Consider the following 56,974-nt stretch of genomic DNA (forward strand, 5'->3'; position numbering starts at 1 on the left):
CACCGCTGGCCAACGCCTCCGTCAGCAGATCCGACAGCAGCAGCACCTCGACGCCGCGCGACCGCAGAAGGTCGGCGAAGGCGTCGTGCTCCTGTTGGGCGCGGGCCACCCATGGCAACCCGTCGAACAACAGCCTGTCGTTGTTGCGCGGCGTCAGCCGCTGCAATTCGGCGCCGGGGCGGTGCAGGATGACCACCCGCAACGTCCCGACCTCGGAGTTCACCCCCAGCGCATTCCCAGACACGTATGCACCGTATCGCCTTTAGGCACCTGAACTGTTGTTCAGCCACCTCAACTATTGTTCAGGTATGGACCTCCACGAACTGACGCCTGGCGAGATGGCCGATCGCAGTGGCGTGGCCGTCTCGGCGCTGCACTTCTACGAACGCCATGGCCTGATCGCCAGCCGCCGAACGTCGGGCAACCAGCGGCGGTATGCACGCGAGACGCTGCGGCGCGTCGCGTTCATCCGCATGTCCCAACGGCTCGGCATTCCGCTCGCCCGCATTCGGGAGGCGCTGGCGACGCTGCCGATCGACCGCGTCCCGACCAGCAAGGACTGGGCACGGCTGTCCGCAGGCTGGCGCCAGGACCTCGACGACCGCATAGTGCACCTGCAACGGCTGCGCGACAACCTCACCGGCTGCATCGGCTGCGGGTGCCTCAGCCTGAAGACATGCGCACTGACTAACCCCGGCGACGTCCTTGCCGACAGAGGACCCGGCGCGGTGCGGCTCTGAGGAATCGAACGGGTGTGCGATAAACTGGCGCGTATGGAGGTGGCTCTACAAAGCTCTCTCTTCGACCCCGCCGAACGGCAGCACCTCGGCAGCGGCGCGTGGGTCGAGGTGCGCTCGGGCTGGCTGACCGACGCGGACTCGCTGTTCGACGAGCTCGTGGAGGCCATCCCGTGGCGTGCCGAGCGCAGACAGATGTATGACCGTGTGCTCGATGTGCCCCGCCTGGTGAGCTTTCACAATCTGATCGACGAACCGGCGCCGCACCCGATGCTCAAGCAGATGCGCAGGCGACTCAACGACACCTACGGCGGCGAACTCGGCGAACCCTTCACCACGGCAGGCCTGTGCCTCTACCGCAACGGCGACGACAGCGTGGCCTGGCACGGCGACACCGTCGGCCGCAGCAGCACCGAGGACACCATGGTGGCGATCGTATGTCTGGGCGCCACAAGGGTTTTCGCGCTACGGCCGCGCGGTGGCGGCAAGTCGCTGCGGCTGCAGCACCACCACGGCGATCTCCTGGTGATGGGCGGTTCGTGCCAGCGAACGTGGGAGCACGCCATACCGAAGACGGTGAAGCCGGTCGGCCAGCGGATCAGTATCCAGTTCCGGACGCACGACGTCCGTTGAGCCTCAGGCTTTCACCGCGGACACTCCCGCGCTGAGCAACTCGCCGGCTTTCTTGATGTCGACGGGCGCCACGGGCTTGTCGGGGATCACGAGCGGGTTGGCGGTGACGATGACGACGAAAGTGCCGAATTTCGCGACGTAGTTGTACAACTCGCCGGTGCGGGCCTTGCCGTCGACCGTGGTCTGAACGACCCGATGCGCGCCCTGTGTCTGCACCCCGTCGATCTTGGGTGCATCGACCACCTCGACGACTCCGCGCAACGCCGGACCGCTGTATCCAACCTTCTGGCAGTTCGACGTCGGCTCGTTAGCAGGCACAGCCTCCGACGTCTCCACCGCGATCACGATGAACCGGTTACCGTTGCCCTCCGCAGTGATCGCCGACATATTGCCCTTCACCCCGCTGGGCAGAAGCTGTTGATTGGCGAACTGTGCGCAGTCGGCGGGCTCGAATTTCATTCCCGCAGGCAGTTTTTGGGGCTCGACAAGCTTTGGGTCGATGCCCGTCGGGGCGATGTCACTGACCTTGAACGGCGCGGGAAAGTCCGACCGGAGGTTCCTGATGTTGGCGATGTCGGCGTGCGACAGGTCAGGCTCCGCAGATTCGGCAGAGCCGCATGCGGCAAGAGCACCGGCGCACGCGACGGCGAACACCGCCCTCAGGTTCAACATCGCCGCCAATGTACCCGCGGACGCGGCTTCAGCCGCGTAACGCCGACACCGTTTCGACCAATAGATCGGCGGCGAATTCTTGGCCGAGTGCAGGGTTCGGCGATCCCGGATCCGTGACCACGGTGACGAACGCCAGGTAGTCACCGAGATAGGCGCTGAAGGTGTAGGCGGCCGAGGTCGTCTCCGTGCCGCCCTCGACGACCGTCTTGGCGATGGTGTTCATGCCGACGGTGGTGGCGCCCTCGATGGCCGGGGCCTCGACGAGGTCGACGGTGCCGGTGGTGTTTCCCGACGTCACCGTCCACCGCCCGCATTCGGCCAGGACCGACGCGTCGAAAGTGACGGGCGCCGTCGACGAGCCTGTCACCGCGGCGTGCACGATTCCGCCGGGACCAGACCCCGACCAGCCTTGGGTGGTCGCGTCATCGGTGACCGGCCCGGCGAGCACTCCGCACTGCTGCGGTTCGGTGACCCAACCGGGGCCGAAACCCCACAAAGCGGCGGGCGAAGCGGGCCCGTTGGCATCTGCGACCTCATATCCGGGGGGCAGCCCGCCGCGTGTCCGGCTGACCCTGGCGGGGTTGACCTGGAGGTTTGCTGAAGAAGGCGCAGTCGTCGACGTCTGCGTCGACGTGCCGGGCGGACCGCACGCCGCGAGCACGCACGCCACCGCGAGGGCCTCGACGAGCGCGATCCGGCGCACCGCCCGTTGATACCACAGGTAAGGCTTTGAACCGGCTGGCAACACTTTGCGTGTCTATAGCGATACAACAGTGGGTCGGGCCTAAGAGAAGTGTGGAGAAACTGTCATGCGCCCAGCATTGGCTATGGCAGGGGGAATCGTTGCGGCGGGCGTGGGGCTCGCGCCGGGGATTACGGCGGCGGCCGAACCGATTGCACCCGGCGGTGCTTACGCGACGATCGGGCAGCTGGAGGCTTCCGGCTACGACGTCAACATCGACCGGGTGGGCAGTGCCCCACTCGACCAGTGCATCGTCACCAGCGTTCGCAATCCGCAGGACATCACCCGGACCATCCGGGTGGACAACGGCCGCAAAGGCGACAAGCGGGACTTCGATCTGGTGACCATCGTGGTCCGCCGGACGATCACCGTCTCGCTGAACTGCGACGCGCGCACCTAGGCGGGCCGACTCAGGCAGCCGGTGTTTTCGACTCCTCGTTGTTCGCCTCGGTGCTCGTCGTCGTGTTGGGTTTCTGGCCGGTCAAGGCTTTGACGATCTGCCTCAGCGGACCGTTGCCGCTGGGCGGGGTCGCCGCCGGCCGCTTCGACGGGTCGAAATTCAGCGAGTCACGAACGATCTGCAGCGGACGAGGCCTCGTGACCACGGGAGTGGTGTCCGTCTGCTGCGTCACTCTAGTCATCGACCAATGGCCGCAGCCCCCACAACGGGCAAACCGAGTTGACGTGCTGTTCCGCCCGCAGAATGACGGGCTATCCGCCGTGGCGGTTTTCCATCCACAAATCGTTTGCCGACCGTAGGCTCATGGCGCAGATTCCACGACACGGGAGACTCCATGACAAAACTTAGGGCCGGCGGCATCGCCATCATGGCCGTCGCAGTCGGCCTGGCCCTGGCGGGTTGCGGTTCCAACGACAAGAAGGGCGAGGCGACCACGTCAAGCTCGACCAGCTCGTCCAGCAAGGCCGCTCCGTCGCAGGAGGCTGTCAAGCCCAACGCCACGATTCCCGACTACATCAAACAGAACGGCATCACCGAATCACCGGTGAAACGTGGCGATCCAGGGTCTCCCGAAATCAACCTTCCCGTCCCACCCGGATGGGAGGACATGGCGGCCGAAACCCCTCCGTGGGCATGGAGCGGAATGAAGTTCACCGGTGACCCGGCGATGGCCGCCAGCCCGCCGACCATCCTTGCGCTGCTCTCGAAGCTGCAGGGCAACGTCGACCCGGCCAAGATCCTCGAATTCGCACCCGGCGAGATGAAGAACCTACCGGGCTATGAGGGCGACGGCGCCGGCTCGGCCAGCACACTCGGCGGCTTCGACGCCTGGCAGGTGGGCGGCATGTACACGAAGGACGGCGTCAAGCATGCTGTCGCGCAGAAGACGGTGGTGATCCCTGGCGCCGACGGCCTGTTCGTCCTGCAACTCAACGCCGACGGCACCGAGGATCAGATGGGCGCTCTCATGGAAGCCACCAACGTGATCGACGAGCAAACCACCATCACTCCGGCGCCGTGACCGCGGTCCAGCCTCCAGCTCAACACGAGCCGCCGCCGCCCCAGCGCGGTCTTACCCGAGATGAGCGCGGCCGCGACATCAGTGAGGCACAAGCGGAAGCCGAGGCCGAAACCTCCGCGGTGAACCGGTATCTCAAGCCCGCCAGCCCACGCTTCCTGTGGTCGATGGCCGAGGGCTACCCGGTGGTGCTCAAGCAGTTCATCCAGTTCTGCTTGATCCTCATCTATCCCGGGTGGGTGTTCTTCGTCATCGTCGCCGCCGCGCTGCATGCGCTGTTCTACGTGACGGTCTACCCCGTGCTGTGGCTGCTCTTGTGGCCCGTGCGGGCCCACCAGAAGAAGCACCACCCCGAGGAGTACGCCGTGTCCCAGCGGAAGAAGTAGCGGGCTTCGGTGGGACTCTTCAACCGCTCGGCAGGCGTCCGGGTGACCGTGACGCCTGCCGTTGTGCGGCCACGTCAGCCGGTGACCGTCACCGTCTCCACCGACAAGCCGGTCGACAAGGTGACAGCGGCGCGGCTCGAGTGGGGCTACGACAACTTCTACCGGTACCACTGGGCCGGCCGGACGGATTCCGCCGCCGCAGCGGCCAACGATTCGCTCTGGCCCGCGGGCCAGGTCGGCACCAACTACGGTGGCGAACGCGACAACGACGACTGGGTGTGTGTAACTCGGGTCGACATACCTCTCGCCGCAGATGAATTGGCCGACGCATCTGCTACCTTCACCGTCCCGTCCTGGGCACCTGCCTCCTCACCGGAGATCGCCCGCTGGTCGTGTCGGCTCGTCATCGAACGCGACGGCCGCGACGTCGACGAGCGCGGCGAGTTCCAGGTCGTCATCGGCACCGGTGACGTCGACGCGATCGAGGAACCGATGGAGCGCTACATGGGTGACGGCGCAACCCAACTCGACATCGTGATGCCGTCGCCCGTATGGCGGGCGGGCGAGCCCATCACCGGCCACCTCGTCGTTCGCGCGCAACAGGACCTGCCGAACGCCGACATCGCCGTCTATTGGCAGCGCCACCGCGAGCACCATCCGATCGAGCGCTACCCGGCCCAAGGCGGTGCTCTCGACGGCCCTCCCCTGCACCTGGGCAAGAAGATCCCGATGCAAGGCGGCTACGAGTTCGGCCTGCCGTTCTCCTTGCCGTTGCCAGCCGACGCCGCCCCGACGACCACGGCGGTGCATTCGTCGCTTTCCTGGTTCGTCGGCGCGCGTGTCTTCTACTCCGGCTTCACCAGTCACCAGGTCGAGCGCGTACGCCGTCCGATCGTCGTCGTCAACGCGCCGTAGTCAGGCTCGCGAGACCGCCGACGCGTCGGCCACCTGCTCGGCCGTCGGTCGCACACCCGTGTAACGCTCGAACTGCTCGGCGGCCTGCAGCGCGATCACTTCGGCGCCCGTGATCACGTTCACTCCCGCGGCACGGGCGGCAACGATCAGCGGGGTCTCCGACGGCACGGCCACCACGTCGAATACCGTGTCCGCCTTGGCGATTGTCGACGTGTCGAAGGGGCTCAGCCGCTCCTCCGGTCCACCCGCCATGCCGACCGGGGTCACATTCACGATGACATCGGCGGTTCGCGAACCCACCTCGGCCGCATACTCGTAGCCGAGCTGGCGCGCCAGGCCGGCACCGGCCTCGGTGTTGCGGGCGACGACCAAACCCTTCTGAAAGCCGCTGTCCCGGAAAGCAGCACCGACCGCGCCGGCCATTCCACCGCTGCCGTGAATCAGCACCGACTGTGACCGCTGCAGTCCGTGCTCCTCGATGAGCCGCTGCACCGCGATGTAGTCCGTATTCGATGCGGTGAGGTGTCTGCCGTCGTTGACGATTGTGTTGACGGCGTTGATCGCCTGGGCCGACTGCTCCACCCGGTCGACAAGCGGGATGACGTCCTGCTTGAACGGCATGGACACCGAGCAGCCGCGGATGCCGAGCGCCCGTACGCCACCGATCGCCCCGACGATGTCAGTCGTGGTGAACGCCTTGTAGACGAAGTCCAGCCCCAGCAGGTCGTAGAGATAGTTGTGGAACCTGGTGCCGATATTGCTCGGCCTGCCCGCAAGCGAGATGCACAGCCGGGTGTCCTTGCTCAGTGGTGGCCGCATCAGCCGACCGCCCCCAGGACTTGCCTTGCGACACTGTGAATTTCGCGATAGAGCTCCTTCGAGATGCCCAGATCGCGCAGCGTCGGCACATCGATGACCGTCGTCACCACCCCCAAATCCTCACGCTGCCAGTGTGCGCCGAACCGGTCAAGTACCTTGCGCATGGCAAGGTTGTCGGACAGCACCCGCGCCGAGAAGCGGCGCACCCCGTCGCTACGCGCGGCAACCGCCAAGGCGGCCATCAGAAATGAGCCGACGCCACGGCCCTGGTACTCGTCGCCGACGATGAAGGCCACCTCCGCAAGCGTCCGATCGGCTTCGTCGCGCACGAACCGGGCGTCGGCCACCACCGGCCCTTCCTCGCCTTCCGTCATCACCCATACGAAGTGGTCCTTGTAGTCGACCTCGAACAGGTAGGTCATCAAGGATTGGCTCGGCGTACGAGGCGTCTGGAATCTGCGGTACAACGTTTCGCTGGAGAACTCGATGGTGCCTTCCGAGCTGCGTTCGCTATCACCCGGCAGGACGGGCCGCAGGTAAAGCCAAGAGTCGTCTCGCATTTGAATCGGAATCGGCGTGATGAAGGCAGCCAGTCGCTGGCGCGCCGTACGCACCAGCTTGTCCATCATGCCCGGCACGTCGAGCATGGCGGCGAAGGCGCCGTGCCCACCGACCCAACCCGTCAGCGGCTCGGTCGCGACCACAGTCGCGGTCCGTGGCGCCTCTCGCAGCAGCGCGATCTCGCCGACGATCAGCGGCGGCGACAGCTCCACGGCGATGGGCACGCCGTCGCTGCCGGTGTGCGTGATCTCCGCCTTCCCGGCGCCGATCAACAGGAAGGATTCCGCGCGTTCGCCCTGACGCATCAAGACCCGGCCCGCCGGCGCATTCAGCGGACGTAGCTGCGCCGCCAGTGGCACCAGAACATCAGGACGACAGCCCTTGAAGATCTCCAGGGCAGCGAGTTCGTCGGCGCTAACGGCCGTCAATCCGGCCACGTCCCGAGGCTACCGCCCCGAACAGCCGAGACTGCGGGGAGATCGCATTCTCCCGACGAAACGCGATTCCCCCGCAGGCTCGACGACTGCTCGATGGCTAGCGGTGTGCGTCCGGCGCGGAGATCTCCGTGGCCTCGGATCGGCCCCGCAACACCTCGCTGCCCTTGGCGGCCCAATGCTCGCGTTCGGCCGTGTCGGCGCGCTCGATGGCAGCCGCCGAGCACAGAATCCGTCGATCCGACGTCTTCGCGAGGTCGGCGAGGCGCGCCGCCTCGTTCACCGGGTCGCCGATCACGGTGTACTCGTAGCGGTTTTCCGCACCGATGTTGCCCGCAAACACAGGACCCGCCGACACACCGATCCCAAAGTCCACCAGCGGCAGCTCGCGCAGTTGCTCCCCGAGCGCACGCGCCGTCGCCAGCGCCGAGGACGCCGCGCCGTTGCTGCGCCAGGGCACCCCGAACACGGCGAGTGCGGCGTCGCCCTGAAACTTGTTGATCATCCCGTCACGGGCGTCGACGGCGTTGACGACGATATGGAAGAACTCGTTGAGCACCTCGGCTACCCGCTGCGGCGGATGACTCGCGGCCAGCGCCGTCGAGCCGGTCAGGTCGATGAAGAGGATCGCCGCCTCCTGGACGTCACCCGACATCGCGGCGCCCTCTTCGATGGCGCGAAGCGCGACGTTGGTGCCGACGTGACGGCCGAACAGGTCGCGTACCCGCTCCCGCTCGGCCAGCCCGGCGACCATCTGGTTGAAACCGCTCTGCAGTCGGCCGATTTCGGATCGTTCGAAGACATCCACTGACGTGTCGAAACGTCCTCGCTCGACTTCGGCCATGGCGTCGACGACTTCGCCTATCGGATCGGAGATCGATCTCGACGTGAGGATCATCGTCGGGAGCCCGAGAATGACCGCCGCCGATGCCACCACCAGGGCTGCGATCTCGACCGATGCCGTCTTCGGGATGAGCCAGCCGTTCGAACGCACCACGACCAGCGCCACGATGACGAGGCATGGCAATGCACTGCACAGCAACCACATCAGAATCAGGCGTGCGAAGACGCCGGGTGCCGCGACGAGGCGCTCAGACGCGTGGGTCGCGGCGGCAAGGAGCGGGCGAATGAGCTTCATCGTCAATAGAAGGCCGATGCCCGTCGCGGCGGATCCGCCCAGCACGACACCGAAAGCGGTTGCGACGACAATGCCGGTCCCGCCACCGACATTGAGCAGCACGGAGATTGCGCCGCTTACCACCCACGTACCCGCAAGGAGCACGCACTGGCGAGCGAGCATCCGCGTCAACCCTTTTCGCTGACGATCATCCGGTTCGAGGCCGGGATTGAACCACCTCAGCGTCGGCGAGATGTTCAGGACGCCACCCACCGTGACCACGATCGTTCCGACGGCGACCAGAATCGCCGACGTGACGATGTTCTGCGTGGTGAAGTAGTGCTGCGCTCCGGTGAGAGCCTCGCCACCGAGTGGGATCAGGATGGCGACGGCCGCGGTGATCGACAATAGGTACGCACCCGCGAGCCGGCTCGCATAGTCGGCGGCCAACCTGCTCATGTGAACAAGGTAGCGGTGCCTACCCATTCAGGGCATCGGCTTGAACTCCAGGTGCAGCTCAGCCAGCCCGCGCATGATGAATGTCGGCTCATAGCTGTACCGACGGCTGCCCTCTGGACCATGGTGCTCCTCCGAGATCCGCAGGTCCGTCATCCGATCCAGGATCCGGTTCAACGAGATCTTGCCCTCGGTCCTGGCCAGCGGCGCTCCTGGACAGGAGTGCACGCCTCGGACGAACGCGATCTGCTCGCGGACGTTGCGGCGGTCAGGACGGAACGTGTCGGGATCGGAGAACTTGCGCGCGTCTCGGTTACACGCGCCGGGCAGCAACATGACCGTGCTGCCTGCGGGCACCTCGACGTCGCCGACGGTCGTCGAGGTGCGTGCCATCCGGAAGTGAGATTTGACCGGACTCTCCATCCGCAGAGTCTCTTCGAGGAATGCCGGAATGCGGCCTCGATCGTCACGCAGAAATGTTTCGTACTCCGGATTCTCGGCGATGATGCGCACCGCTGAGCTGACGAGCTTCGTCGTCGTCTCGGTTCCCGCGGCGAACAGGAACGTTGACAGGTTCATCACGTCGTCAACCTCCGGCGTCGACCCGTCCTCGTACTTCGCCTGCGCCAGCTCCGTCAGAACGTCTTCACGCGGTGCGCGTCGCCGGTCCTCGATATAGCTGTGGAACCTCTCGTTCAGCCACTGCAGCGGATTGTGCGTCGTGGGCGCCTCCTCTCCCAGTTGACCGACCAGCTCACCCGCGAAGACTGCACGGAACTCGTCATGATCCTCGGCGGGGACCCCGAGCAGATCGGCGATGACCAGCAGGGAGAACGGCTTTGCATAGTCCTCGAGGAATTCGCATGCGCCGCGGTCGACGAACTTGTCGAGCTGTTCGTCCGCCAGACGCCACATGAAGTCCTCATTCTCCTTGAGCCGCTTGGGAGTGATGAGTTTGTTCAGCAGTCCGCGCGTTCTTGTGTGCAGCGGCGGGTCTTGCGTGGTGATGTGCTCGCTCATCGGGACCGCGAGGCGATGTTCCTCGATCAACTCCGAGACGTCGTCACCGCCCGGCCCGAACGGCAGCCCCGAGAACGGGCCTGCCACCGAAATGCACGAGGAGAACGCGGCGTCCTTGTACACCGCGAGTGCCTCGTCGTATCCGGTGATGGCCAGCACGTTGAACGGCGTCGCCTGTGTCACAGGGCATTTCGATCGCAGGTGGTCGAAGTACGGATACGGGTCGGGAACGAGTGACTCGTCGGTGAAGAAGTCGACTGTTTCGAAGTCGGTCAAGACACACTCCTGGTCGGCGGGTCGAAGAGGATCGGTAATGACGTCGGCGAACGGAACACCATGCCACGAATGTGTGGGTCGTTGCCGTCGGGATCCAGCCGCAGATTGGGCAACCGGTCGAGCAGAAGGTTTACCGCAGTGCGCATTTCGAGCCGAGCCAGATGCATGCCGAGACAGACGTGAACGCCGTGGCCCCAGCTGATCGGCACCTTGGCCTGACGAAAGATGTCGAAGCGGTCTGGCTCGGGATACCGGTCCTCCTGCCGGTTGGCGGCACCAAGCATCGGCATCACCGACGAGCCCTGCGGAATCGGCACCCCGGACAACTCGGTGTCACGGGTCGCGACCCTGGTGATGTTCAACAACGGCGCGTCCCACCGCACCGCCTCCTCGATCGCCTGCGGTATGAGAGACCGGTCGGCTCGGATCGCATCGAGTTGATCTTGGTTGGTGAGAAGCCCGAACAACAGGTTGCCCAGCGACCGGTACGTCGTCTCCACCCCGGCAGGGAGCAGCAGCCGGATGAACGAGTAGATGTCCTCGTCGTCCAGCTTGTGCCCATCGATCTCGGCCGCTGCGAGGCTGCTGATCAGGTCCTCACGTGGCTCGGCCCGACGGGCCTGAAGGATCGGCTTGAAGTAGTCCACCAACGCCTGCGACGCCGCCTTGCCGCGTTCCGGGTTGACGGTGAAGCTGAGCATCGAGATAGACCAGCGCTGGAACTGCGGAAAGTCCTCCTCCGGCAGGCCCAGCAGCGCGGCGATGATGCGGGTTGGGTACGGAAAGGTGAATGTCTTGACCAAGTCGGTCTTGCCCTCTGAGGCGAACTGATCGATCAGTTCGTTGCCGATGCGCCCGACGATCTCGTCCTCCCAGCGCGCGAGCGCCTTCTGGGTGAACGCCTTCGTCACCAGCGACCGCAGCCGGCCGTGCACGGGCTCGTCCATGCCCAGCATCACCCCGTGGCCGAGTACGTCGCCGAAGATCTGGATCACGACGTTGGACGAGTAGGTCTCGTTGTCGCGCAACATCTGCTGGATGTCCTCGTGCCGATACACGATGAAGACGGGCTTGCCCTCTTCGCCTGGCATCGCGGACATGTCGATCCGCTGGATCGGCGTCTCCTGGCGCTGTTTGGCCAACTCCGGGTAGGGATCACGCACATTGCCCGAGACGACGTCGTCGAACGCCCCGAAATCTTCGAGGTCGTCGAACAGATCTGACATTGTTGGCTCCTATCAAGTGGCCGGGTAGGCCACGGATTTCACTTCGGTGTACTGGCTGAACCCCACGAGGCCGTTCTGGCGGCCGACGCCACTGTCCTTGTAGCCGCCGAACGGCGTGTCCGCGCCGTAGCCGGCCGTGCCGTTGAGCCCGATGAATCCCGCGCGCAGCCGTCGCGCTACGGCAAGCGAACGCTCCAGCGAGCTCGACATCACATTGCCTGCGAGGCCGTACACGCTGTCGTTGGCGATCCGGATGGCGTCTTCTTCGTCTTCGTAGGGAATGACGACCAGGACGGGTCCGAAGATCTCTTCCTGGGCGATCGTCATCGAGTTGTCGACATCGGTGAAAAGCGTTGGGTTGACCCAGAATCCCTGGTCGAACTGCTTGGCCGCCTCCGTGCTTCCTACCAGCATCGTTGCGCCCTCGTCGACACCCTTTTTGATGTAGCCGAGGATGCGGGACTGCTGCTTGGCGGAAATAACGGGACCGCAGATGGTGCCGGGATCCTGTGGATCACCGGCAGGAATGTTCTCATAGATGCCCTTCAGGATGGCAACGCCCTCGTCGTATCGGGAGCGCGGCAAGAGCATTCGGGTGGGTGCGGCGCACCCCTGCCCGGCATGCATCAGCGGGCCGATGCCGATGAGACAGGCGGTGTTGAAGTCGGCATCCTCCAACACGATCGTCGCGGACTTGCCGCCGAGTTCGAGGAACAGCCGCTTCATCGTCGCGGCGCCCTTTTCCATGATCCGCTTGCCCACGACGGTCGAGCCGGTGAACGAGATCATGTCGACCTTCGGTGACAGCGTGAGCTCTTCGCCGACGAAGTGGTCCGATGCGGTTACAACGCTGACGACACCTGCTGGGATGTCGGTCTTCTCGGCGATGAGCCGTCCGAGTCGCGTCGCGTTATACGGGGTATTCGGCGCCGGCTTGAGCACCACGGTGTTGCCAGTGGCCAGCGCCTGCCCCAGCTTGTTGATGGTGACTTCGAACGGAAAGTTCCACGGCACGATCGCGCCGACCACCCCAACCGGCTCATGCCACACCTTGCGCCTGGTGTTGACACCGGTCACCGATACGACTTTGTCGCCCAGGTCGGTTTCCCACTCGAACGAGTCGATCAGTCGCGCAGGGTATTTGAGGCCGTCTTCGAGGGGAGCATCCAGGTGCGGGCCGTGTGTCACGGCTCTGGGAGCCCCGACCTCGAGGATGAGTTCCTCGCGGACTTCCTCCAGTTCGTTTTCGATCGCCTCGTGCAGTTGCTCGAGGCACCGCTTGCGCAGTTCATGGTTCGTCGACCAGTCGGTCTCGTCGAACGACCTGCGGGCGGCGTCGATGGCCCGGTGCATATCGGCCTTCGACGCATCGGCGACCTCGCCGAGAACGTCTTCGTTCGCCGGGTTGATGTTGGTGAACGTCCCCGCTTCACCGTCGACGAGCTTGCCGTCGATCATCATCCTCGACTCGAAGTTGACCTTCTGAGTGTCAGGCATTGTTCTCATTCCCCTGTGGTGGCGCTTGCTTGGCCGGTGAAAACCGCACTGCCAACGACGCCAGGCGCTGCAAGACCGGTTGCGGAAGCACCTTGGCGGCGAACACCATCGCCCGCTGCGCAGTCGTCAACGGGTAGGCCCCGCCCCTCATCGCGCCCTGACTGGGAATGCCCAGCACGATCCGGGACATGTGATGCATCCCCGCAGAGGGCAGCACTCTGTTGGACACCAACAACATCGACGCGTCCGGTCCAACGCCGTGACGGCGGAAGGCTCCGCGGTCTGCCAGCGCATTCACCAGACCGTCGGCGAACCGTTGCGGCGGCCGGGCGAATTTGATCGCGTACCGGCCGCGGCTGTTCATCGTCTGGTGCAGCCGCGCGTACGGCCCTGCGAAATCCCGGTCGTCGGTGGTGCCCGCATCGGTGATGATGTCGGTGTCATAGGTGCCGGTGACCAGAACCGTCACCCCCAGCCCGAACGGGGCGATCTCACCCGCCAGGGATTCGCCCCAGCGTTCCATGGCGCCCTTGCTCGCCGAGTAGGGACCGGTGCCCGGCTGCCCGCGCACTCCGGCCGAGCTGCACACCAGCACGATCCGACCCTCGCCCGCCTCCCGCATGGCGGGCAACAACGCCTTGGTCAGCGCCACCGGACCCATCACGTGGGTAGCGAACATGTTCTGCCACAACTGCATATCGGTTTCCTCCACCATTCCCGCGGCGGAGATTCCGGCGTTGTGCACGAGCGCGTACGGCGCGCCGACGCGCTCCTCGATTACCTTTGCGGCGGCCGAGATCGACGCTGCGTCCATCAGATCGAGCTGGACGCCGATCAGCCGGTCGTCGTCGTCACTCGCTCCGGTCGCCTCGCGCAGCAACGGCATGGCGCGGTCGGGTGTGCGCACGGCGGCGACCACGCGCCAGCCCTCGCGATAGAGCCGCACCGCCGATGCGAACCCGAGCCCACGGGCCGCGCCGGTGATGACGACCGTCCTGCGGTCACCCATTCGCGTTCGCAGGCGCGCAGGCTCCCTGACCTGGCGGCGGCGCCTGGACGTTGGGGCGACCGTCCGGCAGACCTTGCTGCCAGGTGGACCACTTGCCGACCGAGTACGGTCCCTCGGCACCGGCCTTCTCGTAGTAGCCCTGCGGGTCGTAGATCTTGGCCTCGGGGAACGGCCACGGGCAGGCGACCGATGTGGCCAACCCGCTGGCCTTGATAGCCCAGAACCAGCCGCCGTAGGCGAAGTACGACACGTTGATGATCGCGAACATCACCAGGAACGTGCCGAGCACCGGCTTGGTGGGGAACAGCTTGGCCTTCGCGGCGAGCTTCTCCGCCACCGACTTCCCCGTGTCGTCGCGGTAGACGAGGATGGCCGCCGGGATCATCACGAAGGTCACCGACAGCGATTCCCAGATCAGCGGGAACTGGAAGGTGCTGCCTGGGAACAACGTTCCGAAAGGTATCGCCTGCGAGTAGATGTAGAGCCCCGTGCGCACCAAGCTGATCTCCAGAATGGCGTCGAAGATGAAGCCGATCACCAGCACCAGGGCACCCAAGCTGATGAGCGGGTGCCGGGAGACGAACGCTTCCGGGCCGCGCTTCGCCTGTATCTTGCGAAGAATCCAGATCGCCGGGAAGTACGGACCGAAGTAGAACGTCACATATCCGAACACGATCCACGGTTCAACGGTCGGCGACATCATGATCAGGGGCCAGGATTCCGGCCAGTGCAACAACGCCGGGTTGTACACCGCGTATGGCGACCAGTTCATGATCGGGTCCTGCCACACGATCAACGTCGTGACCAGGACCATCATCAGCACCGGGCTGCCGGGGTTCTTCCGCCAGCCACGGATGAAGACGATGGTCAGCACTACGACCATGATCAAGGCGCCGACCTGCGGGATGACCTGCCAGTGATCGAATCCGGTCAGGAACCCGACCGGGCGGGGGCGCCCCTCGACGTTCGGGTTGGCCACGCGGGGGTCGACGTCCGTCCGCGCGACGGCGGCGAACAACCCGAGGAAGCCGAGCCACGCGATCAGTGAAATCCATCGCCCCCAGTTCGGGCCGGTGCGCGCCGAGCCCCGTGAACCAAGTTGTGTATCGGGTGGTGTCGATTCCTGTGTCGTCATGTCAGGCTTCCTCTCCGAAGCGATCGATGAGATGGGAGTTGATACCGTCTGGATCGAGCGTCCGGGCTACCAGATAGCCGGAGCCCATCCAGGCACGTCTCGTCCATTTACCAAGCGACACACGGGTTCCCGGCGCACCGGACGCGGCGGGCATCATCTTGACGCGCTCTAGCGCTTCCTTGACCCCGCGTGGGCTCAACGGATGGGCATCGGTGAACGCACGCACCATCGTGGCGGCGACGTCGTGGTTGACCACCGACACGCAATACTCGGGACGACTGCCGTCGTATTTCTTTGCGTATCGGTCGAGCCACGCCTGGCCGATTGGGTTGTTCTCGTCGTACTGGTCGACGCCGATCCACCCGAGGAACGCGTTCCACATGATCGGGTTCACCCACGCGTTCTGGAAGGCCGTGGTGGTGAATCGCGGTGGGTCCCAACCGACGGCCTCGAGGGCCGGGTTGATGAAGACGATCCCGAACCCGAACCCAAGGTGCACGATTGCCTGTGCTTTGGCCTCGTACAACGTGCTTACGGCCTGGTTGATGTCCTGCGCCGTTTGCGCGATCGGCGCCTCCGCGACGATGCGGACGCCTTTGCGAGCACATGCGCTTCGTAGGTTTTGGAGGTAGCTCTCGCCGATCAGGTTCTGTTCGACCAGCACTCCGATCTCGGTCAGTCCACGCTTGACCACCAGATCGGTCAGGAAAATCGGTTCGTCGGTCATCGACCCCTGGGGGAAAGCGAACGTCCATTCGCCAAGCCAGTCGTCGGTACCGGTGACGCTGATCGCAGGCACTTTGAACCGCTCTTCGATGGCTTCGCGCACTGCAACGCAGTTGTCGGTGATGTTCGGACCGAACACCACCAGACAGCCTTCGTCGACCAGATCTCCGTATGCGTCGATCACGGCCTTGACCGACCCTTTGGGCAGGCCTTCCACTTCGCGGTAGATCATCTGAACAGGTCGGTCCATCAGGCCCTGTTCGATCGCTTCTTCGAATACCAGGTCGAAGCTCTGCGTGAACGAGGCCAACAACTCCTCTGGGAAACCAGGAGGCAGGGTGAAGTCCATCAGGTAACCGACCTTGATCGGTTCGGCTGTGCTCTCGTAGGACATCCGACCTCCGCGATCAAACCTAATATTTGTTCAGACAGTAACGACGGCGGCGAGCAGCGTCAATCATGCGCCCCGGCGAGATACACACTGATCAACTCGTCGAGCCCGCGGCCGACGGACGGATCATCTGTCAGCGGTCCTGCGATTGCGGCTTTGGCCGCGTCAGGGACAGTCAACCCTTCCGCGATGAGTCGGCCCGCGGCGATGAGGACACGTGTCGAGGCCACCTCACGCAGACCTCCGGTTTCGAGCCGGCGGATCGCCTGTCCGAACCGGACCAGCTCGGCGGCGGTGGCGTTGTCGACGCCGGCTTCACGCGCGACGATTCCCTCCTCGACGTCGGGGGTGGGGAATCCGAACTCGATGGCCACCATCCGCTGCCGGGTGGAGTCCTTGAGGTCCTTGAGGACGCTCTGGTAGCCGGGGTTGTAGGACACGACGAGGCCGAATCCCGGCGCCGCATCCAACGTGACGCCGAGGCGTTCGATGGGCAGCTGACGACGGTAATCCGCGAGGGGGTGCAGCACGACCGTCGTGTCCTGCCGGGCTTCGACCACCTCGTCGAGGTAGCAGATCGCCCCCTCGCGTACAGCGTGCGTCAACGGACCGTCGACCCACACGGTCTCATCGCCTCGCAGCAGATACCGACCGACCAGGTCGGCAGTCGTCAGGTCATCGTGGCACGCAACGGTGATCAGCGGCCGGCCGAGGTCGTGGGCCATCGCCTCGACGAAACGGGTTTTACCGCATCCGGTCGGCCCTTTGAGGACCAGCGAGAGACCCTGCCGATACGCCGCCTTGAAGACAGCCTCTTCATTGCCTGTCGACCGGTAGTACGGGCGCGAGCCCCCAGCCGTCGGCTTCGCGCCATTCTGGTGTACGAGTCCGGGCTCGTTGCCCATCTCGCCCCTTTCGCCTGCCGCCGCTTTGCGTCACCGAAGCCTAACCCGGAACAGATGTTTGTTTCAATCGAACATCGTTATGAAACGCGGCGTCTCACTTCCGCAGAGCGCAATGCCGACCGAAACATCGGGCCGATCACGGTGCCGAGTTGCTCAGGCCTGCCGATCGTCGCGTGAGCGGCACTCCCGAACACCTTCCGAAGGACCGCCGCGTCGGTACCTGCCCCAACCGTGAGACATACGCATCCGGTTCCGCGGTGGCGCGCTTCGGTGAGCGCACGCCGAGCATCGGCCGCTCCGTAGGCACGCTCGTATCCGTGGTCGTAAGCCAGACCGTCGGACAGCACGACGAGTAGGCGACGGGAGGTTCCCCCGCGGTCTTCCAGGACCGACGAACCATGCCGAATAGCCGCACCGAGCCGCGAATACGCGCCTGGCTCAAGACTGTTCAGACGCCTCATCACTCGTGCATCGAGGTGGTCGTCGAACCGCTTCACCGGCATCATCGTGACCGCAGTTCGACCTTGTGAATAGTAGGCATAGAGCGCCACGCGGTCCCCCAGATCGTGAAGGGCCACGGTCAAGTCGGCAACGGCTGCACGCTGCTGCTGATGGACGGTGCGCCCCACTGTTCCGGGCTCTGCGGCGGACCCCGAAACATCGAGCAGCAGCAGTACCGACAGGTCCCGCCGCCGCCTCAGGCTGTCGAGGTACACCGCTTCGTCAGGAGCCGATCCTGCCCTCACCTCCACCCGTGCCTCGACGGCGGCGTCGATGTCGATGTCGTCACCTTGTGACTGGCGATGGCGACGATGCAGACCCATGCCGAGACGCGCCAACGGGCGTCGCACACCGATGGCGCCGTCGATGGCCTGTGGCGCCGACGCCTTGACCTGCGGATCGACTTCGCGGACAGTGCACCAGTCGAGGCGATAGCTCTTGCGATTGGCGTCCCACTCCGGATACTTGACGCCTTCCTGCTTGACGTCGGCGATCTCTTCCGACGTCACGGCCGCCGCGGAGGTGACCGAAAAGGCGCCCCGGTTGCCCGAATTCGTTCGGTGCGTGGGCGCGTCGGCCCCCGGAGGCCCCCCACCACTACTGCCCGATTTGCGCGCCGATGACAGCATCTTCTTCAGCCACTTCCCGATGGAGCCGCCGCCTCCCACCGGACTGGTGAACAGATCGGGGTCGTCGGTGTCGTCGACGTTGTCGTCGTCGAGCTCTTCGAGCGGCTCGGCAGTGTCACGCCGCGGGATGTGGCCCGCGCTTTCGCCGTCGACCTGTGGCGTCGCGCGAGCGTTGGCTGCGATCACCTTTTTGGCGCGTATCACGCCGAAAACCTTGGGCGGCTCGTCAATTGCGCCCTTGCCGGATGCCACGGCCAGTGACGCCTTGGGCGCATCGCTGCGCGCAGCCGAGTCGGGTTCGACCAGATGCGCCAATACACCGGGCAGCAGTTGACCGTTGACGGCGAGCGCGCGGTGGCCCTCGATGGCCAGATAGCGATGTGCGATCCGCGGGCGTCGCACCAGCGAACCCATTACCTCCGAGTCGAGGCTGCCCGCCGCGATCAGCGATGCGTGTACCGCCGCCGACTCCAGATTGGCTCGAGGTCCCGCCGCGGGATCGACGTAGACCGTCTGGCCGTCGGTCCACGACGGTTCGCCTGGCGCCACTGGCGCTACGGCGACAGCTCGGCCGGCAAGCACCGAAGCCAGCATGCCCAATGCCTGCAGGCGGTCACCGTCTGCAAGCTTCGCCACGGCACCTCGCTGTGTTGACCAAATATCTGTTCCACCGTAGTGTCCGCACGCACTGCCAGTCAACGTACCGGGGAGTGAGCACATGATCGACTTCGAAGGTCAGGTCGCGGTCGTCACCGGTGCCGGGCGTGGGCTCGGTCGCCTCTATGCGATCGAGCTTGCGCGTCGCGGCGCGTCCGTCGTGGTCAACGACCTGGGCGGCACGATGCACGGCGAAGGCGCCGACGCGTCCGTGGCAGACCAGGTTGTCGACGAGATCACCACCGCCGGTGGGACGGCCGTCGCGTCGCACGACTCAGTCGACAGCCCCGAGGGTGGTGAAGCGATCGTGGCGACTGCGGTCGAGAACTTCGGGCGGCTGGACGCGGTGGTGAGCAACGCAGGCATCTTCAACAGCATCGCGTTCGACGAGCTGGCGCCGGAGGACTGGCGACGCATGCTCAGCGTGCACCTGGACGGCGGCTTCTACCTCGCGCAGCCGGCATACCGCGTGATGAAGAATCAGGGCTACGGCCGGTTCGTCTTCATCTCGTCGACGGCGGGCATGTTCGGCCAGCACCTGGAGTCTCACTACGCCGCAGCAAAAGCCGGACTCGTCGGGTTGACCAATATCATCGCCCTCGAAGGCGCATCACACGGAATACTCGCCAATACCGTCCTGCCGACCGGCTTCTCGCGGATGGTGACCGAAACCGTCGCCGACACCAGGGCCCTCGAGGAGTCCGGCTTCCTGGAGATGATCAGGCCGGAGCTGGTCACACCGATGGTGGTCTACCTGGCCAGCCGCGCTTGCGAATTCAGCCACCGCAACTATTCGGCCATCGGAGGCCGCTATGCCCGCGTGTTCATCGGTCTGGCTCACGGTTGGTTGGCGCAGCGCGGTTCACAACCGACGGCCGACGACGTCGCTGCTCATATTCCGGAGATCTCGTCGACGACGGAGTTCACCGTCCCAGAGACGAATTACGAAGAGGTGTTCGCGGTCACCGAGCGGTTGGGAGCCGACCCCACGTGAGCTGGCCTACACTTCGCCGAACCGGTCGACCAGCTGAGAGTTGACGCGCCGTCGTCCAGTTGGCGTCGGCGCCGACCAAGATCCGACCAAACCGCTGATCGTCTTCGGCTGTCGCTACATCGATCGGATGTAGCGCAGAGACGGCCGCTGGGCCATCGTCCCTCGGGTCTGCCTGGTCGAGTGGCAGAGCGATGCGACCTCTCTGTTGTCGCCTGAGACCATCGAATTCGTCGACACAACGACGAGTCCCTGACGCCAGGCCGCGCGGCCCTTCTACCGGCACTTTCGGTGCATCGGACGGCCCAGCGCGGTGCCCGACTTCTGGTAGCGTTAACCAAACATTGGGTCAGTCAGGCAAGCCCGCGACGGGAGTCAGATGCCGTGGAGGTGTTGTGGGGCGTCGGCAAGTGACGCCGACGAACGACGGAAACGCCTATGACGACGGCACAAGGCGGACCGAGATACTGCAAACCGCGGCATCGTTGATCGCCAGCTCCGGTCTGCGCACCTCGCTTCAGGAGATCGCCGACGCGGCAGGAATCCTGCCGGGGAGCCTCTACCACCACTTCGAATCGAAGGAAGCGATTCTCGTCGAGTTGCTTCACCGCTATCACACGGATCTCGACCGCATCGCTGACCGCGCCCAGGGCAAGCTGGACGCCCCCGGGTCACGGTCCGCCTTCGACCAGATCGTGGATCTCGGCGCGGCGATCGCGCAGTGCGCGGTGACACACGGTGCTGCGCTGCAGATGACGTTCTACGAGGGCCACGGCCCGAATCGCGAACTGACCGCCCTCGCCAAGGAGCGGCCGACAGCGATCCTGGAAGCGATGGTGCAGACCTTGCGGGCGGCCCGGTGGAGCGGCTACCTCAAGTCCGACGTCGACCTTCCCGTGCTGGCCGACCGCCTCGTCCAGGTGATGCTGCAGGTCGGTCTCGACGTCATTCGTTTCAACGCCAGCGCCGATAAGCTTTCCGAGCTGCTGTGCCGAATCCTGTTGGAGGGGTTGGCCGCTGTGCCGCCCAGCGATGCGCAGCTCGACCGCTCGGCGGCGTTCACCGCGGCCGACGATCTGGTGAAGTCGTGGACCGAAGACACCGCCGCCGAGCCCGACGACAAGTCCGCCCACGTTCGTGCCGTCGCACGTGCCGAGTTCGGCCGCAAAGGCTACGAGGTCACCACCATCAGGGACATTGCGTCGGCCGCACAGCTCGGCACCGGCACGGTGTACCGACTGATCGGCTCGAAAGACCAACTCCTGGCGTCGATCATGCAATCGTTCGGTGAGAGGGTCGCCGAGGGGTGGACCCGGGTGCTGCGCTCCGACTCGTCGGTGATCGAGAAGCTGGACGCGTTGAGCTGGGTCAACACCAACGTTCTTGACCGCTTCGGCGACGAGTTTCGTATTCAGCTGGCGTGGATGCGGCAGTCTCCGCCGGACGCACCGAATATCGGCTGGCTTTTCGCCAAGCGGATACGGCAGATGAAAACGCTTCTGGCGGAAGGTATTCGGTCTGGAGAGTTGAAGATCGACAGCCCCTCGAACGAGATGCTGGCCCGATCGGTCATCGGGGTCGGTTGGATCCCGGAGAACATCCTGCACGAGCTCGGTACGCGGGGATCACTGATCCATCAACGCGATACGGTGTTGCGCGGGGTCACGACCAGCCGAGCGTGACGGGTAGCTTCGCCCATCCCCGCACGCTCGCGGTGTGCGCTTTTTCGGCGTTGTCGTAGTCCACGTCCCAGTCGGGCCAGCGCCTGAGCACTTCCTCGAGCACCACCCTCGCCTGCATGCGTGCGAGCGCTGACCCCAGGCAGAAGTGCAGGCCCTGACCGAAGCTCAGATGTGCTTGGCTGCGCAAGATGTCGAAGCTGTCGGCATCCGGGAAATGTCGCTCGTCGCGGTTGGCCGAGCCGTTGAGCAACAGCATCACCGAAGCCTCGGGAATCGTCTGCCCCTGGCACTCGACGTCGTGGGCGACGTACCGGGCCTGCACGGGCGATGGCGCCTCGTAGCGCAGCACCTCCTCGATCGCGCGCGGAATCAAGGAGAAGTCCTTGCACAATTCGCGTCGCTGATCGGGGTTGTCGGCGAGGAGTTGACCGGCGAAGCCGATCAACCGCGTCGTGGTCTCGTTGCCCGCTCCTGCGACCATGCTGGTGTACATCAACACCTCGGTGCGGGTGAGCCGACGAGACGTGCCGTCCTCCTCCAGTTCGGCGTTGATCAACTGGGTCATCAGGTCATCGGAGGGATGATCGGCTCGCCAGTCGATGTACTCGGCGAACAGTCTCTGGCTGTCTGTGAACAAGTCTGCTCGCGCCCCGCTGAACTCACCCTCGGTCAGCGTGAGCGCGTTGTTGGAGGTGTCGCGGATCATCGCCTGGTTCTGCTCGGGTATGCCCAGCAGGTAACCGATCGTGCGCATCGGGATCTGCGATCCGATGTCGGCGATGAAGTCGAACCGATCGGTGCCGACCAGCGGGTCGAGCGCCCGCACACAGTACTCACGCGTCAGCGGTTCGATCGCCTCCATCCGCCGTGGCGTGAAAACCCTCGAGAGCAGGCGGCGATGAAGATCGTGGATCGGCGGGTCCTCGAACAGGATGATGCCGGGCGGAAGGTCGATGCCCGCCAGGATGATGTCCATCGTCGTACCGCGTCCCGAACGGTAGGCCTCCCAGTTATGGAGTTCGCGTGCGACGTCCTCGTACCGGCTCAAGGCGTAGAAGCCGTACTTCTCGTTGAAATACAGCGGCGCCTCGTCGCGCAGGCGCTTCCAGACCGGGTAGGGATCGTCGTCGATCGCGAAATCGTAGGGATCGTAATACAACTCGACCGCGCTTGTACCGGTCACTTTGCCACCTCGGACATGACCACTTCTCCGACGCGCTTCAGGTACTGCCAGGCGATCTCCGGCGGTACCCCGCCACACAGGGGCGACAGGTTGAGCATCTCGCCGGCCCGCACCCGCTCGACAGCCTCCTCGACGCTGTAGATGCGGTGTGACGTCGGATTCTCACGCAGTTCGTCGACGGTCTTCACGTCGGAGAACCCGGCGGAGTAATCGTTGCCCGGATTCCAGTCAGCGTACGCACGCACGTCGTGCAGCAGGTACTGGCCGATCTCCTCCCACGCCTTGTCGACGTCGTCGGCGACGAAGCAGACCGATGGCGTCTCGCGGTCCGGCAGATATATCGGTCCAGGCTCGTGGCCATGCTGGCGACAGGCGTCCTGGTAGGCCTCCTGCATGCCTTCGACGTTCGCGTTCCCGAGCATGCCCAGCCCGTATCTGCCCGCCCGTCGTGCCGCCGCAACGGAGCCCCCGCCCCACATCAGCATCGGTCCGCCCGCGGTGTGCGGCGGAGGCGTCGTGTTGATGTGGCGGCCGTCGAATATCGCTTCGCCCGAAAGCAGTTCGCGCAGCAGGGCCAGCTTCTCGTCGGCGAGTCGTCCGCGGGTGCGCATGTCAACGCCGAAGTGTTCGAACTCCTCCGGCCGGTAGCCGAGCGCAAGGATGTAGGAGGCCCGCCCTTTGCTGATGATGTCGAGTACCGCCATGTCCTCCGCGAGCCGGACCGCGTCGTAGAACGGCAGAAGAAGGATCAGGCTCAGCGCCAGGCGTTCGGTACGAGCCGCGATCGCCGACGCCAGAATGAGCGGCGACGGCAGGTAGCCGTCTTCGGCGCCATGGTGCTCGCACAGCACCGCTGCGAGACAACCGTGATCCTCGGACCAGGCGCACATCTTGGTTGCGGCGGCGTACAGATCCACCGTCGGCGCACCGATCTGTGGTGCGCGCATGTCGAAGCGGAGCATGTACACGATGCCTCCCGCACCTGAGATTCGTGCCGTTACGCTACGACCGGTCGCGGAACACTGTCAACGTATCGCCGATTTCTGCGCGACGGCTGTTGTCGGCACAAAATCGCGACCCTCATGCAGAAATGGCGGATAAGTCGAAGGCGTGCCGAGCGATTTCGGCGTGCTGCGTTGCGCTGCGCGCAACCAGCCACGCCGAAATCACATGACGGGGGTGAGAGTGAAGGGCAGCTGGACACCGAGCTGCTTGTTGCGTCCGCATGCACCGCCCGGACCCTTCGTCGTGTCCCAGCCCTTCATGGAAAACGCGTCCGGGTGGCCCTTCCAGAACGTGAAGGTCTGCTCCCCCGGCGTCGCGGTGCCGTCGATGCACGGTTCCCAGTTGTCCAAGGTGCGGCGAACTCGCCAACTGCCGCTCATGTAGATCATGTCCGCGCTCCAGCCCTGGTCACTGATGACACGTCCGGTGCAGTCCTGATAGGTGCTGCACGTCGAGCTGATCGTCCACGTCTGGGTCACGCTGCGCTCGTCGTGATAGGAGTCGTTCGTCTTCGCCCACACACCGTCCGAGAACGCCGTGTAGGTGCCGTTCAATGCGATGCCGTCGCCGGGATCTGCCTGCGCCTGTGGCGTGCTGACCACCATCGACGCCGCCACTGCACTTAAGACCATGCGCGCGAGCTTCATGCGTCCGCCCGGTAGATCAGGTCCTGCCACGACTTGGCGGGATCAACGAGATCTTCCTGCCGGAAGACCTGACCACCCGGCGCGGCGTATTGCCCGGTCTGCGGATCATAGTGCGCGACCGCGACCGACGGTCCCGGCCCGGATCCGTTGACGCCGAACGAACTCGGCGCCGCGGGCACGGCACCTCCGGAGTCCATCGGCGGGAAGACCGCCGCCGGCGGAGCTGGCGGAGGGGCGTCGGCCGGTGGAGGTGGCGGCGGAGCGCCTGGCGGTGGCGCATCGGGCGGGGTGCCCGACGGCACAGCCCCTGGCGGCATCGGGGTGCCCTCCACAGGTGCGTAGAGCCGTTCGTTGGCATCGACGCGATCGTCCAGCGGGATACCTTGCGCAATCAGATTGGGATCGAAGGGATACGGGCCCAGCGCATGCTGCCGGACCGCCAGCGGCGTATACGGCTTGTCGCTGTAGCACTCCTGCACCGTCGGCGCGCGCTTGCCGGGCACACCCATGCACGGTGAGTTGCGCGCTCCGCGCACAACGACCGGCGCGTCCTGTGGCAGCTTGCAATACAAGCCGTCCGGAGTGTCCATCTCCGTCAGATCGGCGGGGGACCGCCACTGCGACGGTGGCAGGAACCCGACAGTGCACGGCGGCCCATCACCGATCTGAATCCTGAAGTCGCCCAAGGGGATTCCGGTCGGGTTGTTCTCGGGAGCCGAGGACAGCACATCTCCCACAAACGGCGGAAGCAACACCAGAACCTGCTCCAGTGACGGGTGGTAGGTGACCGCGACCTGGCCGATCGTGGTGAGGTTCGCCAGCAGTACCGGCAGTGTCGGCTTCACCTGATCGAGCAGTCGAGACACCTCGTTCGCCGCGGGCGGTCCTTCCTGCAGCAGTGTGCGCACCTGGGGGTCGTTCGTCACCACCTGCCCCGTGATCCCGGCCAGGCTTCTTGCCCACAGTCGCAGCGAATCCGTTGTCTGTGCTTGCGAATCGAGCAGCGGCCCAGTGTCTTCGATCAGCGCCGACGACTGATCCGAGACCTTGTTGAGATCACCGGAGATCTTCGCCGAGGAGTCGAACAGCGAGCCGAGGTCATAGCCGGCCCCGTTGAAGGCATTGAACGACTCGTCGATCAACCCGGTGAGCTTCTTCTTCGGCACGCTGTTGATCAGGGTGTTGACTTGATCGAGCATCGGGCCGACCGTCTGCGGGATCTTGGTGTCGGCCATCGCGATCACCGAGCCGTCCTGCAGGTACGGCGGCGAATCCGTGCGCGGCATCAGTTCGACGTACTGTTCGCCGACCGCCGAGACGCTGCGCACCTCGGCGTCCAGATCGGCCGGAATCTTCGGTGAGCTCCCCAGTGACAGCGTTGCGACCGCCTGTGTGCGCGACACGTCCATCCCCGTCACCTTGCCGACCTGAACGCCGCGGTACGTCACGTTGGAGAACCGGTACAGCCCGCCCGATGCGGGAAGCTCCAGTTTGACCGTGATTCGTCCGATGCCGAGCAGGGTCGGCGCCTGCATGTAGACGAAGACCATCACCAGCACGCCGACGATCGACGCGATCGTGAAGACGGCCAGCTGGATGCGGACGAACCTGGTCAGCATCAGCCACCACCGCCCGGTTCCCACGGTGCCGGGTCGGCATTCGGGATCGGCCCGAACGGTGGCGACGTGCCGACGCCGAGCGGAAACTTGGTGTAGTAGGCGTCATATCCGGGATCGCCGGGCGCCGGGATCATCGACGCCCGATCCTGGCCGAGACGGGTACCGAGCAGAAGGCCCCGCTTGATTCGGGAGTTCGTGAGATCGATTGTCACGAATAGGTTTACGTAGTCGCCGCGGACGCCCCGGTCGATGAGATTCTGGGTCAGTGGGAACGTCGGGATGTATGCCAGGGCGGTGTCGATCTGCGGACCCACGTCAGCCAGCGCCTTGAGCGTGGGTTCGAGATTCTGCAGGTTGGTGACGAGGTCGGCCTGCGTGTCGTTGACGAGCCCGGAGACGGTGTCGCTGAAATTGCCGAGTTTCTCCAGCGCGGTGGTGAGCCTCGGTCGCTCCTTGATCAGCACATCCAGCGCGGGCGGGATCTTGTTCAATGCCCGCGTGAGCACTTCCTGTTGGCCGCCGAGCGTCGAGGAGAACCGGTTCAGTTCATCGATGGTGGCGATGATGTTGTCGCGCTGTCGATAAAGGGTTCCGACGAACGTGTCGAGGCGAGCGATCAGATCGCGCACGACGTCTTGGCGCCCGTTCAACGCGATGTTGAAGTTGTGGACGATGTCGCCGAGCTGCCCCAGGCCCCCGCCGTTCACCACGGCAGCAAGCGACGACAACGTGTGTTCGGTCGACGGGTAGGTGGACGAACTGTTCAGACCGATCGTGGCGCCCGGCTTCAGGCGACCGCTCGGTGCTTCGCCCGGTGGCGGATCGAGCGCCACGTGCATCGAACCCAGCAGGCTCGTCTGCCCGACCGTCGGCACGGCGTTGGCGGGCACGATGGCGTCCGGCTTGAGCGCTAGATCCAGGTCGATATGCCAGCCGTGCAACCGCATTTTGCCGACGCTGCCGACGACGACATCCTCGATCAGCACTGGGGAATTCGATTCCAGCGTACCGACATTCGCCAGCTCGACATGGTATACGGCGGCATCGCCACCACGCCCGACCGCGCCAGGCAGCGGTAGCGAGTTCACGCCCTGGAATGCACACCCGGTGACGGTCACCACAATGCTGCAGCCGATAGCCAGCAGTCGACGCCCGCTCTTCGCCCCGATCACGGCGGTGTCCCGTCACCCGGCGGCGGCCGTGTCGGTGCGTCGCCCGGCGGTGGCGGCGCCTCTGCCGGCAGAAGCATGTCCTGCAGCGTCGGCGCCGGTGGCGCAGGCGGTGGCGCCATGGGCAGCGACGCCGCGGGCGGTGGGCCCGGCGGCGGCCCGTAGCCCGGCGGCGGGGGGATGTCGCCGGCACCCGTGTACGCGGAAACCGCTGGCGGATCGGTGTACGGCGGGGGTGGCTGTCCCTCGTTCTCAGGCCTGAGCCTGTCCTCGGAGTATCTGAGCATGTAGTCCGGCGGATTGGACGTCAGGAACGGGTTGATCGGAATCGGCAGGTTATTGAAGTTGAGGGTTCGCAGCGCGGGGCCGACGTACTGGGAGCAGAGCTTGCCGGTCTCAGGAGACGTCACGTTTTCGAGCGCGCCCATCATGGTGCAGACCGCCCAGACCGGGTTCGACAGGTTGTTGAGCACGAACACACCGCTGGCGGCCCCCGTCCGGGGGTCGAACATGTTGACGGCGTTGGCGATCGAGTGCGGTGCGATGTGCAGAACGTTCTCGAGGTCCAGACGGTGATCGGCCAGGTTCTGGGTGACACTCGCGAGCAACCGAATCTGTTCGGCGGTCTTGTCCCTGGTGCCTTCGATGAAACGCTGCGTTTCGCCGACGACTTCGGACAAGTTATTCAATGCGGCATCGAGGTCCGATCTGCTGTCGTCGACGACGCTTGTCAACGTCGCGAACCGGTCCTGGAACTGCACTATCTGGTTGTTGCTGTCTCGGAGCGCGGTCACGAACGTCTGCAGGTTGGTGATGGTGTCGACGATGTTCCCGCTGCCGTCGGCAAGAATTCTTCCGACCCCGGACAGCTGGGCCAGCGTCTGCCGCAACTTGTCTCCGTTGCCGTCCAGAGCGTTGGCGGCACTGTCGATGAATCGCCCGACCGAGCCCGTCGACATACCTTTGTCCGGCCCCAGTTCCGTTGCCAGCCGCATCAACTGCTCTTTGACTTCGTCCCATTCGACGGGGATCGCCGTGCGGTCGAGTGGTATCACCGCGCCGTCAGTCATCTTCGGGCCGGATTCGTAGGCGGGCGCGAGCTGGACGTAGCGGGCCGAGATCAGGTTCTGGGCGACGATCACCGCCTTGGCGTCGATGGGAACCGAGATTCGGCGGTTGACCCGCAGTGTCATCTTGGCCTGTGTGCCGACCGGTTCGATCGAGTCGATGGTGCCCACCTTGACACCGGCGATGCGGACCTCGTCGCCGGGGTAGATGGCGACCGTCTTGGTGAAGTACGCGGTGATCGTGTTGGGCCGGAAGAAGGTCTGCTGCACGACCACGGCGACGCCACCCACGAGCGCCACCGCAAGCACCGCCGCGAGTGCCAGTTTCAGGAGCCTGTTCCGAGTCATGGCGGTGGGGGCCCCCACTGCTCGCCGGGCTGCGGAATTCCGTTGTACGGGAACGGAAGCTCAGCGCGTGGACCGGCATTGTCAGGTGGCTGTCCGGCGTTGGTTCCCCGCCGGAAGCCGAACGCGTAGTCGAAGAACGGCTGGAAGAGCTCGCTGATGAGGAGATTGGGAACGTACGCCTGGTAGTAGGGGCCGTTGCCGATGGTCTCGCCGAGTGTGGTCTGGAATTTCGCGAGCCCCGGTATCGCCTTGGCGATGTTGTCGCGATTCTTCTCCAGCACCGCAGTCACCGCATTGAGCTTGTCCAGGGTCGGGGCCAGCTTCTCCTCGTTCTCGTGGATGAGGCCCGAAAGCTGCTTCGCCAACGCCGACGTATGAACCAGTAGTTCGACGATCGCTTGGCGGCGCTCGTTGAGTACACCGACGAGATCGTTGCCGTTGAGAATCAGCGCGTTCACCTGTGCGCTGCGCTGCGACAGAATCTTCGTGACGTCGGCACCGTCGGAGAGCAGTGCGCCCAGCGTGTCGTCTCGGTCGTTGATGGCCTGGGAGAGCTTCGTGATGCCGTCGAACGCCGGACCGAGTTGTGGCGCAACCTGGTTCAAGGTCTCCGACAGTGTGTTCAGTGACTGGTTGAGAGAAGCGGTGTCGGTGCCCGCGGTGTTGGTCGTCAGCTCGCTGACCGCTTCGGTCAGCGAGTATGGCGAAGCCGTACGCGATACCGGGATGAGGTCCATGGGATGCATGCTGTCGTCGCCGGCCGATTCCAAGGTCAGGACGCGTTCACCGAGGAGCGTCCCGGTCCGCACGTGTGCCGTCGTCTCCGAGCCGAGTTCTACGGTGCCGTCGACGGCGAACGTCACCAGGGCGTTGCGTCCCTGCAGGGACACATCCGAGACGCTGCCGACCTTGATTCCGGCGATCGTCACGTCGTTGCCTGCCGTCAGACCGCCCGCGTCAGAGAACTGCGCCTGATAGCGAATGGCTGTCGCCATCGTCGTCAACGTCTCAGGCGAGAGCCCGATCAGAACGATGAGGATCGCGAGGACAACGCCCATGAACCCGGTCCTAATAAGCTTGTTTCCATGGTATTTCAACATCAGGGCTCGGTGCACCTCCCCCCGTCTTGCCTGATCCAGGGGAACTCGGCGGTGCGGCCCTGAAGGTCGGTCACTCGCCAGGTGAGTGAGCAGATGTAGTAGTTGAAGAAGCTGCCGTACGAGCCGGTGCGTATCAGCTTGCGGTAGTTCTCGGGCGCCTTCTGCAGTGAAGTGTCGAGCCGGTCCTTCTGGCCCTCCATGTTCGTGACCAACCGGTTCAACTGGTCGACGGTGCCCTTGAGTGGAGGCCGGGCATCGGTGAGTAGGTCAGCCACGGATGCGGTGCCGTTGTTCAGCGAATCGATTGCAGTGCCGATCGGATCCTTCTCCGCCGCCAGCCGAGTCACCAACGTCTCCAGCTTCGCGATCGTGCCGGAGAACTTGTCGCCTTCCTTGGTCAAGGTCGAGAGCAGCGTGCGCAGATTGTCGATCAGCGCCTGGATCGTCTGGTTGTGTTCGGCCAGCGCGGTGGTGAACCCCGATGTGTTGGACAGTAGGGACTGCAGGGTTCCGCCCTGCCCCTGGAAGATCTGGATCAGCGACGCCGACAAGGCATTCACATCTTGCGGATTGAGCCCTCGGATAACGGGTTTCAGGCCGCCGAGAAGCAGATCGATGTCGAGGGCCGACTGGGTTCGCTCCCTGGGAATCTGCGATCCGGGCGGCAACCGCCGGTCCCCGGGCCCATCGATCAGCTCCAGATAGCGATCGCCTACGAGGTTGAGGTAACGCACGGCCGCCTGGGTACCGGTGGTCATCTGGACGGTGGGATCGGCGTCGAATGTGACGAGCGCCGTCTTGTCTTTCTGCAGCTTGACGCTGTTGACCGTGCCGACTCGCATGCCCCCGACACGGACCGACTGTCCGACCTTGAGGCGCGAGGCATCCTTGAACACCGCTGAGTAGTCCGTCGTCGAGCCGGTTTGGTACTGCCCGAAGATGAAGAACAGACATGCGGTCAAGACCGCCATGACGATTCCGAAGATGCCGAATTTGATCAGCGTCGGACGTAGCGAGCGCCTCATCCGGGCTGGCCGATCTGATAGGTGTTGCGGGGCGGCCCGTCGATCTCACCGAACAGGATCTTCTTCAGGCCGTCGGAGTTCAGCACGATTCCGGGATAGGTGCGCCGCCATGGGTTGGTCCCTGTGTCGGCGACGACGTAGGGAGGCGCCCCCTCGAACGGCAGGTTGGGCAGCCCGGTGCACTGCGGACCGCCCGTCGCGCCCGCCTTCGGCAAGTCCATCGGGTAGCGGTAACGCTCCTGCCCCCACAGGAAGCCGGCGAGCACCTGGACCCCCGGTTCCTTCAGCGGCGGGCGAGCCGAAGCGTTCGCCATCCCGCTGAGGGCGCACCACAGCGCCTCGTTGTACTTGTTCAATAGATCGGTGGTCGGCACCAGTAGGTGCAGAACATCGGTGAGCGGCTGCCGGTTGGTGCCGATCACGTCGTTGCCGATGTCGGCCAGCCCGATGACGCTGACGAGTGCGGTGTCGAGATTCTGCTGCTGGTCGACGAGTGTGTCGCTGAGGCGCGCGGCGTTGTCGGCCACCGTCACGAAGTCGGGCGCCGCGTCACCGTAGGCCTGCAGAACCTGAGGTGCGGTCTCCAGGTCGTGACTGAGTGCGGGCAGGCTCGGCTCGATCTTGGCGAGGTATGCGTCGAGGTCGGTGAGCATCTGGCCGATCTTCTCGCCCCGGCCGTTCACGGAAGAGGCGATGGCACCGAGCGTTTCGTTGAGTTTCGGCGGGTCGATGCTCGACAGCACTGATGTGAGGTTCTCGAACACGGTGTTGATCTCGACCATGACGTGTTTGGCCGCGAGCACCTGACCGGCGCGCAGCGATTCGAGCGACGGATCCGGCGGGAAGACGAGCTGGACGTATTTCGCGCCGAACACCGTCGTCGACGCGATGTCGACGAGCACGTTCGCCGGTATCGCACTCATTCGTTTGGGGTCCATCGCCAGATGAAGGGCGGCCTCGCCGTTGGGCAGCTGCTCGATCGAGGCGACCTTGCCCACCTGCACGCCGCGGATCTGCACCTTGGCGTCCGGGTTCATCACCAACCCGGCGCGCGGCGACATCACCGTCACGGGCACGCTGTCGGTGAAGCCACCGCGAAACAGGGTCGCGGACAGTGCGAACACCGCGATGATCGCGACGACGGTGGCAACCCCCATCAAGGGGCGTACTGCTCGACCCGTCACTCCGCCACCATTCGCGCTGTCACGCGACTCCCGATGGATGAGTTTCAGCGTGCCCCCACAGACGTGCCGATACCACCGAGCCGCGCGGCGACTTTACCGTCGGAACAAGTATTTGGTCAACTGTCCGCGGACTGGCACAGTTGCAACCCCCGCGCCGGTATCGATGGCGCTGCGGGTATGCCTCCATCGATCCCCCTGAAGTGAGCGGCGTCTGCCTGGGGCGATGGCTATTATCTAAAAATAGCAATAATTGGTCAATAGCGTGCGAATGCTCGATGCCGTCCCGACGGGGTGTATCAATCGGCGTTCGCGCCGCCATCGCGCCTCCCTGAGGCAGCCGTTACGGATTCACCGTAAAAGAAGCGCATAGGGCCCGTATTCGGAACGGCGAATTTATTAACTGTGCAGCCGCTGTGCTGACGGTGGGCCGCGATGTCGGCGCCGATCAACGAGCGTCGCAATAGCTTTGGCCGAGGTCGGACAGCCTGTAAGTTTCCACTCGAGGATGGCGGTGAGCCTGTAATCGGCTCCATCTCAGTGGTTTTCGCAGGCGAAGTCGTGTTGCTCGTCATCGATGCATTCATAGCGGCTGTGCTTTCACCGCCCGCTTGTCGGGAGGGCACGCGCCGCCACTCGAGCTTCGTCGACAGTTCTTACGGATTCGGTGACTTTGCGACGCCGTGCCTTCTCGTGTCGCACCGGTGCAACAATTCCGACGTCGATGATTCGCTAGCCAGTCCTAACCGGCAGCCTCGCCCATCCCCGCACACTGGACGTCCGCGCTCGGCTGGCGTTGCCGTAGTCGACGTCCCAGTCGGTCCATCGTTTGAGGACCTCTTCGAGCGCAACGCGGCCTTCGAGTCGCGCCAGTGCCGAGCCGAGGCAGAAATGCAGCCCTTGCCCAAAGCTCAGGTGACCACCCTTGCGGTGAATGTCGTAGCGGTCCGGTTCGGCGAATCTCGTCTCTTCGCGGTTGGCCGAACCGTTGAGGAGCAACATGTACGACCCCTCGGACACCGTGTGCCCATAGTGCTCGACGTGGGAGGCGACGTAGCGCGCCTGCACCGGCGACGGCGGCTCGTAGCGGAGTGTCTCCTCCACCGCCGACGGAATCAGCGACGGGTCCGCGACGAGTTCGCGTCGCTGGTGGGGGTGGTCGCCCAGCAGTTGCCCCATGAAACCGATCAGCCGAGCGGTGGTCTCGTTGCCTGCACCGGCGATCATCGCGGTGTATGCCAGTACTTCGGTGCGTTCGAGACGGCGACGGGTGCCGTCCTGCTCTTCTATCTCCGCGTTGAGCAATTCGGTCATCAGATCGTCGGAGGGGTGCGTTGCCCGCCACTCGATGTACTCGGCGAACATCGCGATCGACTCACCGATGATCGTCTGGCTGAGATCGCCGTCCTCGCCGTGGCGGGAGCTGACCGTGATGCTCTTGTCGTTGCGGTCACGGATCTGTTGCTGGCCTTCCTCGGGGATGCCGAGGAGATAGCCGATCGTCCGCATCGGCATGATGGCGCCGAGGTCGACAACGAAGTCGAAACCGTCGCCGTCACGTAGCGGATCCAATGCGCGCGAACAGAATTCACGCACCAGCTCCTCCACCGCCAGCATTCGCCGCGGCGTGAACACCCGTGACAACAGGCGCCGGTGCAGATCGTGCAGGGGCGGATCCTCGAAAAGCAGGATTCCCGGCGGCACCTCGATGCCGCTGAACAGGATGTCTGCGGTGGTTCCCCGGCCCGACCGGTACGTCTGCCAATCCGGAAGTGCACGGGCGACGTCGTCATAGCGACTCAGCGCGTAGAAGTCGTACTTCTCGTTGAAGTACAGCGGTGCTTCCGCGCGCATCCGCTTCCACACCGAATACGGGTCGTCGTCGATCGCGAAATCGAACGGGTCGTAGTACACCTCGACCGTCGGGCCACTGGCCACAGATCCTCCCGGCTGCGCTATCTGGGTTGGTTCGGTACCCCGGGGAACAACTGCCCGGTCGGCGCCGAGGTCACGTAACCCATCTGCTTGGTGACGAGATGGGGCGCGAAAACCGCGGCGTAGAGCAGGTTTCCGATGACGACGACAGCGACGATGGACAGCACTGCCGATTGAAGACGCGTCTTGGACACCTTGTCGGCCCACATCTCGATGACGTTGCGTCCTTGCGAGTCCGTCCGGCCGAGGAGATAGGTGAAGACCATCATCTGCACACCCATCGCGATGGCGTCATAGATCGGATATTGATGCAGAGTTCCCTCGCACAGCCCAAGCCCGGGGATCACGTAGGCGTAGTGGAATACGCCGAGGCGTGCACCGAGACCCGCGTTGAACACCAAGGCCCAGCAGAAGCCGACGATCAGACCCACGGTGAGAAGCGTGATCGGCCGACGCAACCCGAGATGCGCACTCAGCCGTCGTCCGAGCGCCGCGCCGATCACGGCAGGCAGCACGAAGTAGCCGATGTAGCCGACGGGCACCGACGAGGGCAGCCCGCCCCAGGTCATGTTCAACGGCCACCACGAGGGCATGCGCGGCAGTGCCGGCGGGAACTGCGCGTACATCGCCCAGTCGTAGGGCGCCTCGATCCACGAGAACGAGATCGCGGAGATGCACAGGAGGAGAAGTGGGTGCAGCCGGCGGTGGCGGATGCTCAGATACACCCCGATGACGGTGAACAGGACGCCGCTGGCCCAGCCGAAGATCACGGCCGCCGTCAGCAAGGGAGTCAGCTCGGTGTTCATCGATCGCGCTCGTCACTCGCGCGGCCGCGCGCTTCCGGGTCGAAGTACAGGACGACACCGAAGACGACCACGATCAGCCCGAACAGCGTGCCGAGCATGATGAGCTGACCCACAGCCGGTCCCTTCCGCGACGTCCACCAGATCGGTAATAGTGGACACTATTAAAAGGGGTTGGTCAAGGCCGACTATCGTCAAGAACCGTGCCGCAGCGACAGTCGCCCGGGAAGCGGAGCGCTACCAAAGCGTCGGTTCAGGCCGTCCGCCGGCCTCGCGGCGAGCCGCGCAGACTGCTCCTCGATTCCGCGCGCGAACTGTTCGCCCGCAAGGATTACCGCAGCACCACGACTCGCGAGATCGCCGAGAGCGCAGGCGTTACCGAGTACCTTCTCTTCCGCCACTTCGGCTCGAAGGCTGGGCTGTTCCGCGAGGCGCTTGTAACTCCGTTCACGAGCATCGTCGACGAGTTCGGCCGGACGTGGCAGGAACTCGTTCCCGAGGAGACCGACGAAGACGAACTTGCCCGCCATTTCGTGGAGCAGGTCTACGACGTCGTCGTCGAGCATCGGGGTCTGCTCCTGACGCTGGTCGCATCGGATGCGTTCAGCGCGGAGGAAATCCGCGATGCGGGCATCGCCGACATCAGGGGGGCACTGGCGGTGCTGAGTCAGATCAGCGTCGAGGGCATGCAGTTGCGCGGGCTGCGGTCGAGCCGGCCGGACATGCCCGCGCACTCGACGATGGCGATGATCGTCGGCATGGTCGCACTGCGCTCGACGTTCTTCGGCACCAAGCCACCCTCGCGCGACGCCATCGTCGACGAACTCGTGCAAGCGACGCTTCACGGCTTCCTGCACCGCGGTGACTGAGAGCCTCTAGAGGGCTTCGCGAACCCCGCCGCGTTCAGGACCTTCTGTCCCGCTTCGCCGATGACGAGGTCGACGAACTTGCGAGCCTCAATACGGGGTCATTGATCAACGTGATGGCCGGATTGCTCATTGTGACGTCATGCATCGGAGAAATAAGAACTATGCGTGAGCGGATCACCTGACGGCGCTGAGCATCTCCTTGAACGCGCTTCGCATGCAGTCGGCGTAGTGGCTCGGGTCGGGAAGCGCACTTCGGTCCGCCGTCACCCCGACTGAGACTGTTCCGTTGTAGCTCGCGACGACATGGAAAAGATTCATTCCGCCGATCAGTGGGCCCAGACCGGTGACCCTCAAAAGGCGGGCACCGGCGAAGAAAACGGGGTCGGCCGGCCCCGGCACGTTACTCACTGTGGTGTTCGCGATGGTAGGGCCCGACAACGGCACAGCGCTCGCAGCCTTCACCGTCAGTCCCAGCAGCGTGGTGGGTACCGTACCTACCAACTCCATCAGCCGGGCGCTGCGTGAGGAATCGGAAGTGTTGCGAAAGGCAGAAGTCTCCGCGGCAATCGCCGCCAACCGTTCGAGCGGGTCAGCAATCGTCGTCCCCAGTGCCTGCAACCTGCCGAACAGTCGATTGCCGCCGGTACCGCTGTCGCCGCTGGACCGTATCGACATTGGGCAGGCGGCCACCAGGCTCTCATCAGGCAGCTCATCGTGGCCGTCGAGATAACGGCGGAGCGTGCCGCCAACATAGGCAAGTGCCACGTCGTTGATGGTCGCGTCGGGCACACAGGCTTTGATCCGCTGGAAGTCGGCGAGGTCGTGAAAGCGGGCCTCAAACACCCGGTGCGGTGTGACCGCGTTGTTGAAGCGCGTGCTTGGAGCGAAGAGGGAGCCCGATCCGGGGGCCAGTGTCGCTGCGACTCCGCCAGCCAGTCTGCCCGGAAGCTCCGCCAAATGACGGAGCGCGTTAAATGCACTGGGAACCAAGACTCTGCCCGCGCGCAGGGGGTGAAGCACTCCGTTGATCGCGGTCCGCGAGACAAGGTCTGTCGTTGACGGCAGCGCTCCTGGTTTCCAAGGCTTCTCCGGCGCAGCGGGACGTGGGCTGTCGAAGGCGAGGTCGTGCATGGCGGCCATCAACTCGACGCTTTCCATCCCGTCGACAACGCAGTGGTGCAGCTTGAGTGAGATCGCAAACGATCCCTTCGGCACGCCCGGGACGGAGTTCAGACCCTCAATGACCGTCATCTCCCACGGCGGTCGGCGAAGGTCGAGCTGGCGTCCGTGGATTCGCGCGATCTGTATGCACAGCTGACGCCAGTCCCCCGGTTGAGGCAAGGCGATATGTCGCACGTGATATTCGAGATCGAAGTCCGGGTCATCAACCCAGTACGGCATGTGCAGGCCGCCAGGCAGCTCGGTCAGACGCCGCCGAAAAGTCGGCGCCAGGTGCAGCCGCGCATCGATCTCACTCAGGATGCGCTTGAACGTGACGCTACCGCCATGTGCCGTTGACTGGTCATAGATCAGGAGCATCTGGATTTGCATCGGGGTCTCGGGCTTTTCGGCGCGCAACATCATGTCGTCGGTCCAGCTCAGCTGCTCCATCTCCCACCCCGTTCGCCGCAGTCACCCAAAGTCGACACGCAGGACGCACCTGTTCGCAGCTTATCGGCGAACACGCGCCGAACCTCAGACGATTCCCTCGGGAGCGGCCCGCGCTGAGCGCCGGGTAACCACAGCAAAAGCCATGCGACTTGCGCGACGCACTCAGCGCCGCGGCGGCGTCGAGCGCCTAGTCGAAAGCGTCCCGAGATCGGCTTGCCGCAGGCTCGTCATGGCGTAGGACAGCCTGGTAAGCGGCGATCGCGGACCCCTTATGCATTCCCGAAATTAACCAGACGCGGCCGGGCGGCGGGCCCGATGGGTCCGACATGACCAAGATCATCCGGCAGGCTCAATGGAGTCACCAGGTGACTGGCAGCTCGTGAATGGTGTAGATCTCCTGCTCGTCTCCGAAACTCAGCTCCTCCTGCGGGACCGCCAATCGCAGTCCCGGCAGTCGACGTACCAGCGTGGCGAGCGCGATCTGCAGTTCGACACGCGCCAGGTTCTGACCGATGCATTGATGGACCCCGAAGCCGAAGCCGAGATGTCCCCGCGGATTACGGTCGATGTCGAAGATGTCTGGGTTATCGACGAAGGCGGCGTCCCAGTTTCCCGCCGGCAGGTTCATCAGCACGGGATCGCCGGCCCGAATCAGCTGACCGTTGATCGTGAGGTCCTCGAGAGCCACCCGGTCGACCTGGCTGTGCACGATGCTCAGATAACGCATGAGCTCTTCGACGATGTTGGCGATCAGGACTGGGTCGTCCGTCTCCCTTAGACGCTGCAGTTGTTCCGGATGCTGCAGCAGCGCAACGGTTCCTAGTGCGATCATGCCCGCTGCGGTTTCATGGCCGGCCTGCAGTAAAATCACGCCGTTCATGACCGCTGTCTCGCGATTGAGCTCACCCTTGGCGACGTATTCGGTCATCAGCCGGCTCATCAAGTCGTCGCGGGGTTCGCGGTCCTTGAGTTCGGCCAGCTTCCACATGTAGTCGAACATGGCGCCGATTGCGGCGAGCTTTTCGTCGTCGGTCGACCTGGAGTCGAGGCCCTTCGTGCTCTGGTGCTGGAAGAACTCGTGGTCCTCGTAGGGGACTCCGAGCAGCAGGGAAATCACCAGCGACGGGACCGGCAGGGCGAAGTCGTGAACCAGGTCGGCCGGTGGGCCGTTGTGGATCATGTCGTCCAGGGCTCCGTCGACCAACCCCTGGATCTGCGGGCGCATCGACTCCGCACGTCGGAAGGTGAAGTCGCGCGTCATCATTCGTCGCAACCGGTTGTGCTCGGGATCGTCGATGCGCGCGAAAACCACCACATCGACCTCTTCGGCGCTCTTGGCACGGAGGTCTCCCAGCGTGTTCGCGGACAGGCGTGGATCGGTCAACGCCGCCCTGATGTCCTCGTAGCGGCTGATCACCCACGTCGGTTCGTGCCGCCACAGGGCCCGCTGCAGCCCGTCGGCCGCCCGCCATTGTGCGAATTCCGGCGACGGCGCCAACGGGCACCGGACATCCCGCGGCAACGGGATAGCGGGCAGAACGATGCCGTCGCCCTGGGTCGGGGTCGTCGCCATTGCCGCTCCTATTCGACAGCCAACTGCCAATTCGCGGACGAGCGTAAAGCCGACAATAACCGACAGTCAACTGTCGGTTACAGTAACGATGTGACAGCGGTGGCTGACCGTCCTCTGCGCGCCGACGCTGCCCGCAACGCCGAGCGCATCCTTCGCGCCGCGCGGGAGGCCTATGCGGAGCTTGGACCGGACGCGCCCATGGACGTCATCGCGAGCCGCGCCGGGGTTGGGGAACGGACGCTCTACCGGAGATTTCCCACCAAGGGTGAGCTCGCCAGGGCGGTGATCGACCAGAGCATCGCCGAAAACCTCGCACCGGAGCTGGAACGGGCTCTGCGGAGCCGGAATCCGTTGCGTGGCCTGGGCAAGCTGATCGAGGCCGCGATAGCGCTCGGCGCGCGCGAGCACAACGTCCTGGCCGCGGCGCTGAAGGCCGGATCACTGACGGATGTGTCAGCCCAACTCGACGAGGCGCTCCATGAGCTCACTCGCCGGGCTCAACAAGCCGGCCTTGTCAGGGCCGACCTGGTCGCCGAGGACCTGCCGCGCATCGTCTCGATGATCAACAGTGTGTTGTGGACGATGGACCCGGCCTCCGACGGCTGGCGGAGATATGTCGCGCTCATGCTCGACGCGATCTCCACACCGGATCCGAGCCGGCTGCCGCGGGCAATGCCGATTCTGTACGCGCGCCGTCCGGAGGAGTGGCCGAGCTGATGGGCGAGTTACGGTTCGACGGTCAAGTCGCTGTCGTCACCGGCGCGGGCCGGGGTCTCGGCCGACACCATGCACTGCTTCTCGCCTCGCGTGGTGCGCGCGTCGTCGTTAACGACGTCGGCGGCTCGGTGACAGGGGGTGGATCGTGCGGCGATCCCGCCAACGACGCTCGGTGACCGTCGGTACATGTCGACCGATCTCATCGAGGTCGATGACCCGCAGTGCTGCGTGTGCGAACGAGTCGACCGGACGTTTGCTGGGCAACGCTGTGATGACTGATGCTGCGATCGGATCTCCTGCGGACCCTGCGGACCACAACTGATGAAACTGAGCACGGGGCGAATTGGTTGTACGCCAAGTTCGCCCAGCAGTCGGCGCACTCGTTTCTCGATCTCGTCTCGGATCTGGCGAACTTCGGTGACCGGTTTGCCGGCGGGGTTGATCAGCGGGTTTCGGAGCCGCCGGAGAAAGCCACCGCGTGATCGCCCGCTAGGCGTGCCTCGACGGCGTTGATCGTTGGCACCGAATCAACCCCCGGCGCCGTCGAGTGCATTCGCTCACTAAGGCTGCGTGGATCCCTAATTACGCCGGACATATGACCATAATCAACATGGCACACGCTTTGCGGACAACGAGTGCATGGGTGAGGTGAGGGCGTATGGCGGCAGACGGCCAGCGATCCGACAATGCCGTGCAAAAGATCTTGGACGGCACGATGAAGGCCCTGAGCAGGCAGGGTACGCACAAGCTCTCGGTGAGCGACATCTGCGAAGCCTCACAGGTTGCCCGCGGCACCTTCTATCGTTATTTCGACAGCAAAGAGGCCGTTCTGGCACACCTGGGACGCCACTTCGAGCAGGGCATCGCCGAAGCGTTCGCGGCGGCAATCACCGCCAACCCCGATCCGGCGTCACGAGTCCAGGTCGTCCTGGACACCTTGACGGCTTACCGCGCCGCGGGTGGCGATCTGAATCGGATGCTCGACGTGGCACCGGAATTCACGCTGGCGTTCATCCGCGATACGTTCCCGAACCTCATCGATATGGTGGTCGAGGCCCTCGGTCCCGCCGCTGACGAATCACCGCTGGTGACGAGTGGGACATTGACGAAACGTCAACTCGGAGACCTCTTTCTGCGCAGCGTGATGTCGACGTTGTTTCTGCCGGGAAGCCAGTCGGATGAGGTTCCCGCACTCGCCGCGTCGCTGTTCGCCGTCAGCCCAACCGGCAACACGAAATCACGCCGGAACTCGGGAGCCAGGGCAGGTTGAAATATCCGGGCGGCGCTCTTTATCCCTCCGGGGGTAGCAGCATCGACTGCCACGTCCGGTCTGCTGCGGCGTTTTCAGCCAGATCGGCTTGGGTGTAGACACGACCGTCCGGGCCCACATAGCTGCCGGTGGCAGGGTCGTAGGCCGCGGCAGCGATCGGCGGTGGCGCCGGAGCGGGCGCGGGTTGACCTGCGACCGACGGCGAAGCGAGAGGTAACTGCGGTACGCTCTGCCCCGACAGGGTCGCGTTCGGATCGCCCTTCCAGTTATAGCCGTCGTTGAGCGGAACGTAATTCTCGGTGCCTTCGCACATCTTCACCGACGGTGCGCGCTTCCCGGGGACCGTCTCGCACGGGATGTTTCGCGCGCCACGAACATCGATCGCCGAGTCCTGCGGGACCCGGCAATACAGGTCCCCCTCGGGACGAGGCGGATAGTCCACCTCACTGGCCGACCGCCGCTGCTGAGCCGGCAGGAAGCCGGTTGTACACGGCGCAGGCAGATTCAGGTTCAGATTGAAGTCCAGATAGAAACCCTTGTAGTCCTGCTTGGTGGCCAGATTGGGCACGATTCCGCCGCCCATGATCGCGGTGCCCTGCGGCAGCAGCACCAACAACTGCTCGATGTCGTTCTGGTAGGTGACCGCGACTTCGCCCACGCTGACGAGATTGGCCAGCACGATGGGCAAAGTCGGCTGCAATCGCTCGAAGAGCCGCCGTACCTGGTCTGCCGAATCCGGTCCCTTGTCCAGTAATCCGTTGACCGCGGCGTCTTGATCTTGCAGCTGGCCGGTCAGGTTTGCCAGATTCGCCGCCCAGGCCTGGATCGAATCCGACGTCTCGGCCTGGGAGTCGAGCACGGGCGGGGACTGGTCGACGAGGGTGGTCAACGAATCGAGGTTCTTCCTGGCATCGCTGGCCAGCCTTGTGGAACCCTTCACGATTCGAGACAGTTCCGGCCCGAGACCCCCTACAGCCGTGTAGCTTTCGTCGATCACCGTCTTGAGGTTGTCCTGCGGGATTGCCTCGAGAGCCGTGTTGGTGGCGTCGAGCAGCGAGTTGATATCGGGCGGCACCGAAGTGCGCGCCATCGGTACGACGTCCCCGTCGGCAAGCGGCCGGGACCCGCCTTTGCGCGGTAGCAGCGCGACATATTGTTCGCCGACTGCTGACTGGCTGTGGACTTCTGCATCCAGGTCCGACGGGATGTCGATCCCCGACTTGAGCGAGAGCACCGCCTCGACGCCTGCCCCGGTTACTCGGACGTTCTCTACCCGACCCACTTCAGTTCCGCGGTAGGTGACATTCCCGCCCGCGTACAGACCTCCTGACTGAGGCAGTTGCACGGTCACCGTGTAATGCCCGAAGCCGGGAATCAGGTTGGACACCTTGACGTACCCGAACACGGTTACCGACACGGCAATGATGGAGACCACCGCGAAGACAGCCAGTTTGATCAGAACACGTCTCTCCAAGTGCACGCTAGGGCCCTTGGTCGAACTGATACGGGAACGTCAGCGGATTGACCGAGGTATAGGGGCTGGGCTGTTGGCCGATGGTGCGCCCCCACTGCATCTCCAGTTTGGTCAATCCCCCCTCGAATCGGGTGCCGGTGAGAAACGACGAATCAAGCCGACTCAACGTCAAATCCAGGACAAGGGTCAGATTGGCGAAGTCACCACGGAACCAATTGGGGATCGTCTCCTTGTTCCATGGGAAGGTCGTCAGGAAGCTCAGTGACCGGGTGAGCGACGGGCCCGCGTCAGCCAGCGACTTCAGCACAGGTCCCAGGTCCTTCAGCTCCTGAATCAGAGCCTCCTTGGTCTGATCGACCGTGTCCGCGGTGAGCGCACTGAACTTGCCGAGCTTGTCCAGCACCTCGACCAGATTCTCGCGCTGCTCCTTGAGCACCGCCAGGGCCTCGGGAAAGGTCTGCAGAGCCCGGTCGAGAACTGGTCGCTGATCGGAGAATTGGCCGACGAGATCGTTGACACTCTCGGTGGCCCTAATGATGTCATCGCTCTGCGCACTGAGTCGGCCCATGAACTGGTCCAGCTGCTCGATCAGGCTGCGCAGATCGCTCTCCCGGCCGGCGAACGCGGTGCTGAACGCCCTGGTGATGTCCTGAACCTGGCCGATACCGCCGCCATTGAGTACCAGCGACAAGGCCGCCAGCGTCTGCTCGGTCGTTGGATAGCTGCCCGCGGCCGCCAACGGGATCAACGACCCGTTGCGCAGCTTGCCTTCCGGCGGCACACCGGTTGGCGGCGCGAGCTCCACGTGCAGCGAGCCCAGGAGACTGGTCTGGCCGATCGTGGCGACCGCGTTCGCGGGCAACTCCACGTTGCCGTCGATCCGCATGGTCAGCAGCGAATGCCAACCTTCGCGCTCGATCTTGACGACGTTGCCAACCGTCACATCAGCGACCCGAACGCGCGAATTCTGCTGGATGTTGGTGACATCGGGCAGCTGTGCCTTCACTTCGAACGAACCTGGACCACTTCCCGCGGTGCCAGGCAGTGGTAACGAGTTCAGGCCGCGCCACCCACAGCCAGACACCGTCACCGCGAGGAACACCACCAGCCCGCCGGCAATCACCGACCGCATCAGTCGTCTCACGAGCCACCCCCCTGTGGAACCATCAGCCCGGGCAGACCCTCGTCGGGATGCGTTGGAATCGCCTCGGCGGGCAGGAGTGGGGCATTCACTTCGGGTACTGCCGGCGCTTCGGGCGTTGGCGTCGCCTCAGGCGTAGGGGGCTTGAAATCCGGCCGCAGCCGGTCCTCGCTGTAGGTGACCTCGTTGGGGCGAGCCTGGGCTCCGACAAAGAGGTTCTCGCCAAGCGGCGGAAAGTTCAGCTGACGATTCTTGACGATCGGGGCCAGGTATTGCACGCAGAGCTTCGCCGATTGTTCGGCATTGAGCCGTGCCGCCGCCTGGATGGCACCGCACAGGAAGGTGATCGGGTTGGCGAAGTTGTTGAGCATCAGCGCGCCGGATAGCGCGCCCTGGGCCGGTTGCCAGATGTTGTTGTAGTTGTTCAGCGCCGTGGGGGCGACGTGCAGTGTCTGTTTGACGTCGTCGAGGCTCTCGGTCACAGCCTTCGAGACGGATGCCAGCCTGTCTGAGGTGGTGCCGAGGGAATCTCGATTCTCTGCGACGAAGCCCTGAACGTCGGCGACGGCTACGTTGAGATCCTTGATGGCGTTGCCCACGGCGTTGGGGTCTGCGGCCAACAACGCGGTGACGGAGGCGACGTTTCGGTTCACCTGACGCATCAGGTCCGTGCTGCCCTGGAGTGCCGAGACCAGGATCGACAGGTTCTTTACGGTGCTGAAGATGTCGGTGCTGTGGTCACCCAGTACCGAAATGGCTTGGGACAACTTGATGATGGTGTCCCGGATGTTGGCTCCTTCACCACGCAGATTGTCGGCTGCCGTGTTGATGAGGGACCCGAGCGGGGCCACACCGCCGGGCCGGGTGGGCTGCAACGACTGGGTGAGCTTGTCGAGCTGTGCACGGAAATCGTCCCACTCCACCGGGACCGCTGTGCGCTCTTCGGGGATGACGGCGCCATCTGCCATGGTGGGTCCGGTGGTGTAGGCCGGGGTCAACTGAATGGCTCGTGACGTGACGAGTGCGGGTGACAGGATGGCTGCCTGAGCGTCGGCGGGCACTTGGAAATGGCCGTCGTAGGAAAAAGTCACCTTCGCGCGTCCCGGTTGGGGCTCGATCGTGTTGATTTCGCCTACCGGCACGCCCAGTATCTGTACCTCGTCGCCGACGAAGATTCCGTTGCTGTTGTCGAAATACGCTGTGACGGTGACATTGTCGGCGTGCCGGGCCTCGGGAATCACGGTCAGCACGGCCGCCACCAGCAACAGGACGAGCGCGCCGGCCAGGCCCGTGCGGGATTTGCGCAGTGCGGTCACGGCGTTGCCTGCGTCGGTGCTGTATCGGGCACGTAGCCGGCGGGGGGTCCCGGCGGCGGGCCGCCGGGCGCTGGCTGCGGGAGTGGTGGGTCATAGGGGTAGCGCGGATCGCCGGGTTTGCCGGTGATGGCGTCCGGCAGGGTCAAGTTGGGTTCGCCGCCCTGACCGGTACGCGGAAACGGCACCGGCAGCGCGGGGGTTCCGGGCTGGCCGATCTCCGGGTCGCTGCGCTCCGACGGCGCGAGCACGCTCGGATCCAAACCGAGGTCGGAGAACGCGGCGTCCACGAACGGCTGGATGAACTGTCCGGGCAGCAGATTCGCGACGTAGGCCTTGAAGAACGGCCCGGCGGCGACTGCCTCTCCCAGCGAGGTGATGTAGGAGTTGAGCAGCTTGATGGACGTCTGTACCCGCCCCTTGCGGTTGTCCAGGATGGTCAAAACGCCGTTGAGCTTGTCCAGCGCAGGCCGGAGCTGAGTGCGATTGTCGGCGACCAGACCGGAGAGCTGTCGAGAGAGTGCGGAGATGTTCGCGGACACGGTGCGCAGTGCGGCACTTTCGTTCTGCAGTTCTGCCATCAAGGCGTTCGTGTTGGCGACCAGATTGACAATCAGCTCGCTGCGTTCGGACAGCACCGCCGTGACCTTGTTGGCGTTAGAGAGCAAGGTGCGCAGTTGTCCATCCCGCACGTCGACCGCCTGGGAGAACCGGGCGACACCTGAAACGGCGGCCCTGAGCTCGGGCGGCGTCTCGGCGAAGGTCTCGGCCAGAGTCGACAACGACTGCGACACCTGGTCGGTGTTCAAGCCGCTGATCGCAGCCGTGAGGTCGCCCAACGCATCGGGCAGCTGGTAAGCCGAAGTCGTTCGGTCGAGAGGAATCGCACCCGACAATTTGCCAACTCCACGGGGCGTGATCTCCAGAATCTTGGTTCCGAGCAGGCTCTTGGTCTTCACCGCCGCCTCGGTCCGGTCTCCGAGCTCGATGTCCTTCGACAGGTCGAACGTGATCAGCACCCGGGGCCCGTCCAGCTTGATGCTCGACACCTGGCCGGCACGGGCGCCGAAGACCTGAACGGCAGCGCCCGACCGCAGCCCACCTGCCTCCGCGAAGTACGCGGTGTAGACCTCGCCACCTGAGAAGAACGGCAGTTTGTCGTATTGTGTTGCACCCACCATGATCCCGATGGTCACAGCGCATCCGACCGCGCCGATGACAAGGGAATTGCGTTCTCCGAAGGACCTCATCTCGGCGCGCACCTTCCTGTGGTTTGGCCGGCCAGCTTGACGAAGACCGGCTGGCCGCCCTTCCCGTTGACCTTGAGCACCAGGTCGCACAGATAAAAACTGAAGAAGTCGCCGTAGAGTCCCTGCCGGCCGAGCTGCTGATAGGCGTCCGGCAGCGTGTTGAGCAGATCGTCGAAATACGCGTGGTCCGCCACGACGATCGAGGTGGCGCGGTCGGACTGGGCAACGGTGTTCTGCAACGGAGGGCGGGCCTCGGACAGCAGGTCAGCGACGGAGGCCGCGCCGCTGTCGAGGTTGGCCAGTCCGCGGCTGACGTCGGTCCTGCGCTCGGCCAATCCTTTGACCAGCCCCGAAAGCGAGTCCACCGCGGAGCCGAACTTGTCGCTCTGATCGCCCAGTGAGGCAAGCACGTTGTTCAGGTTGCCGATTACCTGGCCGATGAGGTCATCGCGATCGGCCAGGGTGTTCGTCAGCGCCGACGTCTGCGCCAGGAAAGACCCCACGGTGGCGCCCTGTCCATTGAATGCGGAGATCAATTGTCCCGTAAGCGCATTGACCTGTTCGGGGTCCAAGGCACGGAACAATGGCCGGAAGCCGCCGATGAGCGCGTCCAGATCGAGGGCCGGAGCGGTTCTGCTCAGCGGGATGGTTTGCCCGGGCTCGAGCCGGTTCAGCGGCCCGGCGCCCTCCTCCAGGGCCAGGAACCGGCCACCGATCAAGTTGTCGTATCGGATCACCGCCTTCGTGCCTTGGGTCAGAACCACCGAATCGTCAGCGGTGAACTCGACCACCGCGAACGAATTCTGCTTGACGGCAACCTTCTTCACCTTGCCAACCTCGACACCGGCGATCCGGACGAAGTTTCCCTCTTCCAGTCCCCCCACGTTGGAAAACTCGGCGTTGTAGGACTTCTCCTTCTGAAATCTCACCTGTCCGAAAACCGCGTACAGTCCGAACAGAGTGAGCAGGCACACTGTCACGAAGATGGTCAGCCGCCAGAGCGCGCCGACGAGGTCGTCCTTCACGGCCCCGTTCCTGACACGTCTGGCGGAGCAGGCAAGGCCGGCGGCGAACCTTGCAACGGCGGAGCCGGCGGCGTGCCGGGCGGCGCCGGATAGAGCGGCGTCCCGTCGGGCCCGTACTCCGGCGCACCGTACGGCGGGGCCCCCGGGTAGGGAACCGGGCCGATGGCCGGAGGGCCTTCGCCACGAAAGCTGGGGGGCTCGGGAATCGCACGGGTGACCGGGAAGTAGTTGGCATACCACGGGTGGCCGATGCCCGGATTCGGACGGACGTCGAGCCCGGTCCCCCAGCCGGTATCCGAGATCAATTGGCGGACAGGGTAGTTCTTGCTCGGGTCGGGTAGCGATCCGCAGCCGGGCTTGCCCCCCGGTCCACCCTTCGCCGCGACGACGGGCAGGTTCTCCGGGTATTTGTACTCGTCATCGCCGAGTAGGAAGGTGGCATCGAGAACGCCCGACCTGCCGTCGCCTGCGCCCAGTGCATCACGTCCTCCGTTGTCGAGGAACCACGTGGCACCAAGGAGCATGCAGGTGTAGGACGGGCTGTATTTCATCAACAGGTTCGTTGTGGGATCGAGCACGTTGACGGCTCGGACCAGATCACTTTGACTGGGCTGGATCAGATTCGTCCCCGCCTGCGCGAAACCGATCACGTTGACGAGCAGTGCGTCGAGATCGGCTGAGCGACCGGCGACGGTCGCGCTGGTCGTGGAGACCGCCGACAGCGTCCTTAAAATGTCCTGGGCCGCCCCTCCGTAGGCCCGGCTGAATCCACTCAGCGAGCGTAGGTCTTGACGCACCGTGTCCATCCGCGGATTGATCTCCAGCAGAACTTCATTGGCGTCGGTCGTGGCCGCACCGATGACCTCACCCTGGCCCCGGACTCCTTCTGCCAGCGCGGTGAGCGTGGCGTTGAGCTTCGCAGGATCGACCTGCTTGAGCACGAGGAGCAGGTTCTGGAAGACGGTGTTGACCTCGGTGCTGACATTGCGCGACTGCAGGACCGCCCCCGCGGCCAGACGCTGAGCCTGCGGCTGGTCGGGATAGATGAGGTCGACGTACTTGGCCCCGAAGACCGTGGTGGCCCTGATCTGCGCGCTGGTGTTGGCCGGAAGTGTGTCGATCACGTCGGGATCGATCTCCAGCTGCAGCTTCACCGATTCCGTTCCCGCGCTAACGGAATCGACCTGACCCACCTGCACTCCGCGGAACCTGACCTTGCTACCCGGTTCCATCACCAAACCGGACCGGTCCGAGGTCAGGGTCACCGGCACCGAAGACCGGAAGGACCCGTTGAACAATGCCCACGACAGTGCGATGAGCGCGACGACGACGGTCACCAGGATCGTCGTCCACCACCCCAGGTACTTGTCGTCGCCGCCCATGAATCGCATTGCGTTACCAGCAGACCCTGCTCAAGTTTTCGACTGAGGAGCAACGTGGTGCGCTCGGTGTGATGTGTTGGGGCGCCATGGCTATCCGCCGGAGAAGTGGAAGTTGCCGGTCCGCCCGTAGATGGCCAGTGAGGCGAACAATATGACGATCACGGCGACCACCAAGGAAGTACGTACCGCCCGCCCCACCGCCTCTCCGACTCCTGCCGGACCGCCAGAGGCGGTGAAGCCGTAATAGGTGTGGACAAGCATGACGACCAGACCCATCAGGACCGCTTGGAACAGCGACCAGAGGATGTCGGTCGGCTGAAGGAAGGTGGAGAAGTAGTGGTCGTAGACACCGGTCGGCTGCCCGTAGTAGACGGTCGTGGCGAACCGGGCGGACATGAACGACATCCAGACCGCGATGCAGTAAAGCGGGATCACGACGATCACGCCGGCCACCACGCGGGTGGAGGCAAGGTATGCGACCGACCGGATGCCCATGACCTCCAGGGCGTCGATCTCCTCGTTGATGCGCATCGCTCCTAGCTGCGCGGTGGTACCTGCGCCGATTGTCGCGGACAAGGCGATCACCGCGGTGAGTGGCGTGACGATGCGGCCATTGACGTAGGCAGAGACGAATCCGGTCAAGGCCTCCACGCCGATGTCGCTGAGCGAGCTGTAGCCCTGAATCGTGACCAGGGACCCGGCTGTCAGCGTCAGGAAGCCGACGATGCCCACGGTGCCCCCGATGACCGCGAGAGCTCCGGCGCCCAAACCCATCTGCGCGATCATGCGCAGCGTCTCACCTCTGTAGCCCTTGAGGGCGTCGCCGACTGCGACGAGAGTCTGCGCGAAGAAGCGTGCCTGCGCGCCGACGTCCTTCCAGCCCGAGACGACGCCACCCACGTCGCGCATCAGTCGGGGGAACCGCGGGCTGGGAACGCTGTAGCTCATGCCGTTGCCTTGATGCCCACGGCGGTCACGATGACGTCGATGACGAACAGCGACAGGAAGGAGTACACCACGGTTTCGTTGACCGCGTTCCCGACGGCCGCCGGGCCACCACCAACCGAAATGCCTTTGTAGCAAGCGATCACGCTGGCAGTCAGGCCGAACAGACCGGCCTTGATGATCGCGATGCTCAACTCGGGCGCTCCGGTGAGCAACGTGATGCCTGCGGCGAAGGCGCCAGGTGTCACATGCTGGACGAATACCGAGAAGGCGAAGCCGCCGACCAGGCCGGTGACGATCACCAGACCGGACAACAGCATCGACACCAGCGTCGCCGCCAGCACCCTGGGCACCACCAGCGCCTGAACCGGATTGATCCCGAGTACCCGCAGCGCATCGAGTTCTTCGCGAATGGTGCGCGAGCCCAGATCGGCACACATCGCCGTCGCGCCGGCACCGGCGACCACCAACACGCTCACCAGTGGTCCGATCTGCGTGACGCCTGCAAGGGCTGCGCCGCTCCCCGAGAAGTCTCCCGCGCCGAACTCGAGCAGCAGAACGTTCAACGTGAACACGGTGAGCACGGTGAACGGGATCGACAGCATGAGCGTCGGTAACAGCGACACCCTGGCCACGAACCAGGACTGCAGCACCAACTCACGCGTGGCGAACGGTCGCCGGGGAATCTGCACCAACGTGTCCAACGCCATCGCGAAGAAGTCGCCCACCCCGCGCAGCGGCTTGGCGGCGCGATCGATCGAGATCAAAGCGAGCTCCTCCGGCGCGGCACTTCACCGGTGCCGGCAAACACCCGTGGACATCCATGCCGACGGCCGCCACGCGAGGAGGCGCCGACTGTGCTTGCATGGACTGCCATCGCGGAGATACTTTAGTTTCATAACTATAATGGGTCAAGGGCCGATTTCTTCCGACTGCGGACAGCCCGGCGAAGCTAGCACCGGCCCAGTCGCCGAGGCGCGGTTTTAAGATGTAATGCATTGCGACAGAGTCATACCCGTGAACTCATCAAGCCCGCTTATCGATGCCGTGTCACTTGCCGAGGGCGTTCATGGCATTCCGGGCGTCTTCTCAGGGCACGGTGCGCCGTCGACGGGCCAGCCCGGTGGTGAACCGGTTACGCCACCGCGGCACGGATCTGGCGTACATGCCTCATTGAATACGCAGCAGCGATCCTGGCGAATCGCCGAGCCGCGACCAATCGATTGCAACGCAGAAGCGAATCGACGGTTGGACCGGAATCGTGCGCTATGGGAAACAGACATGGAGGATTCCGCTTTTCAATCCTTAGCCATTGCCGAATCGGCCGCGCGGGGGTCGCAAGTGCAATTCATCCCGACTGCCATGGCATTGATCTGGCCGGAATTCGCAGCGGCTCCGGCTGTTTGAGGCTTGCTCCCGGCACACCCCCGAGCGGCTTCGGTCACGCATTCTTGCGAGAATCCGTCAATCTCACGGAAATGCCGGATAAGAAATGAATAGGACTATTAATACATAAATAGCTAAATGTGTTTAATCAATCGATTTGCGATATAATCCGAGATGAATTGAGCAACTCCGGCTGCTTCACCACGAAAGGCTTCCGTTGGCGACCAGGGCAACTACCGAGGCCCGCATCTTTGACGGTGCCCTGCACGCAATCGCGCGGCAGGGCCCGAAGAAACTTGCCATGAGCGACATCGCGCACGAGGCCGGGGTGTCGGTCGGGACACTGTACCGATACTTCAAAAACAAGGACGAGCTCCTTCAGTCATTGGGCGATCACTTCGTCACGAAGCTGCAGGCAGTCCTCCAAGACGCGATCGAGGACAACCCGGAGCCGGCTGACCGCCTCCAGATCGTCATCGACGTCATGCTGCGGTTCTGGCTGGAGAACCCGGCAACGGTGCAGATCGGTCAGCTCGAACCGGGCTTCGTGCTGGGCTACATCAAGCAGGTAACGCCTCGGCTGTCCACGGTGCTACGCGATGCCTTGGAGCCGGTACTGGGCGACAGCGCCGCCGTACTCGGTGGATCGGCCACCCTGGACGAGATCACGGACCTGATTGTGCGGATGGCCTTTTCGCACTACTTCATGCCTTCGCGCGATTATCGGGAGTTCCGAGACCTTCTCGTCGTGCTCGGTGCGTCAGCCGGCCTCGAACCCAGGAAGTCCCGCGTCCGTTCGGACCGCAAAGCCGTAAGCTGACGTCTCACGTCGATCTGGCGCCGACCACGTTGCGCAGCACGCCGACTCCCTCGACTTCCGCTTCGACGACGTCCCCCTCCTGAAGGTATCGGCCGTCCTCGAACCCGACGCCATGAGTGGTGCCCGTGAACACGATGTCACCGGCGGTGAGCGCCATCCTCGCGACGACGTACTCGAGACATTCGTCGATGCTGAAGATCATCTTGCCGGTGCGGTCATGCTGGCGTTCTTCACCGTTGACGCGTAATGATATGCCGACGTCGATCTGGCCCGAGCCGCCGAACTCGTCTTTGGTGGTGATCCATGGCCCGACTGGCGTCGTACCCCCGAGCGCCTTGATGGAGAACAGATCCAGCCCACCACTCATCGGCGCGGGCGCGTCGCGGGCGCTGACGTCGTTGCCGACGGTGTAACCGAGGACCGCGTCGGTGGGCACGCCGCCGACGCGACTCACTGACTCCGCCATCACCACAACGAGTTCGACCTCGAAGTCCAATTGCTCGGTGATTGTCGGATTGGCGAGCGTGTCGCCGTGGCCGATGATCGCCACCTGCGGCTTGAGGAAGCCAAGGGTGCTCTTCGGGCGCTCGGTCACGCCCAGCTTCTCCAGGTGCGACCAGTAGTTCATGCCGACCCCGACGATCGTGGAGGTCGGTGTGATCGGTGGCAGCCAGCGAACGTCCGTCATCGCCACCGGCCGACCGACCTTCTCGAAGTCCGCGGTGCCGTCCGCCGCCGCCGGCCCCCACTGCTCGATACCACCGCGAATCGGCTGCACGGTTTCCGCGTCGACGTCCACCAAACCCCAGACATCGGCGTCCTCGTGACGGATCCTTGCGATCTTCAGCGTCCTGTCCCTTCGGTTGTGTCGGCGGGTGACGCCTCGAGTCGTACTTCGACACCCACGGTCGACGAGATCGCGCGATCGAGGAACCGTGGGCGCACCCGGTACACGAAATCGAAGTCGCGACGGGCGAATTCACCTGTGCCGGTGACGACCGGCCGGTGCCGGTCACCATCGGTGGAGCGCTCCAGGCGAATCCGCAGCGGCACCTCCCGGGTGACGCCCAGCAACGAGAGATCCCCGTGTAGCAGGAATTCGCCGGGCATCGTCCCGATGCCGATTCGCCGGGACCGGTACCTCGCCGTCGGCCGGCTGGCCACGTCGAGGAGATGCGCCGACCGGATCGCGTTGTCGCGCCCCTTGCTTCCGGTGTCGACCAGGCCGAGGTCGATCGACGCGTCCACTGCCGAATCGAGCGGGTCGTCGGCCATGGTGATCTGCCCTGACACGCCGAGCGTTCCGTGCACGGTGTGCACTCCCAGGTGGCCCACCGAGAATGTCAGGGTCGACCGCACCGGATCGATCGACCAGGTGCCGGGCAGGTAGCCCGGCATCTCCTCTGTTGCAGAAGACAATTCACACCCTTCTACAGATAGACGGCCAGGTTCTGCACACCCAGCGTGGCTTGATCGAAATAGATGGTCCGTGCCGCGAGCTTCCACTCGTCGCCCGTTCGGATGGTGTCGACCCGGCGAGCAGGCAGGAACTCGAGCGCCGGTTCGTCATAGCGGGACCGGATGAGCACGATGGAGCTGAAGACCTCGTACTCGTCGGCCTTGTCGGTCTCGTATGCGCGCACCTTGTGCACGATCCGCTGCGTTCTGGACAGCGGATTCTCCGACCATGCGCTATCGGTCTGAGTCAACCGCATCAGCTTCAACATCAGGGTCATGATGTTCTCGTTGAAGTGGTACATCTCCGCCTCGAACACCCCCTTGGACCGGTGATCGCGGGTGGTCCGAACCGGTGCCCGATAGATGACGTCGGGCGCCAGCAGCGCAAGCCAACCAGTCAGGTTGTCGTCGTCGAGCAGCGTCGACTCGTCTTCCAGCCACGCAACGATCTCGAAGTGCCGCGGGTCGGTCACCTTGATTCGCGAGCCCTTCGCGCTCGGATAGTCGACGGTGCCCATGGTTGCCCGGACGGCGGGAACAGCCTCGTCTCGAGTTGCTTCTGTGGTCACCACGCTCTCCCTTCCATGAACTCGCTGTAGCGCAGCCAGAAATTCCACTGCGTGTCGTCCTTGGGGAACCCGGCGTAGACCTGCGCAGGACCCGGCCAGTCACTCGGCTTGTTCTCTCCGGTGATCGCCTGGTAACGCAGCTTCTGCTTTGCCCCTAGCGCACCCTTGGAGGCGTAGGTCTGCATGGGCCACGTGTCGGTGTCGTCAGCCTCGACGAAACCGCTGATGCCGAAGGTGGCGGCCGTCATCAGGTTCACGGTGTCGCGCAGCTCGGCAGGCGCGTCGCGTTCGACCAGGCTCCAATGGAAGAGCTCGAAGTGCTCTGGTCCTCTCGGTACCCAGACCCGCCAGCTGAGGAAGGCCGACGGGGTGCCGTCGGGGAACTGGAACGGCATGCACAGCGCAGCCGTATTCGGCCACAGCTGACCGACCTGCGGAGGGTACCCCGCGAGGATCTTCAGTTGCCCATCGTCGAATCGATTCGGCAGCCCGTCGACCATCTCGGGTGACATCCCCGGCGGTGGAACCAGGTGCATCCGCTCCATCGGCGACATGTCCGCAAGGCTCTTGCCCTTGAGCGCGTTGACGTAATGCTCGTTGGTCAGGTCGAAGCACCGCACGAAATGGCCGTTGTAGCTGGCGCTGACTCCGGCCATCGCCGGCTCCTGCGACTCGCCCTCGGTGGAGAGCAGTTGCAGTTCCTGCATCGAGCGGTGCAGCGACAGCGTGTGGAAGATGTCTCCGGCGAACTGCTCTGCGGCGCTCTTCCAGTTGGCCTTGATGATGAACCGCTGGGGATGGCCGAGTACCGTCATGCCACCCGGCGTGCGGTCGAACATCAGGTCCCAGTACCACGTCATCGGGCCGAGATACTCGCGCAGAGACGGGGCGTTCTCGTCAAAGGTCGCGAAGATCATGCCGCAGTAGGTCTCCACCCGACCCTTCGCCAACCCGAGTTCGGACTTCGGCCGCAACAGTCCGTGCATGTCCTCCCGAGCTATGGGTGCGCCAACGAAGCTACCGTCGGACTTGTAAACCCAACCGTGGTAGGCACATTGGAACGTCTTGGCGTTGCCCGCCTCGAACCGGCACACTTTGGCGGCCCGGTGCGCACACACGTTGAGAGCCACCGTAAAAGTGTCGTCTGCGGCCCGGCTGACGATCACCTGGTCCTCGCCGACATACCGCAGCACGTAGTCGTCGACATTCGGGACTTCGTCCTCGTGTGCCACCACCGTCCACGCCTTGGCGAACAGGTGCTTGAGCTCCAGCTGGTAAAGCTCAGGGTCGGTCAGAACCCGAAGCGAGACTTCCCGGAAGTCTTTGTCGATCAGCTCCGACAGCGGGGTGCCGTCTGACAGGACAGGTCCCGTCGGAGCGTGTTTCACCTCATCTATGGTCACGCCGAAATCTCCTGTTTCTCTAACCGATACCTTGTTGTCATTGCCCGGGACTGCCGGACATTGAGTCGAAGACCGAAGGGTCCGGCGGCCGGGTGTTCAGCCGCGGCACGTGCAGACCGCCGTCAACCGGGATGGTGGCCCCGGTGATGAAGCGGGCCTCCTCGCTGGCCAGAAATGCTGCCACCGGGGCGATGTCGTCCTCCGGATCGCCCATCCGTCCCATCGGGATCATCGTCGGAATCGCCTCTCCCAGTGCGGGATTGTCGGCAACCATCTGTTCGAAGGCAGCCGATGCAGCGATCGGAGCGATGGCGTTGACACAGATGTTGTGCCGTGCCCATTGGAAACCAGCGGTCCGGGTCAGCGCCTGCACGCCGCCCTTTGCGGTGTTGTAGTCACCGTGCACCCAGTTGCCGTTGTCGGCGTCGATCGAGTAGAAGTTGATGATCCGGCCGCCGCCTTGGGCCTTCATGACGGGAAACGCGGTCTGCATGCCCCACCAGACGCTCCACAGCCCGACTTTCATGGTCTGCTCGAGCATCTCGTCGGTCTTGTATTCCAGCGGGACGTCCGGGGTCAACGAGATGGCGTTGTTCACCAGAATGTCCAGGCCGCCGAAGCTCTCCTGCGCGGCCGCCAGTGCGCCCTCGATGTCGGCCTTCTGCGACACGTCGGTCTGCACGAACAGTCCTTCACCACCGAGTTCGCCCAAATCGTCGGCGACCCGCTTACCCGCGTCGGCATCGAACTCGGCGATGATGACCTTGGCGCCCTCACGGGCGAAGCGGCGGGCGATCCCCCGGCCGATGCCCTTGCCCGCCCCGGTGACGACGGCGACCTTTCCGTCGAGACGGCTCATTACGCGTCGCTCTTCGCGTTCACGACCTCGCGCACCCGGGCACGGAAGTCGGGATCGTGCGTGTGGTTGAAGTTCACGTTCCCGCCTTCGCCATCGAACTCGTGCAGGCCGGTGAGATCGCGCTCGGGATCGGTGAAATCCTCCGCATAGCCGTTCTCGCGCACCGCCACGATCTCCCACCAGTTGCCGTCGGGATCGGTGAAATAGAACGACGTGTCGCCGTGCATGTGCCGAGGCTCGGTGATCTGCTTGATGCCCCACTCGTCCTTGATCGCGACCAGCTTCTCGTAGGCGGCGTGGACCTCCTCGACGCTGCCGACATCGAGTCCGTTGTGCGCCAGCATCGACATCGTGCTCTCCTTGCCGGTCTCAACCACCGCGTACGCATGGTTGGTGCCGAGCCGGATCATCATCGATCTGCTGCTCGGCTGGATGACCTCGAGCCCGAGCACTGCCTCGTAGAACCGGCGTGCCCTGGCGATGTCGACAGTCTCGAGGGTGCCGTGACCGAGGCGCTGGAGCTTGAGGACAGGTTCACCGGTGAACTTGTCTGTGATTGCTGGCATTACGGGTCCTTTTCTCGTTGTGGGGATTAGAGGGCGGTCACACGCCGGCCTGCGGGCTGGCTTGCATGGCTTGCACCGCGGCTGCCATCTGGGCCGAGTCCATGTACTCGTCGATCCGTCGAATTCGACCGTCCGTCATGGAGATCCGCTGGATGGCGGGAATAGAGGCCGACTGTCCGCCGGGCAGAGTGATGTGGACGACGTGGCGTTGAATGCACGCGCCGTCGACCACGTCTCGGCCGGCGATCTCGTAACGCGGTTGCAGCGCGCCGAGGCCTGCGAGTGCAGCCAGCGCTTCCCTGGCCGGCTGGCCGACCTGGTCGTAGTTGTGCCAGATCACGGCGTCATCGGTGAAGAGCGCATCGAGGCCGGCCGCATCGCCCGCCGAAAGGGCCTCGACGAACTTGTCCACGGTCGACAGAACATCGTGGTGGTTGTCAGTCATGTGATTGCCGCTCCTTGCCTCGGCCGGGTCACGGCCATACCTTCGGGGTGAAGATCGGGCGGGCGATGCGCGAGGCGATACGCCATCCGTCAACGGTTTTCACGTACCGGTCGTGGAATTCGATTACGCGGCCGTTGTCAGTGGCGTAGACCACCGCTTCCCCGTTCTCCGCCACCGGCCCGTGGTAGACCATCGCGCAGACCACCGCCTCGGCCGCGTCG

57 protein-coding genes and 1 pseudogene (1 of these 58 cut by a window edge) are annotated in these 56,974 nt (G+C 64.3%); 14 read left to right on the plus strand and 44 right to left on the minus strand.

Translation table 11 applies throughout. The annotated features are described in order from the left end of the window. The coding region (locus QOC76_RS28020) for an arginine deiminase family protein (protein WP_526362670.1) at positions 1 to 244 on the minus strand (244 nt) is incomplete at its 3' end. Between the two features lie 64 nt (positions 245 to 308). Here QOC76_RS28020 and soxR point away from each other — a divergent pair. Both soxR and QOC76_RS28030 read left to right on the plus strand, forming a co-directional pair. Then, the gene (gene soxR / locus QOC76_RS28025) at positions 309 to 740 is read left to right on the plus strand and encodes a redox-sensitive transcriptional activator SoxR (RefSeq protein ID WP_526362672.1); all 432 of its coding nucleotides are present in this window, start codon (positions 309 to 311) and stop codon (positions 738 to 740) included. A gap of 33 nt (positions 741 to 773) precedes the next feature. Further along, a complete protein-coding gene (locus tag QOC76_RS28030) occupies positions 774 to 1,370 on the plus strand; it encodes an alpha-ketoglutarate-dependent dioxygenase AlkB (protein WP_526362674.1) in 597 nt (198 codons plus the stop codon). A gap of 3 nt (positions 1,371 to 1,373) precedes the next feature. On the opposite strand, the gene QOC76_RS28035 is transcribed toward QOC76_RS28030, so the two are convergent. Together QOC76_RS28035 and QOC76_RS28040 are read right to left on the minus strand one after the other, a co-directional pair. Next, positions 1,374 to 2,042 carry a DUF5642 family protein gene (locus tag QOC76_RS28035; RefSeq protein WP_526362676.1) on the minus strand — a complete coding sequence of 223 codons (669 nt, stop codon included), beginning with the start codon at positions 2,040 to 2,042 and terminating at the stop codon, positions 1,374 to 1,376. A gap of 28 nt (positions 2,043 to 2,070) precedes the next feature. Next, the gene (locus QOC76_RS28040) at positions 2,071 to 2,745 is read right to left on the minus strand and encodes a DUF5642 family protein (protein ID WP_526362678.1); all 675 of its coding nucleotides are present in this window, start codon (positions 2,743 to 2,745) and stop codon (positions 2,071 to 2,073) included. Positions 2,746 to 2,851: 106 nt separating this feature from the next. On the opposite strand from QOC76_RS28040, the gene QOC76_RS28045 reads away from it, so the two are divergent. Beyond that, complete coding sequence (locus QOC76_RS28045; protein WP_526362680.1) at positions 2,852 to 3,184, plus strand: hypothetical protein; 333 nt, start codon at positions 2,852 to 2,854, stop codon at positions 3,182 to 3,184. A 10-nt stretch (positions 3,185 to 3,194) separates the two neighbouring features. On the opposite strand, the gene QOC76_RS28050 is transcribed toward QOC76_RS28045, so the two are convergent. Beyond that, positions 3,195 to 3,425, minus strand: a complete 231-nt coding sequence (locus QOC76_RS28050; protein ID WP_526362682.1) for a hypothetical protein — start codon at positions 3,423 to 3,425, stop codon at positions 3,195 to 3,197. Between the two features lie 153 nt (positions 3,426 to 3,578). Here QOC76_RS28050 and lpqN point away from each other — a divergent pair, with 153 nt between their 5' ends. From lpqN to QOC76_RS28065, 3 genes are read left to right on the plus strand one after another with little or no spacing between them, the layout of a single operon-like run. Beyond that, complete coding sequence (gene lpqN / locus QOC76_RS28055) at positions 3,579 to 4,265, plus strand: envelope biogenesis lipoprotein LpqN (RefSeq protein WP_526362684.1); 687 nt, start codon at positions 3,579 to 3,581, stop codon at positions 4,263 to 4,265. Next, positions 4,262 to 4,648 (plus strand): hypothetical protein, encoded by a 387-nt coding sequence (locus tag QOC76_RS28060; RefSeq protein WP_526362690.1) that lies wholly within the window; start codon positions 4,262 to 4,264, stop codon positions 4,646 to 4,648. The genes lpqN and QOC76_RS28060 overlap by 4 nt, the downstream gene beginning before the upstream one ends. Positions 4,649 to 4,657: 9 nt before the next feature. Next, on the plus strand, positions 4,658 to 5,563 hold the full coding sequence (locus QOC76_RS28065) for a hypothetical protein (protein WP_526362693.1): 906 nt from the start codon (positions 4,658 to 4,660) through the stop codon (positions 5,561 to 5,563). On the opposite strand, the gene QOC76_RS28070 is transcribed toward QOC76_RS28065, so the two are convergent. The 11 genes from QOC76_RS28070 to QOC76_RS28120 all read right to left on the minus strand — a co-directional run bounded on the left by QOC76_RS28070 (position 5,564) and on the right by QOC76_RS28120 (position 18,859). After that, complete coding sequence (locus tag QOC76_RS28070; RefSeq protein ID WP_526362695.1) at positions 5,564 to 6,382, minus strand: shikimate 5-dehydrogenase; 819 nt, start codon at positions 6,380 to 6,382, stop codon at positions 5,564 to 5,566. Continuing rightward, positions 6,382 to 7,380: an acetyltransferase Pat gene (pat, locus tag QOC76_RS28075; protein ID WP_526362697.1), complete on the minus strand. Its 999-nt coding sequence runs from the start codon at positions 7,378 to 7,380 to the stop codon at positions 6,382 to 6,384. Before pat ends, QOC76_RS28070 begins: the two co-directional genes overlap by 1 nt. Positions 7,381 to 7,477: 97 nt before the next feature. Then, positions 7,478 to 8,953, minus strand: coding sequence for an adenylate/guanylate cyclase domain-containing protein (locus tag QOC76_RS28080; protein ID WP_526362699.1), 1,476 nt, complete (start codon positions 8,951 to 8,953; stop codon positions 7,478 to 7,480). Positions 8,954 to 8,980: 27 nt separating this feature from the next. Next, on the minus strand, positions 8,981 to 10,246 hold the full coding sequence (locus QOC76_RS28085; RefSeq protein WP_526362701.1) for a cytochrome P450: 1,266 nt from the start codon (positions 10,244 to 10,246) through the stop codon (positions 8,981 to 8,983). Next, complete coding sequence (locus QOC76_RS28090; protein ID WP_526362703.1) at positions 10,243 to 11,472, minus strand: cytochrome P450; 1,230 nt, start codon at positions 11,470 to 11,472, stop codon at positions 10,243 to 10,245. Before QOC76_RS28090 ends, QOC76_RS28085 begins: the two co-directional genes overlap by 4 nt. Before the next feature lie 12 nt (positions 11,473 to 11,484). Further along, positions 11,485 to 12,969 carry an aldehyde dehydrogenase family protein gene (locus QOC76_RS28095; protein WP_526362705.1) on the minus strand — a complete coding sequence of 495 codons (1,485 nt, stop codon included), beginning with the start codon at positions 12,967 to 12,969 and terminating at the stop codon, positions 11,485 to 11,487. Continuing rightward, on the minus strand, positions 12,962 to 13,978 hold the full coding sequence (locus QOC76_RS28100) for an SDR family oxidoreductase (RefSeq protein WP_526362707.1): 1,017 nt from the start codon (positions 13,976 to 13,978) through the stop codon (positions 12,962 to 12,964). Before QOC76_RS28100 ends, QOC76_RS28095 begins: the two co-directional genes overlap by 8 nt. Continuing rightward, the gene (locus QOC76_RS28105) at positions 13,971 to 15,113 is read right to left on the minus strand and encodes a spirocyclase AveC family protein (RefSeq protein WP_526362709.1); all 1,143 of its coding nucleotides are present in this window, start codon (positions 15,111 to 15,113) and stop codon (positions 13,971 to 13,973) included. The genes QOC76_RS28100 and QOC76_RS28105 overlap by 8 nt, the downstream gene beginning before the upstream one ends. A gap of 1 nt (position 15,114) precedes the next feature. Further along, complete coding sequence (locus tag QOC76_RS28110) at positions 15,115 to 16,233, minus strand: ABC transporter substrate-binding protein (protein WP_526362711.1); 1,119 nt, start codon at positions 16,231 to 16,233, stop codon at positions 15,115 to 15,117. Positions 16,234 to 16,292: 59 nt separating this feature from the next. After that, complete coding sequence (locus tag QOC76_RS28115) at positions 16,293 to 17,135, minus strand: AAA family ATPase (protein ID WP_526362713.1); 843 nt, start codon at positions 17,133 to 17,135, stop codon at positions 16,293 to 16,295. Between the two features lie 77 nt (positions 17,136 to 17,212). Next, positions 17,213 to 18,859, minus strand: a complete 1,647-nt coding sequence (locus tag QOC76_RS28120; RefSeq protein ID WP_526362833.1) for a nitric oxide reductase activation protein NorD — start codon at positions 18,857 to 18,859, stop codon at positions 17,213 to 17,215. A 124-nt stretch (positions 18,860 to 18,983) separates the two neighbouring features. Here QOC76_RS28120 and QOC76_RS28125 point away from each other — a divergent pair, with 124 nt between their 5' ends. After that, positions 18,984 to 19,916 (plus strand): SDR family NAD(P)-dependent oxidoreductase, encoded by a 933-nt coding sequence (locus QOC76_RS28125; RefSeq protein WP_526362715.1) that lies wholly within the window; start codon positions 18,984 to 18,986, stop codon positions 19,914 to 19,916. A gap of 392 nt (positions 19,917 to 20,308) precedes the next feature. Further along, complete coding sequence (locus QOC76_RS28130; RefSeq protein ID WP_526362717.1) at positions 20,309 to 21,595, plus strand: TetR/AcrR family transcriptional regulator; 1,287 nt, start codon at positions 20,309 to 20,311, stop codon at positions 21,593 to 21,595. Here the strand turns inward: QOC76_RS28130 and QOC76_RS28135 are convergent. The 11 genes from QOC76_RS28135 to QOC76_RS28185 form a co-directional block, all read right to left on the minus strand. Continuing rightward, on the minus strand, positions 21,576 to 22,778 hold the full coding sequence (locus QOC76_RS28135; protein WP_526362719.1) for a cytochrome P450: 1,203 nt from the start codon (positions 22,776 to 22,778) through the stop codon (positions 21,576 to 21,578). The genes QOC76_RS28130 and QOC76_RS28135 overlap by 20 nt on opposite strands. Further along, a complete protein-coding gene (locus QOC76_RS28140; RefSeq protein ID WP_526362721.1) occupies positions 22,775 to 23,746 on the minus strand; it encodes an LLM class flavin-dependent oxidoreductase in 972 nt (323 codons plus the stop codon). Before QOC76_RS28140 ends, QOC76_RS28135 begins: the two co-directional genes overlap by 4 nt. Before the next feature lie 198 nt (positions 23,747 to 23,944). Next, a complete protein-coding gene (locus QOC76_RS28145; protein ID WP_526362723.1) occupies positions 23,945 to 24,415 on the minus strand; it encodes an Rv2253/PknI dimerization domain-containing protein in 471 nt (156 codons plus the stop codon). 11 nt (positions 24,416 to 24,426) lie between these two features. Continuing rightward, positions 24,427 to 26,049: an MCE family protein gene (locus QOC76_RS28150; protein WP_526362725.1), complete on the minus strand. Its 1,623-nt coding sequence runs from the start codon at positions 26,047 to 26,049 to the stop codon at positions 24,427 to 24,429. Further along, positions 26,049 to 27,221 (minus strand): MCE family protein, encoded by a 1,173-nt coding sequence (locus QOC76_RS28155; protein ID WP_526362727.1) that lies wholly within the window; start codon positions 27,219 to 27,221, stop codon positions 26,049 to 26,051. The genes QOC76_RS28150 and QOC76_RS28155 overlap by 1 nt, the downstream gene beginning before the upstream one ends. Further along, positions 27,218 to 28,633, minus strand: a complete 1,416-nt coding sequence (locus tag QOC76_RS28160; RefSeq protein WP_526362729.1) for an MCE family protein — start codon at positions 28,631 to 28,633, stop codon at positions 27,218 to 27,220. The genes QOC76_RS28155 and QOC76_RS28160 overlap by 4 nt, the downstream gene beginning before the upstream one ends. Continuing rightward, a complete protein-coding gene (locus tag QOC76_RS28165) occupies positions 28,630 to 29,733 on the minus strand; it encodes an MCE family protein (protein WP_526362731.1) in 1,104 nt (367 codons plus the stop codon). The genes QOC76_RS28160 and QOC76_RS28165 overlap by 4 nt, the downstream gene beginning before the upstream one ends. Next, on the minus strand, positions 29,733 to 30,758 hold the full coding sequence (locus QOC76_RS28170) for an MCE family protein (protein WP_526362733.1): 1,026 nt from the start codon (positions 30,756 to 30,758) through the stop codon (positions 29,733 to 29,735). The genes QOC76_RS28165 and QOC76_RS28170 overlap by 1 nt, the downstream gene beginning before the upstream one ends. Then, the gene (locus tag QOC76_RS28175) at positions 30,755 to 31,915 is read right to left on the minus strand and encodes an MCE family protein (RefSeq protein ID WP_526362735.1); all 1,161 of its coding nucleotides are present in this window, start codon (positions 31,913 to 31,915) and stop codon (positions 30,755 to 30,757) included. The genes QOC76_RS28170 and QOC76_RS28175 overlap by 4 nt, the downstream gene beginning before the upstream one ends. Positions 31,916 to 32,671: 756 nt before the next feature. Beyond that, positions 32,672 to 33,877 (minus strand): cytochrome P450, encoded by a 1,206-nt coding sequence (locus QOC76_RS28180; RefSeq protein ID WP_526362737.1) that lies wholly within the window; start codon positions 33,875 to 33,877, stop codon positions 32,672 to 32,674. A gap of 17 nt (positions 33,878 to 33,894) precedes the next feature. Then, the gene (locus QOC76_RS28185; protein ID WP_526362739.1) at positions 33,895 to 34,680 is read right to left on the minus strand and encodes a spirocyclase AveC family protein; all 786 of its coding nucleotides are present in this window, start codon (positions 34,678 to 34,680) and stop codon (positions 33,895 to 33,897) included. A 200-nt stretch (positions 34,681 to 34,880) separates the two neighbouring features. Between QOC76_RS28185 and QOC76_RS28190 the strand changes: the two genes are divergently transcribed. Next, positions 34,881 to 35,546, plus strand: coding sequence for a TetR/AcrR family transcriptional regulator (locus tag QOC76_RS28190; RefSeq protein ID WP_526362741.1), 666 nt, complete (start codon positions 34,881 to 34,883; stop codon positions 35,544 to 35,546). Positions 35,547 to 35,720: 174 nt separating this feature from the next. On the opposite strand, the gene QOC76_RS28195 is transcribed toward QOC76_RS28190, so the two are convergent. Together QOC76_RS28195 and QOC76_RS28200 are read right to left on the minus strand one after the other, a co-directional pair. Further along, positions 35,721 to 37,157, minus strand: a complete 1,437-nt coding sequence (locus QOC76_RS28195) for a WS/DGAT/MGAT family O-acyltransferase (protein ID WP_526362743.1) — start codon at positions 37,155 to 37,157, stop codon at positions 35,721 to 35,723. Positions 37,158 to 37,515: 358 nt separating this feature from the next. After that, positions 37,516 to 38,742 (minus strand): cytochrome P450, encoded by a 1,227-nt coding sequence (locus QOC76_RS28200; RefSeq protein ID WP_526362835.1) that lies wholly within the window; start codon positions 38,740 to 38,742, stop codon positions 37,516 to 37,518. A 78-nt stretch (positions 38,743 to 38,820) separates the two neighbouring features. Here QOC76_RS28200 and QOC76_RS28205 point away from each other — a divergent pair, with 78 nt between their 5' ends. The 4 genes and pseudogenes from QOC76_RS28205 (at position 38,821) to QOC76_RS28220 (ending at position 40,717) form a co-directional block, all read left to right on the plus strand. Further along, entirely contained in the window at positions 38,821 to 39,447 is a 627-nt protein-coding gene (locus QOC76_RS28205) for a TetR/AcrR family transcriptional regulator (protein WP_526362745.1), read from the plus strand. Then, positions 39,447 to 39,608 (plus strand): annotated as a pseudogene (locus QOC76_RS28210) (short-chain dehydrogenase); the annotation flags it as partial. The gene QOC76_RS28205 and the pseudogene QOC76_RS28210, both read left to right, overlap by 1 nt. A 117-nt stretch (positions 39,609 to 39,725) precedes the next feature. After that, the gene (locus tag QOC76_RS28215) at positions 39,726 to 39,929 is read left to right on the plus strand and encodes a hypothetical protein (RefSeq protein ID WP_526362747.1); all 204 of its coding nucleotides are present in this window, start codon (positions 39,726 to 39,728) and stop codon (positions 39,927 to 39,929) included. Between the two features lie 176 nt (positions 39,930 to 40,105). Continuing rightward, positions 40,106 to 40,717 (plus strand): TetR/AcrR family transcriptional regulator, encoded by a 612-nt coding sequence (locus tag QOC76_RS28220; RefSeq protein ID WP_526362749.1) that lies wholly within the window; start codon positions 40,106 to 40,108, stop codon positions 40,715 to 40,717. A 19-nt stretch (positions 40,718 to 40,736) separates the two neighbouring features. Here QOC76_RS28220 and QOC76_RS28225 read toward each other — a convergent pair whose 3' ends face one another. From QOC76_RS28225 to QOC76_RS28260, 8 genes are all read right to left on the minus strand, one after another. Further along, positions 40,737 to 42,197: an MCE family protein gene (locus tag QOC76_RS28225; protein WP_526362751.1), complete on the minus strand. Its 1,461-nt coding sequence runs from the start codon at positions 42,195 to 42,197 to the stop codon at positions 40,737 to 40,739. Position 42,198: 1 nt separating this feature from the next. Continuing rightward, positions 42,199 to 43,323: a virulence factor Mce family protein gene (locus QOC76_RS28230; protein ID WP_526362837.1), complete on the minus strand. Its 1,125-nt coding sequence runs from the start codon at positions 43,321 to 43,323 to the stop codon at positions 42,199 to 42,201. Between the two features lie 8 nt (positions 43,324 to 43,331). Beyond that, complete coding sequence (locus QOC76_RS28235) at positions 43,332 to 44,648, minus strand: MCE family protein (RefSeq protein WP_526362753.1); 1,317 nt, start codon at positions 44,646 to 44,648, stop codon at positions 43,332 to 43,334. After that, on the minus strand, positions 44,645 to 45,895 hold the full coding sequence (locus QOC76_RS28240) for an MCE family protein (protein WP_526362755.1): 1,251 nt from the start codon (positions 45,893 to 45,895) through the stop codon (positions 44,645 to 44,647). Before QOC76_RS28240 ends, QOC76_RS28235 begins: the two co-directional genes overlap by 4 nt. Continuing rightward, positions 45,892 to 46,920 (minus strand): MCE family protein, encoded by a 1,029-nt coding sequence (locus QOC76_RS28245; protein WP_526362757.1) that lies wholly within the window; start codon positions 46,918 to 46,920, stop codon positions 45,892 to 45,894. The genes QOC76_RS28240 and QOC76_RS28245 overlap by 4 nt, the downstream gene beginning before the upstream one ends. Then, positions 46,917 to 48,302 carry an MCE family protein gene (locus QOC76_RS28250; protein ID WP_526362759.1) on the minus strand — a complete coding sequence of 462 codons (1,386 nt, stop codon included), beginning with the start codon at positions 48,300 to 48,302 and terminating at the stop codon, positions 46,917 to 46,919. The genes QOC76_RS28245 and QOC76_RS28250 overlap by 4 nt, the downstream gene beginning before the upstream one ends. Positions 48,303 to 48,392: 90 nt before the next feature. Then, positions 48,393 to 49,250 carry an MlaE family ABC transporter permease gene (locus QOC76_RS28255; RefSeq protein ID WP_526362761.1) on the minus strand — a complete coding sequence of 286 codons (858 nt, stop codon included), beginning with the start codon at positions 49,248 to 49,250 and terminating at the stop codon, positions 48,393 to 48,395. Continuing rightward, positions 49,247 to 49,957 (minus strand): MlaE family ABC transporter permease, encoded by a 711-nt coding sequence (locus QOC76_RS28260; RefSeq protein ID WP_526362839.1) that lies wholly within the window; start codon positions 49,955 to 49,957, stop codon positions 49,247 to 49,249. Before QOC76_RS28260 ends, QOC76_RS28255 begins: the two co-directional genes overlap by 4 nt. 893 nt (positions 49,958 to 50,850) lie before the next feature. Here QOC76_RS28260 and QOC76_RS28265 point away from each other — a divergent pair. Continuing rightward, the gene (locus QOC76_RS28265) at positions 50,851 to 51,453 is read left to right on the plus strand and encodes a TetR/AcrR family transcriptional regulator (RefSeq protein ID WP_526362763.1); all 603 of its coding nucleotides are present in this window, start codon (positions 50,851 to 50,853) and stop codon (positions 51,451 to 51,453) included. A gap of 4 nt (positions 51,454 to 51,457) precedes the next feature. Here QOC76_RS28265 and QOC76_RS28270 read toward each other — a convergent pair whose 3' ends face one another. The 8 genes in view from QOC76_RS28270 to QOC76_RS28305 are tightly spaced (at most 37 nt apart) and all read right to left on the minus strand, a layout consistent with a single transcriptional unit that may run on beyond the window. Then, positions 51,458 to 52,300: a fumarylacetoacetate hydrolase family protein gene (locus QOC76_RS28270; RefSeq protein WP_526362841.1), complete on the minus strand. Its 843-nt coding sequence runs from the start codon at positions 52,298 to 52,300 to the stop codon at positions 51,458 to 51,460. Beyond that, entirely contained in the window at positions 52,297 to 52,872 is a 576-nt protein-coding gene (locus tag QOC76_RS28275; RefSeq protein WP_526362765.1) for a YceI family protein, read from the minus strand. Before QOC76_RS28275 ends, QOC76_RS28270 begins: the two co-directional genes overlap by 4 nt. A gap of 11 nt (positions 52,873 to 52,883) precedes the next feature. Beyond that, a complete protein-coding gene (locus QOC76_RS28280; protein WP_526362767.1) occupies positions 52,884 to 53,480 on the minus strand; it encodes an aromatic-ring-hydroxylating dioxygenase subunit beta in 597 nt (198 codons plus the stop codon). Continuing rightward, the gene (locus QOC76_RS28285; RefSeq protein ID WP_526362769.1) at positions 53,477 to 54,883 is read right to left on the minus strand and encodes an aromatic ring-hydroxylating oxygenase subunit alpha; all 1,407 of its coding nucleotides are present in this window, start codon (positions 54,881 to 54,883) and stop codon (positions 53,477 to 53,479) included. Before QOC76_RS28285 ends, QOC76_RS28280 begins: the two co-directional genes overlap by 4 nt. 37 nt (positions 54,884 to 54,920) lie before the next feature. Then, positions 54,921 to 55,742, minus strand: coding sequence for an SDR family NAD(P)-dependent oxidoreductase (locus tag QOC76_RS28290; RefSeq protein WP_526362771.1), 822 nt, complete (start codon positions 55,740 to 55,742; stop codon positions 54,921 to 54,923). Next, positions 55,742 to 56,308, minus strand: a complete 567-nt coding sequence (locus QOC76_RS28295) for a VOC family protein (protein ID WP_526362773.1) — start codon at positions 56,306 to 56,308, stop codon at positions 55,742 to 55,744. Before QOC76_RS28295 ends, QOC76_RS28290 begins: the two co-directional genes overlap by 1 nt. A 37-nt stretch (positions 56,309 to 56,345) precedes the next feature. Continuing rightward, complete coding sequence (locus QOC76_RS28300) at positions 56,346 to 56,753, minus strand: nuclear transport factor 2 family protein (protein ID WP_526362775.1); 408 nt, start codon at positions 56,751 to 56,753, stop codon at positions 56,346 to 56,348. 28 nt (positions 56,754 to 56,781) lie between these two features. Beyond that, on the minus strand, positions 56,782 to 56,974 hold the end of the coding sequence (locus QOC76_RS28305; protein WP_526362777.1) for a nuclear transport factor 2 family protein. 266 nt of this gene lie beyond the right edge of the window; 193 of the gene's 459 nt are visible here — the last part of the coding sequence; its start codon lies beyond the right edge, outside the window — the gene reads right to left on this strand; the stop codon is at positions 56,782 to 56,784.

Source organism: Mycobacterium sp., from assembly GCF_032159565.1.
GTDB lineage: Bacteria > Actinomycetota > Actinomycetes > Mycobacteriales > Mycobacteriaceae > Mycobacterium.

Excerpts from the sequence above, each read along its gene's own strand:
- QOC76_RS28090 (WP_526362703.1), bottom strand. The coding sequence starts at position 11,472 with ATGTCAGATCTGTTCGACGACCTCGAAGATTTCGGGGCGTTCGACGAC.
- QOC76_RS28035 (WP_526362676.1), bottom strand. The coding sequence starts at position 2,042 with ATGTTGAACCTGAGGGCGGTGTTCGCCGTCGCGTGCGCCGGTGCTCTT.
- QOC76_RS28145 (WP_526362723.1), bottom strand. The coding sequence starts at position 24,415 with ATGGTCTTAAGTGCAGTGGCGGCGTCGATGGTGGTCAGCACGCCACAG.
- QOC76_RS28150 (WP_526362725.1), bottom strand. The coding sequence starts at position 26,049 with ATGCTGACCAGGTTCGTCCGCATCCAGCTGGCCGTCTTCACGATCGCG.
- lpqN (WP_526362684.1), top strand. The coding sequence starts at position 3,579 with ATGACAAAACTTAGGGCCGGCGGCATCGCCATCATGGCCGTCGCAGTC.
- QOC76_RS28250 (WP_526362759.1), bottom strand. The coding sequence starts at position 48,302 with ATGGGCGGCGACGACAAGTACCTGGGGTGGTGGACGACGATCCTGGTG.
- QOC76_RS28120 (WP_526362833.1), bottom strand. The coding sequence starts at position 18,859 with ATGCTGGCTTCGGTGCTTGCCGGCCGAGCTGTCGCCGTAGCGCCAGTG.
- QOC76_RS28240 (WP_526362755.1), bottom strand. The coding sequence starts at position 45,895 with ATGAGGTCCTTCGGAGAACGCAATTCCCTTGTCATCGGCGCGGTCGGA.
- QOC76_RS28290 (WP_526362771.1), bottom strand. The coding sequence starts at position 55,742 with ATGAGCCGTCTCGACGGAAAGGTCGCCGTCGTCACCGGGGCGGGCAAG.
- QOC76_RS28175 (WP_526362735.1), bottom strand. The coding sequence starts at position 31,915 with ATGGGGGTTGCCACCGTCGTCGCGATCATCGCGGTGTTCGCACTGTCC.
- QOC76_RS28045 (WP_526362680.1), top strand. The coding sequence starts at position 2,852 with ATGCGCCCAGCATTGGCTATGGCAGGGGGAATCGTTGCGGCGGGCGTG.
- QOC76_RS28255 (WP_526362761.1), bottom strand. The coding sequence starts at position 49,250 with ATGAGCTACAGCGTTCCCAGCCCGCGGTTCCCCCGACTGATGCGCGAC.
- QOC76_RS28185 (WP_526362739.1), bottom strand. The coding sequence starts at position 34,680 with ATGAACACCGAGCTGACTCCCTTGCTGACGGCGGCCGTGATCTTCGGC.
- QOC76_RS28030 (WP_526362674.1), top strand. The coding sequence starts at position 774 with ATGGAGGTGGCTCTACAAAGCTCTCTCTTCGACCCCGCCGAACGGCAG.
- QOC76_RS28195 (WP_526362743.1), bottom strand. The coding sequence starts at position 37,157 with ATGGAGCAGCTGAGCTGGACCGACGACATGATGTTGCGCGCCGAAAAG.
- QOC76_RS28215 (WP_526362747.1), top strand. The coding sequence starts at position 39,726 with ATGCTGCGATCGGATCTCCTGCGGACCCTGCGGACCACAACTGATGAA.
- QOC76_RS28125 (WP_526362715.1), top strand. The coding sequence starts at position 18,984 with ATGATCGACTTCGAAGGTCAGGTCGCGGTCGTCACCGGTGCCGGGCGT.
- QOC76_RS28160 (WP_526362729.1), bottom strand. The coding sequence starts at position 28,633 with ATGACTCGGAACAGGCTCCTGAAACTGGCACTCGCGGCGGTGCTTGCG.
- QOC76_RS28170 (WP_526362733.1), bottom strand. The coding sequence starts at position 30,758 with ATGAGGCGCTCGCTACGTCCGACGCTGATCAAATTCGGCATCTTCGGA.
- QOC76_RS28220 (WP_526362749.1), top strand. The coding sequence starts at position 40,106 with ATGGCGGCAGACGGCCAGCGATCCGACAATGCCGTGCAAAAGATCTTG.
- QOC76_RS28095 (WP_526362705.1), bottom strand. The coding sequence starts at position 12,969 with ATGCCTGACACTCAGAAGGTCAACTTCGAGTCGAGGATGATGATCGAC.
- QOC76_RS28110 (WP_526362711.1), bottom strand. The coding sequence starts at position 16,233 with ATGTCCTACGAGAGCACAGCCGAACCGATCAAGGTCGGTTACCTGATG.
- QOC76_RS28165 (WP_526362731.1), bottom strand. The coding sequence starts at position 29,733 with ATGTTGAAATACCATGGAAACAAGCTTATTAGGACCGGGTTCATGGGC.
- QOC76_RS28050 (WP_526362682.1), bottom strand. The coding sequence starts at position 3,425 with ATGACTAGAGTGACGCAGCAGACGGACACCACTCCCGTGGTCACGAGG.
- QOC76_RS28080 (WP_526362699.1), bottom strand. The coding sequence starts at position 8,953 with ATGAGCAGGTTGGCCGCCGACTATGCGAGCCGGCTCGCGGGTGCGTAC.
- soxR (WP_526362672.1), top strand. The coding sequence starts at position 309 with ATGGACCTCCACGAACTGACGCCTGGCGAGATGGCCGATCGCAGTGGC.
- QOC76_RS28105 (WP_526362709.1), bottom strand. The coding sequence starts at position 15,113 with ATGACGACACAGGAATCGACACCACCCGATACACAACTTGGTTCACGG.
- QOC76_RS28070 (WP_526362695.1), bottom strand. The coding sequence starts at position 6,382 with ATGCGGCCACCACTGAGCAAGGACACCCGGCTGTGCATCTCGCTTGCG.
- QOC76_RS28230 (WP_526362837.1), bottom strand. The coding sequence starts at position 43,323 with ATGCGGTCGGTGATTGCCGGCGGGCTGGTGGTGTTCCTCGCGGTGACG.
- QOC76_RS28295 (WP_526362773.1), bottom strand. The coding sequence starts at position 56,308 with ATGCCAGCAATCACAGACAAGTTCACCGGTGAACCTGTCCTCAAGCTC.
- QOC76_RS28100 (WP_526362707.1), bottom strand. The coding sequence starts at position 13,978 with ATGGGTGACCGCAGGACGGTCGTCATCACCGGCGCGGCCCGTGGGCTC.
- QOC76_RS28300 (WP_526362775.1), bottom strand. The coding sequence starts at position 56,753 with ATGACTGACAACCACCACGATGTTCTGTCGACCGTGGACAAGTTCGTC.
- QOC76_RS28260 (WP_526362839.1), bottom strand. The coding sequence starts at position 49,957 with ATGGCGTTGGACACGTTGGTGCAGATTCCCCGGCGACCGTTCGCCACG.
- QOC76_RS28115 (WP_526362713.1), bottom strand. The coding sequence starts at position 17,135 with ATGGGCAACGAGCCCGGACTCGTACACCAGAATGGCGCGAAGCCGACG.